This is a genomic window from Paracoccus cavernae (assembly GCF_042430175.1).
GTDB classification, from domain to species: domain Bacteria; phylum Pseudomonadota; class Alphaproteobacteria; order Rhodobacterales; family Rhodobacteraceae; genus Paracoccus; species Paracoccus cavernae.
In genome coordinates this window covers 1-56,218 of record NZ_JBHMDZ010000049.1, presented here as the reverse complement: position 1 = coordinate 56,218, position 56,218 = coordinate 1, and the positions used below count along the sequence as shown (strand labels likewise).

Sequence of the window (56,218 nt, the reverse complement as noted above, 5' to 3'; positions counted from 1 at the left end):
CGACCGAACGCGGACGCTTCATGCGCCAGATGGAGGGCCATTTCGACGAGGTCCGCCGTCCCCAGCCGCAACGCGGCCAGCAACGCGATTTCGACTTCACGAGCTGAGCACGCCCGCTACCACGAACCATTGAGCCGCGCTTCGACCAGATCGATCTCGCGGATGAGGCGGGCGCCGACTTCTTCGGGCAGGGCGCGACCGCGCATGCGCTTGACGATCTCGGCCCGCTCTGCCGCAATGCCCGCCAGCCAGAGCTGACGCTCGATCTGCTGGAACTGCTTGCTCTTTTCGTCGCCCGAGGTTTCGTAATGCGATAGCCGCGCCAGACGGTCGCGGTAGATCTCCATGACGCGGGCGACGGCACTGGTGTAGATTTCGGCATTGCCACCCGCCTCGCCCAGCTTTTGCTGCATCGCCTCCACCGCGCGAATGGCGGCCTCGGCACCGGCACGGCGCGCGGCATCCTCTTCGCGCTCGTGCAAAGGTTCGGGCGGCAGGGTCAGGCCCTTCATCAGGACCGGCATGCCGATGCTCGCCAGAACCAGCGAGCCGATGATCACCCCCGCTGCCAGAAACACCGCAAGATCGCGCGCCGGAAAGGCCGAGCCATCGGGCAAAAGCAAGGGCAGCGTCAGGATGCCGGCCAAAGTCACCGTCCCCCGCACCCCTGCCAAAGCGGTGACGCCGACCAGCCGCCAGCTCGGGATTTGCGCCTTTTTTCCGCCCTCGCGGTATAGCGTCAACCAGAACGAGACCCAGACCCAGAGATAGCGCAGCACCACCAGCGCGACATTGATCGCCAGCACATAGACCAAAAGCCAAAGCGGCTCGTGGTGGCCCGCCTCGGTCACGGCCTTGACCGCGCTGTCGATGATCTTGGGAAGCTGTTCGCCCAAGAGCACGAAGATGACGCCGTTCAGCGTGAAGAGCACCGTGTCCCAGACCACCGCGCGCCGCATCCGCGTGCTGACCTGCGCCTGTCCCGATTGCTCGTGAAAGCTCATGACGATGCCCGCCGCCACGGCCGCGAGAATGCCCGAGGCTTCGATCTTCTCAGCGAGGATATAGGCGGCAAAGGGGATCATCAGGCTGATGAGGATCTCGGGGCCGGTTTCTTCGCCATAGCGGCGCGCAAGGGCGGATTTGACGGAATTCACCGCCGTCGCCACCCCTGCCCCCGAAGCGACCCCGCCGAGCACCAGCCACACAAAAGTCATGGTCGCATCGCCCAGCGAAAACGCCCCCGTCATCGCGGCGGCAACAGCAAAGCGCATGCAGACAAGGCCCGAGGCATCGTTCAAAAGCGCTTCGCCATCAAGGATATGCTGGAGCCGTTTGGGCATCGGGACATTGGGCGCAATCGCGCTGACCGCGACCGGATCGGTCGGCGACAGGATCGCGGCCAGCGCAAAAGCCACCGCCAGCGGCATGGCGGGAATCATCCAGTGGATGAACAGCCCGACCCCGAGCACCGTGAAGACCACCAGACCGAAGGCCAGGGCGGCGATGGTTCGCCGGTCGCGCAACAGCCCCTCTTTGGGGATGCGCCAGCCGTCGAGAAACAGCAAAGGCGGCAGGAACAGTAGGAAGAAGACATCGGGATCGAGCGAGATCCCGAGATCGGTCAATCCCGCCAGCAACGCCCCGAGCGCGATCTGCACCAAAGGCAGGGGCAGCGGCAGAATGGAGATGACCACCCTGCTCAGGATCACCGCGACCAAGAGCATCAAGATCATCGAAATCACATCCATCGGCGCGCCTTCTTCTGCCCTCGCACCGCCAGATTAACCTGCCCTTCGGGGAATGGGCAGGGCTTTTGTTCCTTTTGCTTGCGCCCCTCGGCCGAAGTTGATCGTCCTCCTGCCGCGGGGCTTTCTCTCTGCGCTTTCGCTATTCGGGCAATGCCACCGGCCCGAGCGTGGCCCAAAGATCCCCCGGCCCCGGATTGTCGGCATGGCTGGTTCCGCCCAGATGGGTCATGACGCCCCAGACCGCGTTCAGCGCCGTCTGCACCGCGCCCTCGACCCAAGCCGGCGTCCAGCTGATCCCGTCACCGGCAAGGAAGATGCCGCGCTGCTCTTTGGGCATCTGACCCTGCATGAAATGGCCGTACATGCGCAGGTTATAGCGGTAATGGCCCGGCAGCGCGCCTTTGAAGGCGCCGAGGAAGTTCTCGTCCGCCTCCCAGCTGACGCAGATCGGATTGCCGCGGATATGGCTGCGGATATCGACGCCGGGGTAGATCTTGTCCAAAGCGGTCAGCGCCAGCTCGACCCGCTTTTCGCACGACAGCGGCAGCACCTTGAGCGCGTCCGTCATCCACGAATAGCTCAGGCAGATCACGGCGGGTTTGTCGGGGCCGTTGTCGAAGAAATAGCTGCCGCGCGTCAGCCGGTCGGTCAGCGTCATCGACAACAGCGGGCGGCCGGTGGCGGGGTCGATATCCTTCCAGAAGGGGCGGTCGACCATGACGAAAGTCTTCGCCGCCTGCATGTAGCGCGTGCGGTCCAGTGCCATCCAGAGCTTCTGGTCGAATATCTCTTCGTCGACGGCGACCGAGGTCGTCAGCAGATGGCTTTGGCAGGTCACCAGCACCGCCGCGTAATCGCGCGCATTGCCCCATTGATCGGTCACTTTGAATCCGCCGACCGCATTGCGCGCGATCTTGACCGCCCGCCCCAAGGTCGCACCGCCGTTCAGATCGGCCAGCGTCGTGCCCTTGGGCCAATGGGCGCAATCCGCGCTGTGACGCCAAAGCCTGTGGAGCACGTTTTCGACGCCGCCGACGATGTAGCGCTGGTGGTCGTCTAGCTCGAGCAGGTTGACCCGCAGGATTTCCAGCATCGAATTGGGGAAATCGCTGTCCCAGCCGCCGGTGCCGAAACCGACCTGACCAAAGACCTCGCGGTGGCGGAAGCTGAGTGCCTGAAAGGCCTTGGACGAGACGACGAAATCGTAAAATGTCCGCTCGTCCCATTTCTCGACCAAAGGATCCCAGATCGCCTTGAGCCGAACGGTGTCGCGGTCGCGCACGGCCTTTGTCAGGTTCGCGAAGTCGGAATGTTCTTCAAGCGCGGCGCGGTAGGCCACCGCAACCTCGTGGTAAAGCGTGGGCAGATCCTCGAGCCTGCGGGCGAAATGCGTGTCGCCTTCTAGGTCGATCACGGTCGAGCCTGCCGCTTCCGTCAACGGGTTCGGGAAAGGCGCGCTTTCCAGCCCGACCAGATCGACATAGTGGTAAAAGCCGCGCGACGAGACCGGAAAGCGCATCCCCCCCAGTTCGGCGATGACATCCTCGGTACCCTCGAAGGTTTCCGAGCGCAGACGCCCGCCGAATTTGCCGGATTCGTAGAGGATCGGCTTCAGCCCCAGCTTCATCAGCTCGTGCCCCGCGATCACCCCCGCAGCCCCTGCCCCGATCACCGCGATCTCTTGGCCGAAGCGGCTTTCGGGCACATGGCCCAGCCCCGCAGGATGTTTGAGCCAATCATCGTAAGCGAAGGGAAAATCGGGACCAAACGCGGTGACGGGTTTCGGATCGCTCATGTTGCGGGGCTTCCTCTGGGCTTGGGGAAAGGGCTATGCTCTGGGTGGTATTGTGCCCATGACGGAGGCAAAAAGTGAAGCTAGCACTCTGGCAGATGGCGCCAACAGATGGCCGGATTGACGAGACTTTTCAGGCAGTTTGTATGCAGTTGCAGGCAGCGGCCGCTGCAGGCGCGAAAATGCTGGTCCTGCCCGAGCTGGTCTTGCCGGGCTACAACCGCCCCGATCTGCATCAAAGCCTCGCGCAACCTCTGGACGGGGAATGGATCACGCGGCTGCGCGCCATGGCGCAAGAGGCCGGTTGCGGTCTCTGTCTGGGCTGGGCCGAGCGTGACGGCGATGCGGTCTATAATGCGGCGACGACGATCGGGCCGGACGGGACCGTGCTTGCACATTACCGCAAGATCCAGCTTTACGGCCCGATGGAGCAGGCAAGCTTCACCCGTGGCGATGCGCTTTGTCCGGCCTTTACGCTTGCGGGGCTGAAGGCCTCGATGCTGGTCTGCTACGACATCGAATTTCCCGGCCATGCGGCGGCCTTGGCGCGAAGCGGCGTCGATCTTGTCCTCGTGCCAACCGCCAATCCGGTCGGCTTCGAACATGTCCAGCGCGTGCTTGTTCCGGCCCGCGCCCATGAAAACAACGCCGTCGTCGCCTATGCCAATCTGGTCGGGCCCGAGGGCGATCTGACCTTCGGCGGGCTTTCGGTGATCGCGGGACCGGACGGCCAGCCGCTCGCCACGGCAGGCGCGCGCGGCGAGGCTTTGCTGGTGGTCGATCTGGCGGCCGTCGATGCGATCCCGCCCGAGGGGCGTTCGGCACTGGCGCGGGAATATCGCGCAAGCGCGGTGAAGGGATAAGCGCCTCGCGCGGGCGGGTCAGCCCAGCCGCAGCCCCGCCACCACCGATTGGCGAAAGACCCTGATTGCGGGGATCAGCGCAAGGCACAGCCCCGCCGCGACAAGAAGCCCCGCAAGCGCCAGCTCGGGCGGGCCAAGCCGCACCACAAGCGCGATCCCCGTCTGCGCCGATATGATGCGCGAGGCCAGCTCCGACGCGGCCCAGCCCAGCGGCAGCCCCAATAGCGCGCCGCCCACCACCATCACCGCGACATAAAGCCAAACGGTGACGAAAACGAACCGCGCCTCGGCCCCCAAGGCGCGCAGGACCGCGAAACTTTTGCGCTGCAGATCCAGCACCGCAAGCACGCCCGCAAGCACCGCAGTCACGACCAGAACCTGCGCCGCCAATGTCAGCGCCGCCATGATCCGCGCGCCATCGGCCATGACGGCATAAAGCTCGACCAAGGTTTCGGCAGGAAAGAAGGCGGTGGATTCGAGGCTGCGGTATCGCGAGCGCAATCCGTAGGCGGCCGCAATGCTGGCGGGTTTGACGACAATCGCAGGCACTCCGGGCATCAGATCGGCTTGCCAGGGCGGGCCGATCCGCGTCTCGCCCAAGGCATGGCCCGTCCCCATCGCATGGGCCATCCAGACATATTCGACCGGCACGATCACGGCGCGGTCCCAAGGCGTGCCCGTCGGCTTCATCCGGCCGACCACGGTTACATCCTCGTGGAGGTGATCATCGTCGGCGGCATGGCCGTCGTCGGCACCATCGCCCGCGTGATCGGCATCCGCCCCGCCCGCATGATCACCTGCATGGCCGTGGCGAACCGCGAGAGGCGCGCCGATACGGGCCTCGACCAAAGCGCCGACAACCGCCTGATCGATGCGCGTAAAAATCTGCCCTTCGGCCAGCCCTTGGCTCAGGTGGTCGACGAATGCGCTGGTGGTGCCGACAAGGGGAGAGCCCGCCACACTGTCGCCAAGGGCCAGAGGCGCGGCAAAGGCGGCATCGGGATCGCTCAGCACGCGGTGGGCGACGGGGCCGGACAAAAGCTCCACGGCGGTCGGGCGCAGATAGACCGCCGAGAACAGCAGATCGGTCTGGCTGCCCGGCGCCGCGACGATCAGGTCGAACCGGTCCGCCGCCCGCGCAGAACCCTGCCGCAAGGCACGCTCCTGCGCGGTGATCGCGATCCCGAGCCCGACCGCCAGCGCAACCAGCAGTGTGAACAGGATCACGGTCAGCGGATTGCGGGCGAAAAGCGCGCGCAGCACGGGAAAGGGGTTCATCCGCATTGCGCGAGCTTTCCGTGTTCGAGATGCAACCGCCGGTCGGCCAGCGCAACCAGCGCCGGATCATGGCTGGCCGCAATGACCATGCGCCCTTCGCCTCGCGCCAGATCGCGCAGGCTTTGCGCCACGACCTGCCCCGCGGCGGCATCAAGGCTCGCGGTCGGCTCGTCGGCAAAAATCACGGCCGGCTCCGTCAAAAGCGCGCGGGCAAGCGCGGTGCGTTGTTGCTCGCCGCGCGAGAGATCGGCGGTCCGCTTGCGCAGGGGGACGCCGAAATCCGCCAGAAGCGCCTCGGCGCGGGGGCGGTGGTTGCGGGCAGAAAAGGCGGTGAACCAGACCGGCAGAAGGACATTGTCCAAGGGCGACAGCTCGGGCAGCAGGTGGAAATCCTGAAAGAGAAAGCCCGCATGGGCCCGCCGCCAGCGATCGCGCCGCCGTTCCGAGAGCTGCGCCAGATCGGTGCCCGCCCAGTCGATCGCCCCCAGCTGCACGGGCATAAGCCCCGCGAGCAGATAGAGCAGCGTGGTCTTGCCCGAACCCGACGCGCCGGTCAGCACCGTCAATCCTCCGGCGGGCAAAGCGAGATGCGGGATCGCAACCACCGCCGCGCCGCCTTTGAAGCCGTGCGACAGATCGCGAACCGTCAGCACGGGGCCGCGTTCCGCCGCCTTATCTGCAATCACGTTCACAGTTTTTCATAGCGCGTGCCGCGCAGGCGCAGATAGCTGAGAAAGCCGGTGTCGGGGTCTTTTTCAAAGCCTGTCTCGAACCGGCCGGTCGCGCGGACGAGATCGGTGTAGCGCACCGGCTCGACCGGCTTGTCGGTCAGCGCAAGCACGATGTCGTCGGGCCATTGCGCCTCGGTCTCGCAGAAGGGACAGGTCGACATCGGCAGCCGCGTCAGCACGAAAAACGAGATCTCGGGCTTGAGCGGCGGGGCCATATAGCCGGTCATGACGACCTCTTGCCCCGAAAGCGCCACGGTCGCGGGCTGAAGCTCGCGGCCTTTGACATAGAGGTCGCGGAATTTCAGCACGACCGGCGCGGCAAGGGCCAAAGACGGCGCGGCGAAGGGCAAAAGAAGGCCGGCGGCGATCAGATGACGGCGGTTCATGGCATCCTCGGCGTTCGGGAAAGGCGATGCGGGCCCCATCGCAGGACAGGGCCCGCAACCGTTGTTACCTGGCTGCCAAAGCCGCACGGTTCGCGAGATCGGAGGCATGTTCCATGACGTGGAAAACGAGGTTCTGCTCGACCACGCCGTGGAAAAGATGTGCCCAAGGGCCCTGCGCGAAGATCACGACATCATCGCCGGCATGGGTCTCGCTTTCGCCAAGCGGCACCAGAGCCTGCTGGAGAAAATCGATATCGGTCGTGTCGACATTGCTCAGATCGGCGCGCGGCTCGTCAAGTTTCGCGCCCGGCCCGTTCTGGTAACCAAGCGTGGTATAGGGCTTCTTGTCATCCGCCACGCCCGCAATGCCGAGGATCGGATTGTTGCGCTCGGGATAGCCCGCGATCGAGAAGACATGGCTGTGGTCGGCGGTCAGGATGATCAGCGTTTCTGCCGGATCAACCTTGTCGTAGACGGCCTGAACCGCCTCGGCGACGGCGATCGTATCGGTCAGCGCGCGCGCCGCATTGCCCGCGTGATGGGCGTGATCGACGCGCCCGCCTTCGATCATCAGCACGAAACCGTCGGGGTTGGTCGAGAGCAAATCGACGGCTTTCACCGACATTTCCGCCAACGAGGGCTCTCCGCCCGCATCCTTTTCGCGGTCGGCCTCGTATTGCATATGGCTGCGGTTGAAGAGACCGAAAGCATGGCCTGTCTTGGCCGGATCGATGGCGTCAAAGCCTTCCTTGTTCCAGACATAGGCGCCGTCATTGTATTTCTGCTGCCATTCGGCAACCAGATCGCGGCCGTCCTTGCGCGCGCCGGTCTGCTCGGCATTCTCGGGGTCGGCTTGGGATTCGAGCATGAAATTGCCGCGACCGCCGCCGAAGATCACCTCGAAACCATTGCCCGCCGGCCAGTCGATCAGCTGCGCCGCGATATCCTTGCAGCCGCCCGCGACGGCTTCCTCGGGAAGGTCCTTGTCGGCCTCCCAATCGCGGCCCGCAACTTTGGCATAGGTGGCGGCAGGGGTCGCATGGGTGATCCGCGCGGTCGAGACGATGCCGGTCGAAAGACCCGCCGTTTCGGCCAGCTCGAACAGGGTCGTGACCTCGGCGCCCTTCTGGCTTGCGCAATTGTCGGCCGTGACCTTCTGCGTCACGCCGATCGTGCCGTTGAGCGATTTCACACCGGCCACGATCGCGGTGGCGGTCGGAGCGGAATCCGCGACCTGCGCGTCATGGGTGTAGGTCTTCGACAGCGCCGTATAGGGCAAAAGCGCCTCGAACGAGAGGACATTCGATTCCCCGTCCACGCCGCGCAGCTGGCCTTCGTGGATGCGCGAGGCGGTGATCGTCGGCACCGACAGCCCGTCGACCACGAACAGCACGATATTCTTGGCGCGGGTGACGTTTTGCTGCTCGGCAATCTTGCGCGAAAGCTCGGCCTGCGCGGCGGTGAAGTAGGAATCGCCGGACTGGATGATGGTGTCTTGCGCGAAAGCGGCAGTGCTCGCGGCGGTCATGGCCAGAAGCGAGCTGCCCAGAGCCAGCAGGGGCGGAAAAGCGGTCATGTCGATCCTCATCTTCGGTTCGGCCACAGGGCCCTCATCACCCGACTAACCGCACGCCATGTCCGAACGATGACGGAATGGTGACGGCTTCATGTCGAAAGAGCGGGGCGCGTCGCGGGCCGCGGCAGCAGACCGCGAGCCATGCAGCCTCGACATAAGAGCCGTGACCGACCCCGCGACCACCCGACCGCGGCCTTGACCTGCGCCGGATCGAGGCGCACATCTTCCACAACACGCGCCCGATACAGGCAAATCGACCTTATAGGCCTGCCATGGATCGCCAAGGCGCCGGGGACAGTCGCGGAGAGCGGAATGGAAATCTTTACAGCAAGCGGGCTGACCGCCTTGATGCAGGTCATCGGCATCGATCTTGTGTTGGCCGGAGACAATGCGGTGGTGATCGGCCTCGCCGCGGCGGGACTGCCGCCCGAGCTGCGCAACCGCGCGATTCTGGTCGGCATCCTTGCCGCGACCGTGCTGCGGATCGGTCTGGCCTTGGCGGCGACTTGGGTGCTCGGCATTCCGGGCGTGGTGCTGCTCGGCGGGCTTTTGCTGCTCTGGGTCTGCTGGAAAATGTGGACCGAACTGCGCAGCGGTCAGGCTCATGGCGACGCGGGCGGCGTGCCGGCCAAGCCCAAAACCTTTGCCCAGGCCGCGATGCAGATCGTGATCGCGGATGTCTCGATGTCGCTCGACAACGTGCTTGCCGTGGCGGGTGCCGCGCGCGAGCACCCCTCGGTCCTCGTGGTCGGGCTGATCTTTTCGATCGCGCTGATGGGGCTTGCGGCAAACGGCATCGCGCGGCTTTTGAACCGCCACCGCTGGATCGCCTATGCCGGCCTCGCAATCATCGTCTATGTCGCGGGTGGCATGCTTTGGCACGGCGGGCAGGAAGTCATGGCGATGACGCGGCCCTGATCCGCACCCAGATCCGCGCCCAGATCCGCGCCCGCCTCGTCGCGTAACGCCCCTTGCACGGCTGTGCAGGGCGGCGCAATCTTGCGGCGAACAAGGGAGGCTGCCCGTGACGCAATCCGCCGACAACCGCATCCGGACGACGCTTTCGGTCGATGCGATCGACCAGCGCGAGGAATTCCTGCTCTCGCTTCTTGCCGGCGCCTCCGAGCTCGCTTTGGCTGGCTACGACAAGCAAAAGGCCGACGGTGCCGCCCCCGCCAATCGGATGAAGGGGCCGCAGGATTACCTGACCGAGACCGACGGCGCGGTCGAGGCCCATATCCGCGCCCGCATCGCCGCGGCCTTTCCCGAGGACAGCTTCCTTGGCGAAGAGACCGGCGGCAATGCCGGTGACGTGGTTTGGGTGGTCGATCCCATCGACGGCACGGCGAATTTCGCCCGCGGCATTCCGCATTTCTGCATCGCCATCGCCCTGGTCGCCAATGGCGAGACCCAATTGGGCGGCACCATCAACCCCGTTCTGGCCGAGACCTATCTGGCGCGTCTTGGTCGCGGCGCCAGCCGCAACGGCGTCCCGATCCGCGTCGCGCCGACCAGCGAAATCTCCGCCACAAGCTTCGAGCTGGGCTGGTCGACCCGCAGCGTGCTCGCCGATTATATCGCCGCGCATACCGCGCTTGTCGTGGCGGGAAGCAACGTGCGGCGCGCCTCCTCGGGCGCTTTGGCGCTGTGCTATGTCGCCGACGGGCGCAGCGACGGCTATGCCGAATTGCTGATGAACCCTTGGGATTGTCTGGGCGGTCTTCTGATGGTGCGCGAAGCGGGCGGCGTGACCTGCGGCTTTCTGTCGGGCGGCGGTCTGGACGACGGCGGCGCAGTCCTCGCGGCTACTCCCGCCGTCGCCGCGATCCTGTCGCAGGCGACCGGCATTGCCCTGTTCGAGGGCCGCGACCGCCGCCCCTGAAGCATCGCGCCCCGCCCCGCGACGGGCCGCACGGCGGGGGCCACCCGCCGCGCGATCCGCTTAGCCGCGGAAATATCCGCTGATGCGCTGCCAAAGCCCGCGGCCTGCCGTAGCCTGATGGCCATGTTCGCGACGGGGACGCTCCGGCCACGAGGCAGAGCTGCACCAAATCTCTTCGGGATAGACCATCCCGCCATGGACGCTGTTCACAAAATACGCGAATTCGGTGGTTTCTGTGACTTTCGGCATGTTCAGGTCTCCTGCTTTTTCCGAAGCGGACCGCCCCTTGCGCATCCCTGCCGAGCTTGGCCAAAGCCCTCTCCGGCATCCCGCACAAAGCGCCGCATCCAGCCCCGCAGAATAGGGAAATCGCCGTTTCTGGCCATTCCAAAGATCGGCGCGGAACGGCTGCAACGTTCCACCGCAGCGCCGGAACCGAGGAAATTCTTCTTTCTGCCCCAAACCCGACTTTCCCTGCGTTACGCAAAATCGTGTTTTTCCGTGACATTTTCACGAAGCGCCAACGAGACTTGGAACAATTTTCTCCGAATCGGCCATTTTTTGGAATTGCTTGCAGGAGGGGGCTTCTATACCCCACAATCACGACATGAATACTGTATAATGGAGGCCGAAGGCATGGTTCCCGAAGTGATGCACGCCCGCGAAAGGCTCCGCCCATGAGCCCCGCGACGCTCCATAGCCTTGCCCCCGCGCAGCCCCATATCGTCATCATCGGCGGCGGCTTCACCGGCGCCTGCGTCGCCTATCACCTTGCCCGCGCCCTGCCACCCGACCGCGCCAGGATCACCGTGATCGAGCCGCGCGCCAGCTTGGGTCAGGGTCTTGCCTATTCGACAAGCGATCCCGTCCACCGCACCAATGTCCCCGCCAGCCGCATCACGATGGATTGCGCGTGCTCCGGCCAGTTCGCCGATTGGCTCGCGGCCAGTCCAGAGCCGCTGACCGGCGGCGCGGATCTGCACGCAGGTGCGATTTTCGCGCAGCGCAGCCTTGTCGGGCGCTATGTCGCCGAAAGCTTCGCACCCTTTGTCGCCGCGGGCCGCATCCGCCATCTCGCGACCAAAGCAAGCGCCGTCACGCCGGTCGGCGCGCGCTACCGCATCACGCTTGCCGAAGGGCCTGCCCTGTTGGCCGACCAACTGGTGATCGCGACGAGCCATCCGCCGCCCGCCGTGCCGCCCGAGCTTGACGGGGTCAAAGACGCCCCGCAGCTGGTCTGCGACCCCTCGGACGCGGCGCGGATCTCGCAGGTCGCGAAGGCGGGGGGCAATGTCTTGGTGATCGGCTCGGGCCTGACCTCGGCCGATGTGATCGCAAGCCTTGATGCGAAGGGATTTGCGGGAAAGATCACCTGTCTCTCGCGGCGCGGCCTGCGCTCGCGCGGTCATGCTTTCGGCTTTGCGCCGACCGCCGCGCGTTTCGCCGAACAGCCAGAGACGACCGCGCTCGGCCTGCTGCGCCGCATCCGCCGTGCGGTGCGCGCGGATGCCGACGCGGGCCTGCCCTGGCAGGCGGTGCTCGACCGAGTGCGCATCGACGGCCCAGCGATCTGGGCGGCTTTGCCGCTGGCCGAGCGGCAGAAACTGGTCCGCAAGCTGCGCATCTGGTGGGATGTCCACCGCTTTCGCATCGCGCCGCAGATCGAGGCCGTTCTGGATCGCCGCATCGCCGAGGGCAGCCTGACCATGCTCGCCGCCCGCCTCGATCACGCCGAGGCGCGCGCCAACAACATCCACATCGGCTGGCGTACGCGCAGGAGGGAGGGCGGCAAGCCGCATCACGACAGCGCGAACTTCGACGCGGTGATCGTCACGACCGGCCCGGCGCATGGCGGCATCCTCGGCGCGTCGCCGGTGCTGCGCGATCTGGCTGATGCGGGGCTGGTACGCTGCGATGCGCTAAAGCTCGGACTTGACGTCGCGAATGTCGCGCAGGCGGTCGGGCTCGGCGGCAAGCCCTCGGCGGGCCTTTATGTCGCGGGCCCCTTGGCGCGCGGCCATATCGGCGAGCTGATGGGCATTCCCGAGGTTACCGCCCATGCCGAGGCGACCGCCGCAATGGTTCTGGCCGCCATCGGTCAAAAACGCGACGGGCGGACGGGTGCCCTTGACCGGCAGCTCGACTGTTCGGCCTAAAGCCCTGCCGCACCCCGCTCGGGGTCGCGGTAATCATGCAGGCCGCCCTGCCAATCGCGGATGCGGTAGCGGCCGGGCGCGATCTCGGCGGCATATCCGGGATCGAGCGGCACCTTGCCGAAGCCTCCGGGCAGGTCGAGCACATAGGCCGGCAGACAGCTGCCCGAGATCCGCCCGCGCAACGCCGCCATCAGCGCCTGCCCTTCGGCGATCGTTGTGCGGAAATGGCTGGTGCCGCGCGCCAGATCGCAATGATGGAGATAATAGGGCTTCACGCGGTTGCGGATCAAAGCGCGGAACAGATCGGCCAGCGCATCGGCCGTGTCGTTGACACCGCGCAAAAGCACGCTTTGCGACAAGAGCGGAATGCCGGCATCGGCGAGCCGCGCGAGCGAGGCACAGGCCTCGGAGGTCAGCTCGTTGGCATGGTTGGTATGGACCACCACCCAAACCGCGAGGCGCTTGCGCCGCATCGCCGCCAGCATCGGCCCGTCGATGCGATGGGGCGCCACGACCGGAATGCGGCTGTGGAAACGGGCGGTCTCGACATGGGGGATTTCCTCGATCCGCGCCAGAAGCGCGTCGATGCGGCGCGCCGACAGAACCAAAGGATCGCCACCCGTCAGGATCACCTCGCGGATGGCAGGGGTGCGGGCGATGTAATCCAGCGCCGCGGCGAGATCCTTTTCGGGCAGCGAGCCGTCGTCGCCCACCACTTCGCGGCGAAAGCAAAAGCGGCAATAAACCTCGCAGCTGCGGGTGACATGGAGGATGACGCGGTCGGGATAGCGATGGGTCAGGCCGGTGACAGGACTATGAGCCTCGTCGCCGATCGGATCGAACAGCTCCTCGGGGCGGATGACCAGCTCGCGCGCATCAGGCACGAATTGCGCGGCGACCGGATCGGCGGCTTCGGGTGCGCGATCGCGCACAGCGGCCTGCATCGCGGAGGTCATGCGGATGCGGAACTCGGCGGCGACCTCGTTCAGGGCTCCGCTTTGGTCGGCGCGGACCAGTCCGGCATCGACCATCCTGTCGACGGTCGTGATCGGTTTGGAAATGCGGGAGGTCACGGCAAATGCTCGGCAGTGCGGGAAACCGCCCGCTTATCGGTGGATCGGGGCGAAATGGCAAGGCCGGAGCCGCCGCGCGGAGCGCGCGCCCGCGCTGCGGGACGGTTCCGCAATCCCGCCCGCGCTCCTCAGCACAGCAACCCGCGCTGGTGTTTATCGTGACGCTGGAGCAGCTGGCGCGCCTCTTTGCCGGTGGTGAAGGGCCGCGCGGAGGCCGGACGCCCGCCCGCCGCCGCATCGCCAAGTTCGGGGAAAAGGGCGACGATCTCGGCCAGAGCGGCAGGGCCCACCATCTTCAGCGCTTCGGGGCCCGTATAGAGGCTTTCGGTCGCAATCGCATTGGCCGTCACGATTTCATGGGCATCGAGCAGGAAATGGATATAGGCGATCGGCCGACAGTCATCGACAATCTCGAACCCTTCGAGCTGCACCAGATGTTTGGCCGCGACCAGAACCTCCATCGCGCCGAAAAAACGCAGCGCGATCTTCGAGCGCACGAGGATGCGGTGCTGTTGCGACACGACCAGATCGGCATCCGGCAACCCCGGCCCGAGCGCGCCGGCCGCTATCCGGACAGGGCGCAGATGCTGATGCGCCGCAAGTTCGGCGGCGCTGACCGGACGCCTGCCGATCCAACGGATCGGGCGCGGCCCGTGATCGCGCGTCATCACCAGATCGCCCAAGGCCAGATCGGCCGCACGCACCACGCCATGCGAGGTCAGGATCATGGAATCGTCGGTGAAACAGGTCACGCTGGTATTGGCGGTATCGAGCTGGCTGCCCGAGACTGCCGCGCCGGCGTTCTGGATCCGCATCGACAGATCGGCGGCAAATCCGTCGGAGGTCGCAATATCGTCGAGCACCCCGTCCGCCTGATCGGCCTTGAGCCATTCCAGCGGATGGCGGTAGGTCGCAAGCCCTCCGGCCACGCGGGCGGCATTGATGATGACGAGATTGGCGTCGTTGTAATAACCGCTCAGATCGACATAATCCCTGTCGGCGACCCGGAAATCGGTGATCTCGATCCTGTCGCGGGCGATGAAGACATCCGCTCCCGCGCCACCCGTCAGCACGTCGCGGCCGCCGCCGCCATCCAGCGTATCATTGCCCGCCCCGCCCTCGAGCGTGTCGTCGCCCAGACCGCCGTCGAGCCGGTCATCGCCCGCATCGCCGAAAAGCCGGTCGTCGCCCCCCCCGCCAAAAAGGCTGTCCTGGCCATTGCCGCCGCGCAGAATGTCGTTGCCGGTATCGCCGTAAAGCCAATCCTGACCCTCGCCGCCCAAAAGGCTGTCGTCTCCGGCTCCGCCGTCGAGCCTATCGTCGCCCAAGCCGCCGTCGAGCGTGTCCTTGCCCGCCTCGCCGAAGAGCGAGTCATTGCCGCCATTGCCGTAGGCGACATCATCGCCGTTGCCGCCGTGAAGCACATCGGCATCGCCCTTGGTCGGATCGGAATCTATATCGCCGTGAAGGGTGTCGTTGCCCTCGCCGCCCCAAAGCGTATCAGAGCCCAGACCGCCGACCAGCGCATCATTGCCGAAGCCGCCGGAGATGCGGTCGGCGCCATCCTCGCCATAGATCCGGTCGGAGCCGCCGCCGCCATAGACCAGATCGTCGCCGGTTCCGGCATAAATCAGGTCGTTGGTGCCGGTGACATCATCAGAGCCGAAGAATTCGCCCCAGATCGTGTCATTGCCTGCGCCGCCATAAATGACATCGCCGCCGTCATCCCCCGCGAGACTGTCGTCGCCGTCATAGCCGTAGATCGTGTCGTTGCCCGCGCCGCCCGCGATCGTATCGGCGAGCGCACCGCCATGCACGGTGTCATAGCCCTCCCCGGCGTCGATGCTGTCGAGGCCGCCCCCGCCGTGGATAAGGTCGTCTCCGCTCCCGCCGAGGATCGTATCATCGCCCGTGCCGCCATAGACCAAGTCATTGCCGGTACCCGCATCGATGAAGTTGCGGCCAGCGGTACCCGTCCCTGCCCCCTCGTTATCGGCATAGATCGTATCATAGCCTTCGCCGCCGTAGATCGTGTCGTCACCCTCGCCGCCGACGATGTAATCGCTGTCGCGATCGCCCGAGATCCAGTCGTTGCCCGCGTCGCCGAAAATGGTGTCGAGCCCCAGACCGCCGTAGATCGTATCGTCGCCGGCCCCGCCGCGCAGGCTGTCGGCGTCGGTCCCGCCGTCGATATGGTCGGTCCAGGCTGTGCCGTAGATCGTATCTTTCCCCGCACCGCCCTCAAGATTGGTCAGCCCCGTCCCCGAGGTGACCGCGCGGCCGTCGACCAGATCCGCGCCATAGGTGCCGATAATGTTGTTGATGCCCTCGAAAACACCGGAGTTGTTGATCGTGCCGTTATAGCGGAACTCCCCGATCAGGAAATTGTCGTAGGAGGGAGAGCTTGCCAGAACATCTGCCATATCGGCCGGCAAGGCGCTGCCGCTCGAGGGGTTGAAGACGATGGTGACGCCGATCGTCTTGTAGATCTCGAAGGAGAGGGTGTCCCTGCCCGCGCCGTCACGGTCGCGCGCATTGACGATGGTATAGCCGCCGTCGGTCGCCAAGACCATGATCTGGTCAGAGCCGATGTCGGTATGGACCAGATCGGTGCCTTGCCCGGTCTGGATCACCGAAGTGCCGAAACCCGCATAGACCGTATCGTTGTCGTAGCCTCCCGACAGCGTGGCGTTGTTGGCGAAGGCCACGCCGTCGACATAGACGCGCCCGTCGAGCGTATCGTCGCCGTCGGTTCCATAAAGGCTGTCCTGACCGGTTCCGGCAAAGAGCAGATCGTTCCCGTCCCCGCCGGACAGGAAGTTGTCACCGCTTTCGGCATGGATCGTATCGTTGCCCTGCTCCCCGTAAAGGGTGTCGTTGCCGGTGTCGCCACGAATGAGGTCGTCGCCGTCACCCGCAAAGACGATATCGTTGCCCGCGCCGGTATGGATGGTGTCGCTGCCGGTGTCGCCGTTGATCGTGTCGTTGCCCGCACCACCGTCAATGAGGTCGTTGCCCGCACCGCCCGAGATGGAATCGTTGCCGTCGCCGCCGCTGATCGTATCGGCCGCAGCCGTTCCGACGAGGTTGTCACCGCTTCCGGTACCGTTGATCGTGGCCATTCCGCACCCGCACAGACATTTCGGGCATGGCCTGTGTTCTTGCGGCCCGCCTCTGTCATCGGGCTAGCAGAAAGCCCGCTAATTCGCGGTTACCAGATAGAATTTTAAGGAAATTCCTCGCGGCTCCCGCAGCAGGACGCCACGGGAACCGCCAATGAAAAAGGGCGCCGCGCGGGCGCCCTTCCGGTCTGTGGTCGCCCGCCCTCCTCCGCATGGACGGAAGGGCCGTACGCTTACAGCTTGGCCGCTGCCTCGCGCAGTTCGGCGAGGATCGGGGCTTTGGGCAGCCAGATCTCGTCATAGGCTTTGATGATCTCGGCGGTGTTGTCCATGTCGACATCCACGACCTTGATGCCGCTGTCCTTGAAGTTCTGGAGCAGGGTCGCCTCGTTGGCGACGGTGGTGTCGATCTGCTTGTCCAGCTCTTCGCGGATCAGGCGGGAGATCAGCTCGCGGTCGGCCTCGGCCACGTTTTTCCAGCCGCGTGCCGAAACAAGCGCGACACAGGGCATGAACAAGGCGTTCAGGCGCAGCATGGTCTTGGACACTTTGTCGTAACGCTGGTTCCACGACAGATCGAGATCGGCCTCGAGCCCGTCGACCTGACCGTTCGACATCGCGTCGAAGACTTGCGGCGTCGGGATCGGGGTCGGGGCGGCGCCCAGAAGCTGATAGAAATCGCGATAGGCGGGCGTCGTGTTGATGCGCAGCTTCATGCCGTTGATATCGGCGATGCTGCTGGTTTCCTTGCCGGTGAAAACCACGCGCAGGGTCGTGATGCCGTAGCCCAGACCGATGGTGCCGGTCTCGGCAGGAAGCACGTCCAGAAGCTTCAGCGCGACCGGATCACGCACCAGCGCCGCGACTTTTTCCGTCGAGGGCACGAGCCAGGGCGCGTTGATCGCCGCGACCTGCGGGATGCGCGAGCCGAGCTCGGCGGTCATGATCCAGCCCATGTCGAGCGCACCGGACTGCATCTGCTGCAGCATCGCCGCCTCGTTGCCGAGCTGGTTCGAGGGGAAAACCTGTACCGAGAGGCGGCCTTGGGTTTCCTCGGAGAGGCGCTTGCCCATCGCTTCGGCGGCATTGTTCCACGGATGGCCGGGGGGCGTCGCGATACCAAGGCGGAAGACCTTGGTGTCCTGCGCGCGAACAAGGCCGGGGGCGGCGAGCGCGAAACCCGCACCGAGCGCGGCGGTCGACATGAAAGTACGGCGGTTGATGGCCATGATGAACCCTGTTGGTTGGATTGTTGCTTATGCGAAGAAGGTCGAAAGGACGGGGAAGATCGACAACAGCACCAGAATGATGCAGCTGATGAAGAAGAAGGGCAGCGTCACGATGAACATCTTGCCCGGCTTGGCCCCCGTCACGGCGGCCGCGACGAAGAAGTTCAGCCCGACCGGCGGCGACAGGAAGCCGAGGACGAGGTTGATCACCGCGACGACGCCGAAATGGACGGGGTCGATGCCGTAGACCTCGGTCGCGATCGGCAGCAGGATCGGCACGGTCATGATCAGCCCCGGCGCGCCGTCGATGACGGTGCCGATGACCAGCAAGATGACGTTGACCAGCAGCATGAAGGTGATCGGGTCTTTCGCGACCGTCTGGATCCATGCGGCAACGCGCTGCGGCACCATGCCGTAGACCAGCACCCATGAGAACACCGCAGCAGCAGCGATCAGGAACAGGATGCCCGCCGACAGCACACCCGCCTTGACGAACATCTTGGGCAGTTGCGCAAGCTTGAGATCGCGCGTCACGAGGCAGCCGACCAGAACGGCGGCGATGACGCCCATCGCGGCGGCCTCGGTCGGATTGGCAAGGCCGGTCAGGATCGAGCCGACGATGATCAGCGGAATGAACAGCGTCGGCAGTGCCTTGAGCGTGATCGAGACGCGCTCGCGCATCGGCAGTTTCGCCCCGCGCGGGTAATTGTAGACATAGCCCATCAGCGCGATGATCACGCAAAAGGCCACCGTCAGCATCACGCCCGGAATGATCCCCGCCGCCAGCATCGTGCCGACCGGCACCTGCGCCATGACGCTATAGACCACGAACATGATGGAGGGCGGAATGATCGGGCCCAGCATCCCCGCATAGGCGGTCAGGCCGGCGGCAAAGGTCTTGTCGTAGCCCGCGCGCTCCATCTCGGGGACGACCATCTGCGACATCAGCGCGACCTGCGCCGCCGCCGAACCGAGGATCGAGGCCACGAACATATTCGCCAGCAGGTTCACATAGGCCAGACCGCCCTTCATCGCGCCGACAAAGGCCATCGCCATATCGATGATGCGCCGCGTGATGCCGCCGCCGTTCATGACCTCGCCGATCAGGATGAACAGCGGGATCGCGATCAGCCCGTAGCTGTCGAGCCCCGTGAACATCTGCGTCGGAAAGGATGCGAACAGCACCGTATTGTCGCTTTGCAGGATATAGGCGACCGCCGTGAGGCACAGCACGATCGAGATCGGCAGGCCGATCAGCATCAGGAAAACGAATGCGCCGAAGGAAAACATCAGGCGGCCTCCTCGGCAGTGGTGAGCGGGATCTGCACGCGTTTGGCGGCAAGGCCGGTGTCTTCAAGCAGGTTTGCAGCGGTATGGATCGTCAGCGTCACCGCAAAGATCGGCAGGATCAGGTTCACGACCCAGGTCGGCCACTCCAGCGTCTGGGTGCGCTCGGTATAGAGGAAGTTGAAGGTCTCGGCGGCATAGGCTTTGGGGTCGAAGCCGAAGGAGGCTATCCCGAGCGGGTCCATCCACAGCCAGCACATCACCACGAAACCCACCGCGAAACACAGCGAAATGCCGGTCGCGACCGCGCGCATGAAGGCCACGCCGCGCGGCGGCAGTTGGTCGGCCAGCAGCGTCACCGCAAAGTCGATGCGCAGCCGCGTCATGACCGATGCGCCGATGAAACCCAGCCAGACCATCGTGAAGATCGAGGCCTCGTCGATCCAGTAGATCGGCATTTTCAGGAAACGCGTCACGACATTGAGCAGGATCAGCACGAGGAGCAGGGTCATGAATACACCCGAGAGCGTCTTTTCGACCCGCAGCAACCCCTGCGACAATGCGGTTATTCCATTGGCCCAAGCCCTCGCGGTGCCGGACCCCTCCTCTTGGGGCGTCTTATCCTGTGCGGACAAAATCCACCTCCCTCCTTGTATTCTTCTTGCATAAACTAAGCGTGCAAGACTTATTTCTGTCAACTTTTTTATGCATCCCATCGGATACAACCGCTGATTTCTCTGGGAAAAGATTGCTCGCCCTGCCCAAAACGATAGCAGATTGCTGCGCCATTGAAGCAGATCGGGGAACGAATCATGCGTGCCGCGCGCGATCTCGTGCGGCGGAGCGGCACCGGCCCGAATGCCGGTTTTCACCTGTTACAGGGCAGAAGCCCCCTTCTGCGACAGGGACGAAAGGTGGACAGCGGCGCCGCTTGGGCGCATGAGGGCGCGCGGGCCGCAATGGCGACCCTCCCTCTGCCCTCGCCCTGCCGGAATGATGAAATGGTATTCCTTTACGATCTGACCATGCCCGAGATCTTGCGCCGCATTGCCGCCGCGCTGATCTATGCCGGCCTTCAGGGCGGCATTCTCGGACTGCTCTTGCGGGTGATGGGCGACCGGCGGGCGCATGACGAGGGTCGCGCGGGCTTCAGCCCCTTTAGCCACCTGCTGCTTTCGGGCGTTTTCTTGTCGATCGCTTTCCGCATGAGCTGGATCGAGCCGCTGCGCTTTGCCAAAACCGCCCCGTCCGCAAGGACGCGCGCGCGGCTTCGCCCGCTGGTCGCCGTGCTGGCGAGTTTCGCGATCCTGCTGGCGCTGGTGCCGCTGCTCGATCTGGTGCGGGCGCCTCTCCATCAGGCCCTGCCGCGCACGGCGGGCTATATGGTGCTGGCCACGATCGAGACACTGCAATTCACGCTGGTCGGCTCGGTCGCATTGGGAATGCTGCCGCTGCCGGGGCTATTGCTCGGAACCACCCTGCCCGCGATCTGGCCCGCGCTCGACAAGCGTTACCGCAAGCTGACCGGTGTCGGCATGGCGCTTGCGGCGGTCATCGTCGTTCTGGGCTGGTTTCCCGATGTCTCGCCGCTGGTGCGCGCGCTGAAGCTCGTCTGAGGCGCGGCGCGGGCCGCGCGCACGCGCGCGGAGCCAACCGGCCCCGCCGCGCGTCCTATGGGCTTACTGGACGCCCTTGGCGTCGCCTGCCGTGCCGGTATAGCCGAAATCCTCCATGATCGCGGCAATGGTGCCGTCTTCGACCAAAGCGTCGATCGCCTCGTCGATCTGGCTCCGCAGATAGCTGTCGCGCGCCTTCATCAGAATGCCCACCCGCGTCACCGTGTCGGGAACCGGTGCCAGTGGAATGGTGTGAAGGCCTGCCGCCTCGGGATTGCTCTTTTGCAGCTCGGCAAAGACCGGCTGCCAGATCACCATGCCGGCGATCGAGCCGTCCGCCACGCGCTTGGTCATCAGATCCATATCGGCATAAGGCAGCCGGATGAAGCGCTGCTCTTTGGGCTGCTGCTGGTTCCAGGTGATGAAGACCCGCTCGCCCATCGAAGACAGGGCCGTGCCGAGCTTGCGGCTTTTCGGGATGTCGGTCAGCGCTTTGTAATCGTCCTTGACCGCCAGCATATAGGGCAGGCTGACATAGGGCCGGCTGAGCACCGCCCATTCGGGATAGGGCGAGTTCTCCTGCACCGTCATCCCCAGCATCACGTCGCAGCTATTGGTCATCGCGATCTGCAATTCGTCGAGAAAGCCCTCGCCGCTGGTCGGATAGCCGCCGAAACCCTCGTGGAATTCGGGCTTGAGGAACAGCGCCTCGGCAAGGGCGGTGGCGACCGCACGGTCGAAGGCCTGCAGCTTGCCGGTGATGTCGACGCAGACCTGAAGCTTGTCGCCGTCCATGCGCCGCGTGTTCTTCAAAAGCTCTGCCGGAACGCCGTAGCTTTGCGCGAAAGACGCCGTTGTCGCCGCAAGGCCGATCAGCCCCGCCATCAGCAGTTTCAACATTCTCCGGGTCCTTTCCTCTTTGCAAAAAGGGGGCCGAAGCCCCCTTTTCAGTGTCGTGCCGCTCGGGCCTTATTTCGCGTCGCTTTTCAGCTTGAACACGAAGATCGAGTTGCCGTTGCCGTTCGGCAGCGGGGTCTCGGGGAAGGCCGACGAGATCGACGAAGCCGAGTTCGAGTAGCCGGTCGGAACCGCCAGATACTGCTCGCCGTCGATTTCATAGGTCACCGGCGAACCGCCGATCGGCGCGTTCAGACGCTGCTGCCACAGAACTTCGCCCGACTTGTCGTCGAAGGCTTTAACATAGCGGGCTGCGTCGCCGCCGAAGACCAGACCGCCTGCGGTTGCGAGAACCGACGAGGTCGGCGCTTCGCGCTGACGGTGCTGCCAGAGGTGGTCACCCTGAACCGGGTTGATCGAGAGCGCCTCGAACAGACCGGCTTTGTCCTGACCTTCCGGCAGAACGCGCGGGCCGAACTTGACCGAACCGACAGCGTTGCCTGCGGTGAATTCCGACTGGGTCGGGGTCACGTCGTTGCAGGCCTCGGTCAGCGGCACATAGTAGGTCTGGGTGATCGGGCTGTAGGAGCCGACCTGCCACAGTTTGCCACCCGAAACCGAGGTGCAGACGTGGACGGCCTGACCGACAGCAGTCGGGACCAGATCGTTGTTGATGTGGACCTTGCCGTCTTCGTCGATCTTGGTCACGACGTTCTGGAACACGGTCTCTTTCGACCACAGGTATTTGCCGGTTTCACGGTCGAGCGCAAAGGCGATGCCGTTTTTGCCCGGAACCGAGATCAGCATCTTGTGGAGTTTGCCGTCCACTTCCTGATCGACGAGGATACGCTCGAACGGGCTGTCGAGGTCCCAGTTGTCCTGCGGCAGGTGCTGGTAGTACCACTTCAGCTTGCCGGTGTTGACGTCCAGCGCAACGGTCGCGTTGGTGTAAAGCACGTCGCCGTCGCCCGAACCGCGGATCAGCTCCGCATAGGGACCGGGCATGCCGACGCCCCAATAAGTCAGGCCGAGTTCGGCGTCATAGGAGCCCGTGGTCCACGGCGTACCGCCCCAACGGTTTTCCGGCGGAACTTCGCCCCAGCTCTCTTGCTGGGCCGGGTTTTCCGGATCGTCGATGGTGTTGAAGCGCCACAGCTCTTCACCCGTGTTGATGTCGTGGGCCATGATGTAGCAGCCGCCGGCCGTGCCGGCGATCGAGCAGCCCGAGATCGCGGTGATGATCTTGTCTTCGACGACCAGACCACCGATCGTGTAGGAGTAGCCTTTCTCCCAGTCGAGAACCTGCTTGTCCCAAGCGACTTTGCCGGTTTTCACGTCCAGAGCGACCAGTTTGGCGTCCGGCGTGGTCAGAATGACCTTGTCGCCTGCCAGCGAGATCGAGTTCTTCTGGCGGCGTGCCTGGTTGGCCTGATAGGACCACGAGCTCGGCATTTCCGGCAGCACATGGCGGTACGTCCAGAGCAGGTCGCCCGATTTCGCGTCGAGCGCTTCGACGATACCGTTCGAGGTCTGCAGGAACATCACGCCGTCATGGATCAGCGGAACGGTTTCCTGAATGCCGACATCGGCCATCGGCCATGCCCAGGCCAGTTCCAGATTCTGGACGGTCTCTTTGTTGATCTGCTCGAGGCCCGAGAAGCCGGTGTTGGCATAGTCGCCGCGCCACTGCAGCCAGTCGCCCTTCGGCGGGTTGGACAGCATTTCGCTGGTGACGGGGGTGTAGCTGTCGAGCACGCTCTGAGCGAAAGCCGCCGGAACGCAGGCGATCAGCGCGGTCGACGCGATCAGCAGGTGCTTGCGAATGTTGAGTTTCATACTCTGTCTCTCCTTGAGGCAGGCGATCCGGTGATCAGCCTGCCGACATGCGGATTAGTTTTTGAATTGCGGCAGTTCTTTGCCCCAGGTGAAAGCCTGCGGGACATTGGTATCACCGGCTTCGATGTCGGTTTCCTGATTGGCCAATGCGAGTTGCGCCGCACCGTCCTTGGTTTCCGCAACCAGGCCGACATTGGCCATATCGGCGGTGGTCAGGGCCGTATCGCCTGCCTCTGCGCCGTTTTGCTGCATGATATAGGCCACGATGTTCAGATAGGCGGGCTCGCCCAGCTGGCCCGGCTGTGCCGGCGGCATCGCAACCGAGATGAATTCGTACAGGCCGCCTGCAGTGTCCCAGTTGCCCATGACGTCCTGACCGAAAAGACCGGGAGCTTCCGGACCTTCAAGGCGAACGCCGTGGCACTGCGCGCAGTTGGACTGATACTCGGTTTGACCGGCGGTTGCCTGCTCGGCCGTGAAGCCTGCTGCGACGATGGTCGAGCTAGACGCGAAGGTCATTGTCACGGCAGAAGTGATGGCAAGAACGGTGGTCCGTCCGAAGAGTTTGGCTGGCACCTGAGCCTCCATGCTGTTGCCCGGTCGCGCCCCTTGCGCACCGGAACGGTTCATCATGCGGCTTTCGCCGCGTCACAAGCACGCGCAACGGGCTGTCGGGCCCACAGCAATCCCACCCCCGAAAGGATGGGACGAAGAAAGGGTCGTCGGATCGTTCGCGCGCTTTTCCCAGACCGCCCCCATCCCAAAGGATGAGAGGACCAGCCTCATGCGGAGGGATGCGCCCCTTTTGCCCGAAGTTCAAGGCCAACCGTCCGCAGTTGCTCGTTAGTTGTCATTTTTTAGCGGTGACGCACCAAGATCATTAGCCCCTGCAACAAGCTGTTCGCGCTCCATTTCCCGCTGCAACGCAGCACGGACCCTGCGTGTCAGGGTGACATCTCCGCGCCACAAACCAAAGGCGAGGGCATGGCTCTCGCCCGCTTGTTCAGGAAGATCATGACTTTGCACGTCTTGCGCGAAACTTGTCAGGCTCGATGCAATCGCGGGACGGCCGGCCGCCAGCCATGCCGCAAGGGCGGAAGGCGAGGATAAAGGCTCGGCACGCCATCCTGCCTCGCGCATGAAACGCGATAGACGCAGCCTATCAAGCCCGGCCGAGCCCATGAAAACGCCGATCTCGCTGCCTGCGGGCGGCGGGGTTTCGTCGCCGCCGATTCGAACCAGGGCGATGCGCCCGCCATTGGGCAGCAATGTCAGGAAGCCGCGGTTGGCCGGACTGTCGGCCAGCCCTCCGCCCAGCAGATCGCATTGCCCGCGCCCGATCTGCCAATCGCGCGGATTGAAGGAGCGCCCCATATTGGCCACCTCGACCAGCTGCAGCTTCAGCCCGAGACGCGCGGCAACACCCTCCATCAGGCGCAGCTCGGGGCCGGGGCGGCCGACATCATCGGCACGGATCAAAGCATTGTCGCGATCGGGCACGCAAAAGCGCAGGACGCCCTGCTTTTGACGCTCGGCAAAGGAGGTATCGGGCGGAAGAAAGCTCAGCCCGGCCAGAAGCGCCGCGATCACCGCAATATCGCGCGCAGGTCTGCGCCAGCGTCGCCAACCGCCCATGCCCATGCTTGCCGGACCCGCCTTCGAGTCGCCTTGCGCACGGCTCCCGCTGCTGCCCCGTCCTTTGCTCACTTGCCGAAGCTCCGCAAAGCCCAAAGGAAGAAGCCGACGCAGCCCGCGGCGACCAGCCCATAGCCGTAAGCCGGCGGGAACTGATTGAAATTGATCAGAATGCCGCGCAGGGCATCGACCGCATAGGTGATCGGATTGGCGCGGATCAGCATGATCAGCCATTCCGGATAGGTCGCGACCAACTGGGTGCGCGTCAGCGAGGGATCGAGCGGGAAGACCGAGCTCGAGGCGAAGTAAAGCGGCAGGATCACCGTATTGGAAAAGACGCCGAACCCCTCGAAACTGCGGACTTTTCCGGCCAGAACCACTCCGAAACAGGTCAGCGCGAAGGACAGCGCGAACATATAGCCGATGGCTTGGACGACCTGCGGCAGGGTCAGCGTGACATCGGCGAACCGCGCGAGGATCAGGACCAGCGTCCCGTGCCCCGTCGCCGCCGTCGCCCCGCCCAGCACCTTGCCCAAAAGCACCGCCCAACGCGGCATGGGCGAGACCAGAACCTCGCGCAGAAAGCCGAATTCGCGGTCCCAGATCACCGAAACCGCGAACTGGATCGAGGTATACATGATGTTCAGGACGATCACGGCGGGGAACAGGAACTGCAGATAGCTATAGGGCAGCACCAGCCGCACTTCGCCGAAAACCTCGCCGCGGAAATAAGGGTTAAGCCCGACACCGAGGATCAAAAGCCAGATCAGCGGGCGGCTGACGCCCCCCAGAAGCTGGCCCTTGTCGCGGGTGGCGCGCATGATCTCGCGCAGCCAGACGCCGTGAATGCCGCGCAAAATGGGAAGGAATGCGTTCATCAACCGTCCTGAGGGCTGTCGGCCGCGAGGCTTTGCCCCCGACCGTAGAAATCCGAGCGCGGATCGTTGAGCACCATCTCGCGCAGCGCCCCCCATAGACGCTCGCGCAGCGAAATGAAATCGGGCAAGGCCCGCGGATCGGCGCTTTGACGGGCGAAAGGCACGGGAATTTCCGCCGCAATCCGGCCCGGACGCGGCGACATCAGCAAGATGCGGTCGCCGAGCAAAAGTGCCTCGTCGACGCTATGGGTGACGAAAACCACGGTGCGGCGCGCGCCTTCGCCCGTGGTGCGCGACAGCGCCATGACCTCGCCCTGCATCAGCTCGCGCGTCTGGGCATCAAGGCTTGCGAAGGGCTCGTCCATCAAAAGCACCGCCGGCTCGGCGCAAAGCGCGCGGGCAAAGGCCACCCGCTGCTGCATCCCCCCCGAAAGCGCGCGCGGATAGCTGTCCGCAAAGCGCGTCAGCCCGACGCGGTCGAGGTAATGGGCGACGCGCGCCTCGCGCTCGGGGGCCGCGAGATCGGGCAGAACGAAGGCGAGATTTCCGGCCACCGTCTTCCACGGCAGCAGCCGGAAGTTCTGGAAGACCGTGGCCGAGACCGCCCCCGCGACCGGCGGGCGCCCCTCGACCAGAACCGCGCCTGTTGCGGGCGCAACCAATCCCGCGATCAGGCGCAAAAGCGTGGTCTTGCCGCAGCCCGACGGGCCGAGGATCACCAGAACCTCGCCCTCGGCCACCGCAAACGACAGATCGTCCAGCACCAGCCCGTCCCGACCCGCAAAGCCGAGCGAGACATTCGCGAAGGTGATCTGCGCCGCGCCCATGATCAGCGCGAGACCGGATCGCCGCCGTCGACCGCACCGATCTTGGCCAGAACCTTGTCTGCCGGCGCGAAATCGACCCAATCCGCCAGCGCGACCTTGCCCAGATCCGCGAATTCGGGGTCTTCGGCCAGCCAGCTTTGCGTATAAGCCAACTCGTCCTTTTGCAGCCCGCCATTGACCGACCAGCTCGTCAGGAACGCCTCGCCCAGAGTGGCGAGAACCGCCGGATCGACATCGGGGCGCAAAGCCGCCATCGCCTCGGGCCAAGCTGTCTTGTCGGCGGCCATGTCGCGGGCGGCGAGGGTCAGCGCCTCGATCACGGCCTCGACCTCGGGGCCGCGGCTTTCGAGCGTCGCGGTCTTGACGGCATTGACCTTGCTCACGACGGGGGCGGATTTGTAGTAATCTTCGACCGTGACCAGAACCGGCAGGTTTTCATGGCCGGGCAAGGCGAGATAGGTGCCGATCGACATGGTGCTGGCCGCAACCTGCCCCGCAGCCAAGGCCTGCGCGCGGACATTGGGCTGGCCGAGCGCCATCATCTGGAGCCCTTCGGGATCGACGCCGTGATCGGCGAGCACTTTGGTCGAGAGCATCTGGTCGAGGCTTCCGACCCGCCCGATGCCGAAGCTTTGCCCCGTCAGCGCGTCCAGCGTCATGCCCTCGCGCCCCGCGATCAGATAGGGCAATGCCTTGTTGGGCGAAGTCACGGCGCGCAGGTTGTCCGTGCCTTGTGCCACCATCTGGATCAAGGTCTCGGTGGCGACATTGGCCATCTCGCCCTCGCCAGATTGCAGGGCCGCGACGGCCATCGGGGTCTGCTGGACGCGGATGATCTCGACCTCGACGCCCGCGCGCTCGAAATAACCGCCCGCCTGCGCGATATCGACGACGGAATTGGGTACCAGCGGCGGTTCGAGATCGGTGATGATCAGGCGGAACGGCTCGGCCTGGGCCATCGCACCGGTCAGCAAAAGGGCCGAGGCTGCGGCCAGCAGTCCCTTGAGGGGGCGGTTCTTCAGGGTCATGGGATGCTCCGCATCAAATCTTTTGTCATCATCGCCCGCCCTCGGCGCGCCAGCGGTTCAGGCGGTTTTCAAGAAAGCGCAGGCCTTCGGTCACAATTACGCCGATGAGCGACAAAGCCAGCACAACGACGAAATACTCGGCCATGCGGAAGCTCGCGCCATAGGTCGCCAGCAGGCCGCCAAGGCCCGAGACGGCGGTGTAAAGCTCGGCCACGACCGTATTGATCAACCCGATGGTCGCACCGATGCGCAGCCCCGTCAGCAAGAAAGGCGCGGCGCCGGGCAAGATCACATGGGCAAAGATCCGGCGCGGCCCCGCCCCTGCGGCGCGCGCCATCTCGATCAGGTCGCGGTCGGCGGCGCGCACGCCGGCATAGGTGTTCAGGATCACCGGCATCACCGCGCCAAGGAAAACGATGAAGACCTTGGCCTGCAGCCCGAGGCCCAGAATGACGATGACGAGCGGGATGAAGGCGACCCGCGGCGTGGCGGCCAAAGCATAGACGAAGATGTCGACGACGCGCCCGAAGAACGGCAGCCCGCCCATCACCAGCCCCAAGGCGATGCCGAAAACCGCCGCCAGAACGGTGCCCGCCAGATAGACCTGAAGCGAAGACAGGATTGCCGAATAAAGCCGCCCCTCGCCCAGCATCACCTTGGCGGCGGCAAGGGTTTCCGCGGGCGAAGCGAAAAGCCCCTGCGGCATGGATGCGGCCACGAGCGACCACAGCGCGATCAGCGCCGCGAGCACGCCCAGCCGCGCGAATGCGACGCTCATCGCCGCCCCGCCCGCCGTCCGGCATTGCGTTGCGCCTGCCGCTCGCCGTCGGCACGGTCGCGCAGAACCCGCCCCGTGAGGCCGAGAAACACTCCTTCGAGCGTCGGCGCCTCGAAGCGCATCTCGCGCAGACGATTGCCGAAACGTGCGAGGAAAGCGGCAGTGAAATCCGCGCCATCGGCGGGAATGGCCAGTGTCTCGGGGCCGATTGCATGGGCCTGCGGATAGGCCGCGACCAGCGCGGCGCGGTCCTCGGGCGTGGCCGCGACGACATGGAGGAAGCTCTTGCCCAGATCGGCCTTGAGCGCCTCGGGCGTGCCTTCGGCGATGATGCGGCCCTTGTCGATGATGCAGATGCGGTCCGCGGCCTCGACCTCTTCGATGTAATGCGTGGTGGTCAGAAGCGTCAGCCCGCGCGTGCGGCGCTGCTCGTCGAGATAGGCCCAGATGCGGGCGCGGGTCTGCGCATCGAGCCCCACCGTCGGCTCGTCGAGAAAGAGGATCTCGGGGTCGTGCATCAAGGCCCGCGCGATCTCGAGACGGCGCTTCATCCCGCCCGAGAAACTGCGCACGATCGCCTCGCGCCACTCCGTCAGCTCGACCAGATCGAGCACGCGCTCGACCGCCTCGGCGCGGGCGCGGCCCGTCATGCCGTAGACGCGGCCGTGAAAATCGAGATTTTCTTCGGCGGACAGACGGTCGTCGAGGCTCGGATCCTGAAAGACCATGCCGATCGACAGACGCACCTTGCGCGCGGCGCGGCGCACGTCATGTCCCGCAACCGCAACCTGCCCCCCATCGGCCTGCCGCAGCGTCGCGAGAACCGACATGAGCGAAGATTTACCCGCGCCGTTCGGCCCCAAAAGCGCAAAGGAGCTGCCGCGTTCGACCGTCAGCGAAACATCGTCCAGCGCGAGCTGGCTGCCGTATTTCAACGAGAGATTGCGCACCAGAACCGCAGCTTTCGGCAGCTCCGCCCCGCCGGCTTGCGCAAGAGGCGTCGCGCCCGACGGGTTGGCGCGCGTGTCTGGGGCTTGGGTCTGGGTCATCTCGGTCACAGCCAGTCGGTTTGCAGGCTTGGGATTGAAAACGTCGCTTCGGGCTTGGGTCGCGGCTTTGAAGGCGATCCGTGCGGCCCGAACCGGCGCATGGCTTTGCTTGGCGCGACTCCTGCCTTCTGGCGCGCCACGGGGCAAGGGTCAATCACGGCTTAAACCCATGAAGGACGCGAGGAAAGTCCGCATTTCCAAGGCTGCGACCAAGGCTTGAGCGACGGGCAACCGCGACCAATTGGTCATATGGCGCGATATGAGTTGCGCGGTCCCGCGCCTTCTGCCTTAGTCCAAACGGGCTTGATGCAATCCGGTCCGATCCGGTTTCACGCCCTTTTGCACGATCCAGCGTTGCCACCTCACCCGGAGAAACATGCAATGACGGTTTATCTGATCGCCGAAGTCACCGTGACCGACCCCGCCTGGGTTGCCGATTACGCGGCCAAGGTTCACGACATCGCCGCGACCTTCAACGGCCGCTACCTCTCGCGCAGCGGCAATATCGAGACGCTCGAAGGCGAGAAAACCAACGAGACCCTGATCGCCGTCATCACCTTCCCGAGCCGCGAGGATGCTTTGGCTTTCGCCAATTCCCCCGAATATGCGCCCTTCGCCAAGGCCCGTCAGGCGGGCTCGGTCAGCCACTTCCGCCTGATCGACGATACCGATATCGCGGGCGCGATTCCCTATCTGGGCAAAGCGGGCTAAGCGCGGAACCTCGGGGGCGCGCCACCTGACGCATCGCGCTCGCCCGGCGCAGCCCCCGCGGACCTCTGGCGACAACAAGCGTCGCGCGCTCCGGCATGCGCGGCGCCGCGTATTGCGAGAGGAGTGTCCGCGCAGGCCCCCTGTCCGCCCTTTGCCCCCGACGGAACCGGCGGTGTGACGCTTTGGCCCGTGGTTGCCCACATCCATTATGTTTATTATGATCGAGACTTTCTTGCCGAAGATTTTACGGCCTGTTAAATTATTTTCCATAACGTGATTAAACGGTAGACGGCGTGTTTGTACCAAATGTGGAACGGGAACGGGGACGGACGTTACCCCCGGCGGCGCTTGCGCCCGCCGAGGAGGAAGTCTTCTCGCTCGACCTGCTCCGCCTGCGCGACCTCGCCCCGCTCGACCCACAGATCGGGGTCTGGCCGAAGCGCTCGGTCATCCCCGCGCTCGATGATGCGCTTTTCGGCCCTGCGCCCGACGGCAGCAAACCGGCGAGCTATGCGATCCTAGACGCCGCCAAGCTCGCCAATCTGCCCGAAACCCTCGACGGCAGCGGGCTGCGCCACCGCTGCCTTTTCAAGGGCGACGCCCTGCGCGATTGGGGCCATGTCGCGCCTTGGCTGGTGGCTCTCGAACCCGGCCACCGCCTTACGCGGCGCCTGTTTACCGCCGCGGACAACGGGCTCGGCCTGTGGGACAAGGCGGCGGCGATGTATCTGCGCTCCTCGGCGCGGCTCGACGACCTCTGGCGCCATTTCCGCAAATTCACCCGTATCGAGGATGGTGCGGGCCGCTGGATCTACTTCCGTTTCTGGGAGCCGGTGGCGCTGATGATGCTCTACCGCAGCCAGAGCCTTCCGGGCGCGGTCAGCTTTTTCCGCCCCTGCCCCGTGGTGATTGCGCCCGAGCCTGCCGATCGCGCCTGTATGGTGCTGACCAGCCGCTACATTGCCGCACCCGTCAAGGATGCGACCCTGCCGCCCGGCGTCTTTCCCGCGCGCGACATCGATCTCTTGACCATGCCCCCCGCGCCGATGCCTTCCTCCGGCGGCCGCTCCTCGGGAGAGATGTCATGAAACTGACCGACATCCTCTCGGAGGATGCCCGCACGGCCGGTCGCGACATCAGGATCGAGCATTATCTCGACGAAGCCTGCACCTTTCTCGACTTCGCCTATGACGATGATGCCGCGCTGTCGGACCGCGAAATCCAGCGCAAATTCGCCCGCGCCTGCTACGAGCGCTCGCAGGATCTCGGGCTTTCGGCTTTGCGCGAACATCTGGGCTATCTCTCGACCAGCGTGATCTGCGGCTATGCTTTCGAGGCCAATCCGCTTTACCAAAGCGCGCTCGACCGCGCGGGCTGGATCGACTACCGCTGTCAGGTCCGGCGCGCGCCCGATCCGGCGGCGACCGATCTGTTCGCGCGCCATTGGCAGCAGCTCGCCACACTCGAATACGAAAAGCCCGCGACGATGCTGACGGCCTGTCAGGATGCGCTCGAACAGCTCGACGCAATGGGCATGGCGCAACGCGGATTCGGCAGGGGCTTTAGCGGCGCGCAGGCTCTGGCGGGCACGGCCGAGCTTGCGGCGCCGATCCCGCGCGATCTGCAGCTCTCGCTCTTGCGGCAGGCCTGGCCCGACCGCACCGCCATCCTGCCCGAGCGCCTGCTCGAATGGTTTTGCGATCTGCTGTCGCGCAACATCATGCAGCAGAAAATGCCGGCGGATGTGGCGGTGATGTTCTCGGTCCTGTCCTTCCACCTGGGCATCTTTTTCTTTCATGATCCGCGCTACAGCGCGCTTTCCGCGGCTTTCGCAGAACGCGACGCCGATCCGGTCGAACGCTCCGACCGTGTCGCCGCCGCAATCCGGCAATTGCTGACCCCATCGCCCTCGAACCAAGGGACATCGCATGGCTGAGGCCCAATTTGCCAGCCGAGGGATCGGCACGATGCTGCGCGAGCTGCTGGGAGAGTTCGGGGCTGCGGGCGAGGTCGCGCGCGGTGTCGGCCTGCCGGTGCCGGGCGGCACGCCTGCACCCGAAAAGATGCAGGCCTTTCTTGCGCAGGCCGCAGGCGGCGCGGTCGCGACCGATACCACGCCCTGCCCGCTGACGGTGGTGATTTCCGCGCGGACACGGGCGGGCGATGTGCCCTTGCGCGGGTTGAGCATCTATGCCGATGCCGTCAAGCTCGGCACGACCGACCAGAACGGCATGCTGCGCTCCATCGCCTCGGCCTGCGAGGGGCGCATGCGGATCAAAGCGGTCTACGAGAACGCCGACCGCCGCGTGAAGCGCGAGGAATTCACCCTCGAGATCACCGGAATAGACGCGCCCGCGCGCAAGGCGACCGGCGGACAGGCCCGCAATTTCATCGGCAAAGTGCAGGTTGTTTTCGGCTCGGGCGAAGGCGGCTTTCCGGGCGACAAGGATTTCGTCGACAGCTATTCGGGGTCCGAGCTCGCGACGATCGCGCCGACGGGACCGGCCGAGCTGCTGGTCAGCGTGAAGATGGCGACGCTCTCGCTGTCGGTTCCCTACCGCAACCAGAACGACCGCTCCGAGACCGTCGCATCGGCCCCCGCAAGCGGCAGCGTCCTGTGCATGCCCAGTGCGGCCGAGATGCAGGCGCGCTATTGGGGAATCGAGGCCGTGACCACCGCCGCCGACCGCAGCCAAAGCCGCGCGGAGATGGACCGCCTCGACATCATGATGCAGGCCTATAACCGCAATCGGCGCGGCTTTTCGCTCCACGAGGCGCCGCGCCACTGGCAGCAATGGGACAATCTGCGCGCCGCTCTGGGCGAGCTGGCCGAGGTCGCCTCGCCGGGTCAATACCGCGTCGGAACCGGCCCCGCAGGCGGCGCGGTCGAGACCATCCCCGGCCCCTATGCCGACGGCGTGACAGGCCTTCTGGCCAAGGGCCAGCCGGTCGTGACCTCGACCTTTGCCACGGCGTTCGGCCATGTCATGACCGCGATCGGGGCGGTCGTTCGCCATGACGGGACGGCCGAATGGCTCATCATGAACGACCCCAACGGCACGCTGGCCAGCGCGGATTCTCTTTACGGCACGCTCGCCTTGCGCGAGCCGGTCGGGCTGAACGGCACCAATGATCCCGCCGATCTGCGCGCCGTTCAGGAAGCGCTGATCCGTACCGGCCATTATCGGGGTGCCCCCGGCGCGCCGGTCGACAGCGCCGACCCCGCCGATCCGACCATTGCCGCGATCCGCGCCTTTCAGGGGTCGGCGGGCGACGGGCTGGTCAGCCCCGGCGGCGAAACGGAAAGGCGCATCAACGCCCGCATCGGCCAAGGCACCCGCACAGGCTATAGTGCGGGCGAAAACGAAACCAACCGCGCGACGGATGAAAGAGGCCGCCATGTCTACTACAATGGCGAAACCGAGGGCAACAGTAAGGGCCAGTTCAGGCTGAAGGGGCAAGCATGGTCGAGTGTGATCGAACCCGTAACTCCGCTGACCACGGCGCAAATCGCGGCGCGGCTGAACCCGGGCGTTGCGGCACCCGAGCCTGCGGTTCCGGCCGTGACGGCGGAACGCTAGACTCGGGCCGGATGGCCGCCACGACGCGAAGCCGCGCGGATCATCGGTTCGCGCTTTCCGGCGCGCGGCAGCGCGGTACCGGATGGGCCTCCCGCCTTTGCGCGCTCCTGTTTGCGGCAGCCTTGGCGCTTCCCGATCGGGCCTTTGCGGAAAGCTGCTCGGCCCCCGATCTTGCGCCGCTGCGCCCCTGCTCGGACCTGCGCGCCGCTGCCGTCACCCCTCCGCCCGCTTGGGTGGCCTGCGAAGGCGGCTGCATCATCCGTCAGGATGCGGGCAATGCCGTGCTGCTCGACCTCGAAGGCCGCGCCTTGTCGACATTCGAGGGGCTGAGCTTTCTGCCCGGCAACGGCATGACCCAATGCCTGACGGTCCTGCCGTTCCTCTCGGCCAATTCCGAACTTTTTCTCTTCGACACGAGCGAAGGGACGATAGGCGAGCCGCTGCAACTCCCCCTCGCGCCGCTATACGATCCCGCGCCGCACGAGGATCCCCTTCTCCTTGCCGCCATGCTGTCCTCGGCGCAGCTCTCTTGTGACGGCAAACGTTTTTTCAGCCCGCTTCAGGACGGGATGGGATTTACCGTCGAGGACATCGCGCCTGACGACGGGTCCGCCGAGCAAAGCGGGTCGGGAGCGGTCATCACCATCTCGCCCTCGGGCCGCTACGCGCTCGAGATCGGCGGCAGCGGCAATTTTGTCCTGCGCGATTTCGTCTCGGACAAGAGCTATCCGACGGCAGCCCGCCCCGAACTCGACGTGCCCTTTTTCGACGTGACCGAGCGCTATCTTCTGGTGCGCGTCGCCCCCGCCCCATCAGATCTGCCCGAGGCCGAGCCCGACACCCGAACCGCAGCCGGGAACTTGTCCGCGATGCAGGTCACCATCACCGATCTGGCGACCGGCAAACAGGTCGGAACCACCCCCTATCCGGTCGAAGGCGGCCTCGACTTCCGCGTGGAACCTGCAGCGGCTGATCAATCGGGCCGGATGGTGCTGGTGCCGGTGCGCTTTGACGATGAAGATGACGGGGCCGGCGACACGGAGCCGGCGGGCGGCGAATAGACAGGCGCTCCGGCTGAAACCGCCCGCCTGAAACCACCACCCCGAAACGGCAAAGGCGGGCCATGACGCCCGCCTCGCCTGTTCTTCTTCAGCGCCCCGATCAGGCGGCTGCGGGATCGACGCCCGGAGCCACGGTCATCACATCCTGCCAATCGGGGTGACGCAGATATTGCGCGCGGACATAGGGGCAATAGGGGATGATCGTGAACCCCTCGCTGCGGGCCAGCTCTATCATATGGGCGACCAGAGCCGCCGCCGCGCCGGTGCCGCGCAGGCTTTCGGGAGAGCCGGTGTGATCGGCGCTGATCCGGTTGGGACCGCGATGGGTATAGGTGATTTCCGCCTCGCCCTCGTAGCCTGCGACCGAAACCAGAAACCGGCCGTGACGCGCACCGTCGTCTTCGCGACCAAAGATGAATTCCGCCATGATCTTCTCCTTTTTCCGCAAGGGTGACGTCGAAACCCGCGCCTCGCAAGTGGGATCATCTTGCCCCAGCGCGCATTGTGCAAAAAAGACATATCCGCGCCGCTTTGCTGCCTCAACGCCGGTCGAAAGCGTGGCGCGCAGGCTCAGAGCCCGTCGAGATCGCTTTGGACATCCACGTCGCGGGCCTCGCCCTGCGTGATGGCGACCAGAGCTTCGGGTGCCAATCCCGCCAGAAACGCCCGCGCGCCGCGATCGCCTTGGGCCGAGGCGCGGGCAGCGGCGAGATCCTCGCGGGCGAGCGCCATCGGCGGCATGCGCACCCCTTGGCAACTGGCCGCCGCCGTATCGCGACGGGCCAGAAGTGCGCGCAGGCTCGCCGGAGAAACCGCAGGCATGTCGCCCAGCACCAGCAGCACCTTGCCGCCGTCGCCCTCCGGCGCCCGAGCCGGCCAATCGGGATGCCCCACCAGCGCAAGATCGATCGCGGCATGAAACGAGGCCGACATGTCCTGATCCGGCGCGATCATCAGCGCGAAGACATCTTCGGGCAGGATCCGCGCCACCTCGGGCGAGGAAACCACCGCCGCGATCCGCGCAACCCCCGCCGCCTTGACCGCATCGACGGCATGAAGCACCAATGCGCGCCCCGCCACCGGAGCAAGCATCTTGTCCGCCTCGCCGAAACGCCGTGACGCGCCGGCGGCTAGTACGATGGCGATGCTCACGGCCTAGGCCTCGTCCGTCTGTGGGGCGGGGAAGGCGCCGCCTGTTGGTGCGCCCGCCTGCGTTTCGGCTGCCAGAGCGGTTATCTCGGCCAGAACCGAGACCGCGAGGCTGTGGGGATCGCGGGTCGAATGGATCAGGCCGATCGGGCCGCGAAGACGCTGGCGCTCCTCGACGGGAATGCCGATTTCGGCCAGCCGCGCGAGCCGTTCGGCCTGCGCCGCGCGACTGCCCTGAGCGCCGATATAGAAGGCGGGCGAGGGCAGGACGCGGGAAAGGATCTCCGGCTCGACATCGTGGTCGTGATAGAAAAGGGTGACCGCCGTGCGGGCGTCCAAGGCGATCTCGTCCAGCCCCGCGAGGCCGGAGAGGTCGCGACAGGGCAGACCGCCCTCTTGCGCCGCAGCCAGCGTCGCGCCGTCATGGGAAGCCAGGACGACCCCTGCCCCGCCCGCTTGCGCCAGCGCGGCAAAAGCCACCGCCTCCGGCCCCGCACCGAAGACGACATGGCGCAGGGCGGGCCGGAATCCGATCGCGAAGGCACGCGCGCCGTCGGAGGCGGCTCCCCGCTCAGGGCCGGTCGGCTGATAGGGACCAAGGGCCAGCCGTCCCTGCGGCGAGACCAGCAGCGACAGGCTGTCGCGCGCGTGCCGCCTTGCCTGCAGTTCTGCCAGAAGCGCGCGGTCCTGCACGGCGAAAAGCATGACCTCGATCCCGCCGCCACAGGGCAGTTTCAGATCGAAATAGGGCGAGCCCTCGCCGTATTGGAGCCGCATGACCCCGTCCGTTTGCCGCAGTTTCGCGGCCTGCAACACAAGATCGGCCTCGACACAGCCCGAGGTGATCGCGCCTGCAACCTCGTCGCCGGCACCGATCGCCATGGCCGCCCCCGCCAGACGGTAGGCGGGGCCGATGGTGCGGGTCAGAACCGCCATGACCACACCCTCGCCGAGGTCGAACGCCGCCTGCCACGGGTCGCGCAAGGCGGGATGGCCCCGCCCCGAACCTTGTCCGGAACCCTGTCCCGAAGCGGAGCCGAAACCGAAGCCGCAAATGCGCTCGTCCCCCCTCATGCGCTTTGCGGCCCCAAAGCCTTGAGCACATCGGCAGGCAGGATCGGCAAATGGCGCATCCGCACCCCCACCGCATTGTAAAGCGCATTGGCGATTGCGGGGGCGATCACCGTCGTTCCCGGCTCGCCAAGGCCGGTCGGAACCTCTGTGCTGTCGACGAATTCGATCTCGATCTGCGGCGCGTCGATCATGCGCAGCGGCGTATAGGTCGCGAGATTGAGATCGGCCGGCACGCCGTTCTCGATCGAGGTCCCCTCGAACAAGGCCATCGAAATCCCCCAGAGCGCCGCGCCCTCGGTCTGCGCATGGGCGCCGTTCGGATCGACCACAACACCACAATCGACGACGATCCAGACCTTCTGGATATCGACGAAACCGGTCTTGCGGTCGACATGGAGCTGAACCGCGCCTGCAACCCATGTCGGCATGCTGCGCGACTGCCCGAAGGTCGTGGCCAGCCCGATTGCCGTGTCGGCAGGCAGATCCGCCTTGCCATAGCCCGAAAGCTCGGCCACCCGCGACAGCACCGCCGCCTGACGTTTCGCGCCCCCGACCGCATTCGGCGCCGAGCCGGCATTCGCGCCTTCGGCCGTGAAATGGTCCAGCCGGAATTGCAGCGGATCGGCCCCGATATGATGGGCGGTCTCGTCCATGAAGCTCTCGACCATGAAGTTGATCCAGCCCGGCGAGACCGAACGCAGCCAACCGGGCCGGAAGGTCGTATTGGCAAGCTCGTTCGAGACGACGCGCATGCGCTGGCCGCCGACCTCGTACCAATGCTCGCCCCCGTCCGAGGCGAAAGGATCATAGGGCTCGCCGTTCAGCCCCTTGGCGAGGCCGTCCGCCGCCATGACTTTGGTCGGCCAGCCCGCCGCATAGGTGCTGTCCATCGCGACGACCTGTTTGTCGGCGTCAAAGGCCATCCGCAGACGCGCCATCGAAGGGCTGCGGAACGAATCGAACAGGCTGTCTTGCTCGCGCGTGAGGACCATTTTGACAGGTTTGCCGCCCAAGGCCTTCGAAGCAAGCGCAACCGGCACGCAGTAATCGCCGTTCAGCCGCCGTCCGAAGCCGCCGCCCAGCATATGGCTGCGCATGACGACCTGCTCTTGCGGCACATCCAGCGCCTTGGCGATCCAGGGCAGGCAGAGCGATTGCCACTGGTTGCCGGTCAGGATCTCCCAGACGCCCTCGCCGTTCCGCAACGCGATCGCATTCATCGGCTCGAGCGCATAATGGAGAACCGATGAGGTGGTGTAATCGGCCTCGAGGATATCGGCGGCTGCGGCAAAGACCGGATCGACATCGGGATTGCCCGCCGTCTCCACCAGCGCACCGAGCGAGCCATCCTCGATCAGGCGCAGGTTCTCGGCCTGGATCTGGGCCTCGGTGACTGTTGCTTCGGGGGGAAGATCATAGGTGACCGTGACCAGTTCCGAGGCCTTGAGCGCCGCCCAATGGCTATCGGCAATAACCATCGCCCATCCGGCCGTCGTGCCCGAAGGATCATCGAGCCTCAGCACCTGCCGAAAGCCCTTGACCGCTTTTGCCGCGCTGTCGTCGAGCGCCGAAATCGTGCAGACGTTGCGCGTCGGCGGCAGGATCGGCGCGCCGTAGACCATGCCCTCGACCTTGGCGTCGATCCCGTAGACCGCCTGCCCCGTGGTCTTGGCGCGGATATCGAGCGCCTGCACCTCTTGCTTCAGCAAGGTCAGCTCCGAGACCGGCCGCAGGGGCAGAGCCTTCAGCTCGTCTTCGGTGAAGCTGCGGGCGATGCCTGCCGAGACCAGCTCGCCAAAGCTCGCGCTCCGGCCATCGGGCCCGCGTACGACGCTATCGGCAACAGTGATGCCCGCGACCGGAATGCCCCAGATTTCGGCGGCCTTTTCGATAAGCGCGGTACGTCCGGCGGCGGCGGCCTGCCGGTAGATCCCCCAGCTCATCCAGATCGACCAGCTGCCGCCCGTGACCATCGTGCCCCATTTGGCGTCGCTGTCGACATGGGTGATGTCGACATCATCCCAATTCGCGCCCAGTTCGGCGGCAAGGATGCGGGCGACTCCGGTGCCGACATGCTGGCCCATTTCGGCATTGATGATGTTGACGTTGATCCGGCCCGCGCCGTCGATCCAGTACCAGATGGTCGGCTCGAATGCCGCGCCGTCCGGTTCCAGCGGCACGCCAAGGGGCTGGGCGGGGTCCATCGCGGCCAAAGCGTCGCGCGGAAAGCCGAACATGGCGACGCTTGCGGCCATGCCGACCAGAAAGCCCCGACGGCTGACGGCCATCGCCGCCGCGGTTGCGGGAGCAGAGGCACTTGTCGCGCCGCCCTTGATCAGATCGATCTTACCCATTGCGGCGATCCTCCGTCACGAATGCGCCGCCACCGGCATCGGCATCGGCGCGCATCTGGGTCGCGGCCTGACGCACGGCGGCGCGGATACGGTTATAGGTCATGCAGCGGCAGAGATTGCCGGTCATCACCGCATCGATATCGGCATCGCTCGGCTCGGCCACATCCTTGAGCAGCGCCGCCGCCGTCATGATCTGGCCCGACTGGCAATAGCCGCATTGCGGCACCTGCAGGCTGCGCCATGCTTGCTGGACGGGGTGGTTGCCTTCGGGGTCGAGGCCTTCGATCGTGGTGATCACCGCGCCCGCGACATCGCTCACGGCGGTAATGCAGCTGCGCGTCGGGCGACCGCCCACATGGACGGTGCAGGCCCCGCACATCCCCTGACCGCAGCCGTATTTCGTGCCAGTGAGGCCGACTTCGTCGCGGATCGCCCAGAGCAAAGGCATCTCCGGATCGACATCCAGACTGACCGCGCGGCCGTTGATGGTGAATTCGATCATCGCTTCATCCTCGATCTCCGGTCGCGCAGGACCGTCAATGGTTCCGTGGTCAATGGGTTCCGACATGGGCGCGCAGATCCGCCACGCGCTGGTCGAGGTTCTCCCAGGCGGGCAATCCGGTCCGGCTGGCCCGCAGATATTCGGCAATCGCCGCGATCTGGCTGTCGCTCAGGGCTTCGCGATAGGCGGGCATCACAACGCCGCCCGAGCCCTCTTTCACCGCGACCCCGTCAAGGATGACATGGATCAGGTTCGAGGGATCGGCCTCGCGCGTGGCGGAATTGATCCCGAGATCGGGCCGCGCCGCCGTCACGCCGTTTTCCGGCACGCTGTAATGGCATGATGCGCAGGCCGAGACGTAAAGCCGCTCGCCCAGGGCCTGACGATAGGCGGGATCGGGCTTTCCGGCCGCGATGCTCGCCAGAACCACGGGGCTTTGCTGGGCATCGGCCTCGGGTGCGCCGACGATATCGCCGAGATAGGTCGCGATCGCGGCAATATCGCTTTCGGGAAGCTCGGCAATCCCGCCATGGACGACCGGCCCCATCGGACCGGCGGCAACGCCGTGGAATGTGCCCGCCCCCGTCACGAGGTAGCGCGCGAATTCCGCTTGCGTCCAGGGCACGCCCGAAGGGTTTGCGGCAGTCAGCGCGGGCGCGGTCCAGCTGTCGACCACCGCGCCGCCATATTGCTCGGCGCGCTTTTCGGCCCCGAGCGCGTTGCGCGGCGTATGGCAGGCGCCGCAATGGGCGACCCCTTCGACCAGATAGGCGCCGCGGTTCCATTCCGCCGATTTCGACGGATCATCCTGATAGCGGCCGTAATCGACGAAAAGGAGCCCCCAGCCCGCCTGAAGGAAGCGCAGGTTCAGCGGAAAGGGAATGGTCGGCTCGAGCGTCGCCTGACGGACCGGCTCGACCTCGGACATGATATAGGCATAGACCGCATCGACATCCGCATCGGTCATCTTGGTGAAATGGTCAAAGGGGATCGCGGGGAAAAGACGCGCGCCTTCGCGGTCGACACCCTCGTGCATGGCGCGGCGGAAGGCTTCGGGCGACCACAGGCCGATGCCGGTTTCGGGATCGGGCGTCAGGTTCGAGCCGTAGATCGTGCCGAAGGGCGATGCGATCGGGAAATTGCCCGCATAGGCCTTGCCGCCCGCCGCGGTATGGCATTCCGCGCAATAGCCCGCCGAGGCGAGGATGCGCCCCTTTTCGATCGTTGCCGCGTCGAAAGCGGGGCGGTCGGCGGGCTGCATCGCCTCGATCGGGCTGCGATAGGCGTAAAGGCCGAAACCCGCAGCCGCGACCACGCCGACCCCGAGCACCGCCAAGACCACGGATTTGAACATCTGGTGCATATCCTTCTTGCTGAGCCTGCGCTGATGCCGGCCTGGCTTGGTGCGGCGCACCCGTCATGAAAAAACAATCGGCCGCGACCCCGAGGCCGCGAAAACAGGGCGATCTTCGCGATAATGGCCGCAAATGGTCGCTGCGGGGTTAACGCCATCGCGGGCGGGTTGTTCCCGCCTTGTTTTATTGGACCGCATCATTTTGCACAATTGGTTTGCGACAGTTTCCGGACCCGCCGCCGCGCCGCGCAACCGCGGCGCAGGTGACGTTCGGGCAAGCTGCTTCGCCGCGCCGCGGCAAAGAGAAAGGCGCCACCCGAACGGATGACGCCTTCCCCATGGTTTGCGCACCCTGCGGCTCGCGATCAGTGTCCGGCGGGCTTTGCGGCATTGCGGTAGAGGTAATCCTTGCCCGCACCCAGACCGCCGACGCTTTCGACATCGAGCCGGTCGGCGTCGCGCTGGCGCACGGCAGCCATGACCTCGCCCACGACCTCGGCGCTTTCGCCAAGACGCGAGAGGGCCTCGGCGGCAATCGCCTGCGCACTCTCGTAGGTTTCGCGCATCTGGTAATCGGCTCCGAGCTGCATCAGCTTGATCGCATGGCCGCGATCCTGTGCACGCGCCAGAACCGGCACCAGCGGATATTCGTGCTTCATCACCTCGACCGTGCGCGCGGTCGCATCCGCATCATCGGCGGTAGCGATCACCAGCTTGGCCTTGGCCGCACCAGCGGCATGGAGGATATCGGCGCGGCTGCCGTCACCATAGAAGACGCGGAAGCCGAATTCCTCGGCATCGCGGATCTGGTCGGGGTTGGTCTCGATGATCGAGAGGTGGTAGCCGCGCGCCAGAAGCGCCTGGCTGATCACCTGCCCCATGCGGCCGAAGCCGATCATCAGCACCGCGCCTTCGCTGTCCTCGACCCCGTCCAGCCCTTCGGTCGAGGCCTCGACGGGCTTCTGGATGCGCTCCTTGACGATCAGCACCAGCGGCGTCAGCACCATCGACAAGATGATGATCGCGGTCAGGTTGGCGTTCCATTCCGGCGTGAGAATGCCGAAGCTCGTGGCGCTGGCGTAAAGCACAAAGGCGAATTCGCCGCCCTGCGCCATCAGCACCATCCGGTCGAGCGCCTCGCGGTGCCCTGCCTTGAACAGGCGCGCGACGCTATAGATCACCGCCATTTTGAGAATCATATAGGCCGGAACCGAGATGACGATCGTGGTCCAGTTCTGGAGGATGATATTGAGGTCGAGCGCCATGCCGACCCCAAGGAAAAAGAGGCCCAGAAGCAGACCGCGGAAGGGTTCGACATCGGCCTCGAGCTGGTGACGGAAGGTCGATTCCGACAAAAGGACGCCCGCAAGGAAGGCCCCCATCGCCATCGACAAGCCGCCCGCCTGCATCAGCACCGCCGAGCCGAGTGCCACCAAAAGCGCCGCCGCCGTCATCACCTCGCGCGCGCCAAAGCGCGAGAGCATGCGAAACATGGGATCAAGCAGATAGCGGCCGGCAATGACCAGCGCGGCAATGGCGCCTAGCCCGATCACGATCGACCAGATGCGGTCCGCCATTGTCGCCTCGACCCCGCCCGGCGCAAGGAAGGCGACCAGCGCCAGAAGCGGCACGATGGCGAGATCCTCGAACAAGAGGACCGCGACCATTTTTCGGCCGTGGGGTTGGTTCAGCTCGCCGCGCTCGGCCAGAACCTGCATGACGATGGCGGTCGAGGTGAGGACGAAGCCCGTGCCCGCGATGAAGCTCGCCTCGATCGGAAAGCCCTGGACGATGCCGACCCAGACCAGCACCGCAATTGCCAGACAGACCTGCACCAGCCCGAGGCCGAAAATCTCTCCGCGCATGACCCAGAGGCGCGAGGGCTGCATTTCGAGGCCGATCACGAAAAGGAACAGCACCACGCCGAGTTCGGCGACATGGATGATGGATTGCGCATCATGAAAGAAGGCCAGACCGAAGGGGCCGACCAGAAGCCCCGCCGCGAGATAGCCCAGAACCGAGCCAAGCCCGATCCGGCGAAACAGCGGCACGGCAAAAACGCCCGCCGCCAGAAGAACCACGACCGGAACCAGATCGAATGCGGCATGGGCCGCGTCAGCTGCTTGGCTTGGATCTGCCATTTGTCACCCGTTAGTTGTGAAACCCAAATGCCGGCCACCGGCATCGCAAAGAAAGTCGCCCGTCATCCCTGCGGACCGCTTGTCGAACCTGCCGGTTCGCAAACTGCCCCAGATGCAAGGATTTCGCGCGGTTTCGGTTCCCTAACCGAAAAGCGGAATGCTTGACAGGTTAATTGTACAAATACACGGTCTCAGGGAATGTGGTTGTTTGAAACGGAGGCGATTGTGACCCCGACACCGCTGATTATCCCGCCCCTGCGCCGCTTGTACGACTTTCTCGACCCGATTGCCTTTACGGTTCTGCGGGTTCTGGCCGGACTGATGATGATGCAGTTCGGCTATGCCAAGCTCTTCGGCGCGGGCGATATCTCGCGCGATATCGCGCATATGCAGAACCTCGGGCTCGAGCCTGCGCAGTTCTGGGCCTATTTCGTCGTCGGCATCGAATGCTTTGCCGCGGCGGGGCTGATCTTGGGCCTTTTGACCCGCCCCTGCGCGGTGGCGCTGACCATTCTGGTCTCGGTCATGCTGGTCTCGGTTCTGATCCCGCGCGGCGAGGGCTATCAGCTCGGCGCGCTCTGGTTCGGCGCTTTCGCCTATTTCGCGGTCAAGGGCGGCGGGCCGATCTCGGTCGACCGGCTGATCGGGCGCGAGTTCTAGCCTGCGGACAAGGACCCCGCGGCAAGAGGGCCTGACCGCGGCGGGGGCCGCCTCAGCCCTCGCTCGCCGCGATCCGCGTGGCGGCTTGAGCATTGAGCCGCAGCCGCCGCAGGAAGGCCGCGACGAAAATCGCGCTCAGGATCAGCACGATGGTCGGTGCAGGCGCACTGTCGAGATAAAAGCTCGCATAGACCCCCGCCAGCATCGCGCCCATACAGACCGCGACCGCCACGACCATCATGCGCCCGAAGCTGCGCACCAGCAAAAAGGCGATTGCGCCGGGAGCGATCAGCAGGCCCACCGCGAGGATCAGGCCGGTCGCGCTCATGGTGGCGACGATGGTGAGCGACAGGATGGTGAGCAGCCCGTAATGCAGGACCCCCACCGCCAGCCCCGATGCCCGCGCCTGCGTGGGATCAAAGGCATGCAGCATCAGATCCTTCCATTTGAGCAGCAAAGCCGCCGTCACCGGAACGGCGATCCAGAGCGCGGTGCGCAGATCCTCGGGCCCGACGCCGAGCATGTTGCCGAAGAGGATATGGTCGAGATGCACATCCGAGGTGATCGAGGTGTAAAGCACGATCCCCAGACCGAACATGCCCGAGAAGACCACGCCCATGACGGTATCTTGTTTGACGCGGCTGTTGTCCGACAGAAATCCCGTCGCCAGCGCCGTCACCATGCCCGCGCCGAAAGCACCGAGCAGCAGGGGAAAGCCGAAGATATAGGCAAGCACGACACCGGGCAGCACGGCATGGCTGACCGCATCTCCCATCAAGGCCCAGCCCTTGAGCACGAGAAAGCAGGACAAAAGCGCCGTCGGGACCGAAACGATCACCGCGATCAGAAAGGCGTTCTGCATGAAGGGAAACTGGAAGGGCAGCGTCGGGTCGATCATGGTGCAATCCCCTCCGCCAAGGCCGCGCGCGCTTTGGCGCGGGCCGCGAGGAGCCCGTATTTCGGGGCCCAGACAAAGGCCGCCAGAAAGATCAGCGTCTGCAAAAGGACGATGATCCCCCCGGTCGCGCCATCAAGGAAATAGGACAGATAGGCCCCGACAAAGCTCGTGCTCGCGCCGATCGCCACCGACAGCAGGATGAGCCGCTGGAAACGGTCGCAAAGCAGATAGGCGGTCGCTCCGGGCGTCACCACCATTGCGACGACAAGGAAGGCTCCGACCGTCTGCATGGCGGCGACAACGCAGGCCGAAAGCAGCATGAAGAACACGCCCTTGAGCAGGCCCGGCCGCAATCCGATGGTCCGCGCATGGCTTTCGTCGAAGAAAACCACCATCAGATCCTTCCATTTCGCCAAAAGCACGGCGAGAGAGACCACGCCGATGATGACGAGCTGCAGCGTATCTTCGGGAGTGATCGACAGGATGTTGCCCATGGTGATGGTCTGCACCGAAATCGCCATCGGATTGAGCGAGACCATGAACAGGCCGAGCCCGAAGAAAGAGGTGAAGATCATCCCGATCACCACATCGATCTTGAGGCCCGAACGCTCGGACAGGAACAGCATCGCCGCCGCCGCCAGCCCGCCCGAGAGAAACGCGCCCAGCGCGAAGGGCAGGCCCAGCATATAGGCGCCCGCCACCCCCGGCACGACCGAATGAGAAAGCGCGTCGCCAATCAGCGACCAGCCCTTGAGCATGAGGAAAGCCGACAGAAAGGCGCAGACCCCGCCGACAAGCGCCGAAACCCACATCGCATTGGTCATGTAGAGATAGTTGAAGGGCTCCAGCAGGGTGCTCATTGCCGCGCTCCCTTCGCTGGCGCCGATGCCGCGTCAACCGCTTGCACTGCGGCTTCCGCTTCTGCCTCGACCGGCCCCGACAGGGTATGGGTGCGGTCGCCGTAGCGCACGAAGGGGCGCTCGTCATCGGTCAGGATCGAAATCTGGCGCGCATCGGCATCGTCGTGGAGCACATCGCCGCCGATGGTGAAATGGCGCAGCACGCCGCCGAAAGCCGCTTCGAGATTTTCATGGGTGAAGGTGGTTTCGGTCGGCCCGTAAGCCAGAACCGTGCCCTTGACCAGCACCACGCGGTCGCAAAATTCCGGCACCGAGCCGAGATTATGGGTCGAGACCAGCATCACCCGCCCCTCGTCGCGCAGCTCGCGCAGAAGGGTGATGATCTGGTCCTCGGTCTTCACGTCGACGCCGGTAAAGGGCTCGTCGAGCAAGATCACCCGCCCGTCCTGCGCCAGTGCCCGCGCCAGAAAAACGCGCTTGCGCTGGCCGCCCGAAAGCTCGCCGATCTGGCGGTGGCGGAAGTCCTGCATATTGACCCGCGCGAGGGCGGTGTCGACCGCGGCGTGATCGGCGCGCGAGGGGCGGCGCAGAAAGCCCATATGGCCGTAGCGGCCCATCATCACCACATCTTCGACCAGAACCGGAAAGGTCCAATCGACCTCTTCGGATTGGGGAACATAGGCCACGAGGTTCTTCTTGAGCGCCTCTTTGACGCTCATGCCGAGCAGGCTGATCTCGCCTTGCGCGGCGGGAACGAATCCCATGATCGCCTTGAAAAGCGTCGATTTCCCCGCGCCGTTGACGCCGACCAGCGCCGTGACCGTACCCTTGGGGATCTGGAAACTCGCATGACGCAGGGCGGTATGGCCGTTGCGGTAGGTCACCGTCACATCGCGCGCGGCAATACCGCCGCCCGGCTCACGCAGCTGTTCGGCGGCAAGACCGTCTGTTGGTCCCTGCTGCCCCAAGTATTGCGCCGCTTTCGTCCTGTCCTCAGCCATTGCCCATTCGCTTTCCGCCGGAACGGGACGGCAGCCCATTTGCTTGCTTTGCACCCACAGTTTCAGCCTGCCCGCGCTTTGACAACCGCACTTAATCGTCCTTTCCGGCCAAGCCTTTTCCGGTCAGCCCGTCGGCAACCGTTCTGGTCGTGACCACCAAAAGATCGAGATAGCTCGGCACCGGACCATCGGGCTCCGAAAGGCTGTCGACGTAAAGCACGCCGCCATATTGCGCCCCCGTCTCGCGCGCGACCTGTTTGGCCGGCGCGGTGTTGACGGTGCTTTCGCAGAAAACCACAGGGATCTTGTTGGCGCGAACCTCGTCGATCACGGTGCGCACCTGACGCGGCGTGCCCATCTGGTCCGAGTTCATCGGCCAGAGATACAATTCCTTGAGCCCAAGATCACGCGCGAGATAGGGAAAGGCCCCCTCGCAGGACACCAGCCAGCGCTGCGCCTCGGGGATGACCGCGATCTCGGCTTTCAGGGGTTCCAGCGCGGCGCGCAGCTCGGTCTTGTAGGCCTCGGCATTGGCGGCATAGGTCGCGGCATTGGCGGGGTCCTGCGCCTCGAAAGCGGCGGCGATGTTGTCGACATAGATCTGCGCGTTCTCGAGCCCCATCCAGGCATGGGGATTGGGCTTGCCCTCATAGGCGCCCGCGGCGATCGGCACCGGCGTGATCCCCTCGGTCAGCGTCACCGAAGGCACGTCGCCCAGATTGGCCAGAAACTGCTCGAACCAGCGTTCGAGATTCATGCCGTTCCACAAGATCAGATCGGCATCCTGCGCGCGCACGATGTCTTGCGGCGTCGGCTCGTAGCCGTGGATCTCGGCACCCGGTTTGGTGATCGAGACCACCTCGGCCGCATCCCCCGCCACATGCGCCGCCATATCGGCCAGAACGGTGAAGGTCGTCACCACCTTCATCTTGTCCTGCGCCAACGCGGGGGCGGCCATGATCACAGAGGCAGCCACAGCGCCGAGAAGACGCGCGAATTTCGGGGTCATGCATAATCCTTTCCTGTTCCTCGTCCGTCGCGCGGCACCTGCCCTGCCCTTGTGATCGGGGCGCTTGTGCCGGTCCGGCGCGCGATTGGTGGGCGCGCCTGCTTCGCCGGCCAGATGCGAGCGAGTCGCAATATAGATAATCAAGCCCGAACGGATTGCAACTGCAAATCATTCTCAACAAGCGGTGAGGCGCGAGCCGTGGCCCGAACGCCCCGCCTCTTGGCGACGATGCGTCGGGTCCAAGCGCAAGCGCGTGATTTGGCTTCCACAATCTGCGGGCGCCTGCCATCATCGCCTAGCCAAATTGGATATATCGAGCGACAGCGATGCTTGATTGGCGGTTGGGGGGAGATCTGAAACGCAAGCTGGTGCTGATCGCGCTCGGGCTCGGGCTGGCGCTGACCGTCTGGCAGGCCAACCGGATCGCGCTGCGCCATTACCTCTCGGTCGATGCCGCCCGCGCCGAAACCGCGATGCGGCTGACAATCAACGCGCTCGAAGGCGATCTCGCACGTTACGAGGTCGTGCCGCAGCTTCTGGCCGATCTGGACGCGATCCGGCTGCTGGCGGCGACCCCCGACGACAACAAACGGCGCGCGGAGATCAACGCCCTGATGGCGCGGCGCAACATCATGCTCGAATCCTCGGACATCTATCTGATGCGCAGGGACGGCGAGACCGTCGCCGCCTCGAACCACGGCCATTCGGGCACATTCGTCGGCCAGAATTTCCGCTACCGACCCTATTTCCAGGATGCGCTGATGGGCCATCCGGCGCGGTTTTACGGGGTCGGCACGACTTCGGGGGTCAGGGGCTACTTCTTCTCGGCGCCCGTGCTCGATCCGGCGGGCGCGATTGCCGGCGTGCTCGCGGTCAAGATCGGCGTCGACCGGATCGAGGCGGCTTGGCGCGGCAACGAATACCGCATCCTCGTGACCGATCCCGAGGGGATCGTCTTCATGTCCTCGGTCCCGAGCTGGCTTTACGGCGCGACGCTGGAACGCACGCCCGAGCAGCTCGCCCGTACCGAAGCCTCGCGCCGCTATGCCGATGTCGTGCTCCATGACCTGCCCTTCCGCCGCTCCCAGCGCGACGGGGCCCGACAGGTGCGGCTGGACGAGGACGACCGTGCCGGCGGCAGCGGCGATTTCCTGATCGCCGAGCATGTCATGGGCAATGCCGGCTGGAAGGTTCAGGTGCTGCTCGACACCGCCAATGCGCGCATTCAGGCGCGGGTCGCGGCGATCACCGTCTTTTTGCTGCTTTGCGCGGCGCTCTTCGGCGGCTTGGTCGTGATGCAGCGCCGCGCCCGCATCACCGAGCGGCTGATGATCGAGGCCCGCGCCCGCGACGAGCTGGAGACACGCGTCAAGGAGCGCACCGCCGATCTGGCGCGGGTGAACAGCCATCTCGAACAGGAGATCGACGAGCGCCGCGCCACCGAAACCGAGCTGCGCCGCGCGCAGGCCAATCTGGTGCAGGTCGGCAAGCTCGCCGCTCTCGGCCAGATGTCTGCGGCGCTCAGCCACGAGATCAACCAGCCCCTCGCCGCCGCCCGCAACTACGCCGACAGCGCCGATATCTTCATCGCGCGCGGCGATCTGCCCCGCGCACGCCAGAACCTCGGCCATATCCTGTCGCTGATCGACCGCATGGCGGCGATCGGACGGCATCTGCGCAATGCCGCGCGCAAACCCAACGAGCGTCTCGCCGCCGTCGATCTGGCGGGGCTTCTGACCGAGACCCAGATCATCGTCGAGGGCCGCCTCAAATCCGCCCGCGCCACGCTCGAGCTGGATCTCGCAGCGGATCTGCCGCCGGTCAGGGGTGGCGCGACGCGGCTCCAGCAGGTGCTGGTCAATCTGATCAGCAATGCCGCCGATGCGGTCGAGGGCGGCGCGGACCGCCGCATTACCCTGTCGGCACGGATGCAGGCCACGCCGGACGGTCCCCGCGTCGGGATCCGGCTGCGCGACCGCGGCCCCGGCGTACCGCCCGCAATTGCCGACCGGATTTTCGACCCGTTCTACACCACCAAACAGGCAGGCAGCGGCCTCGGGCTGGGACTCTCGATCAGCTACAACATCATCCGCGATTTCGGAGGCGAGATTACCGTGCGCGACGCAGGCCCCGGGGCCGAATTCACCATCACCCTGCCCGCCGCGGCCGCGGACGAGGCCGCAGCATGAGCATGCACCGCGTCCTTCTGGTCGATGACGACGATACGATGCGCCATTCGACGGCGCAGGCGCTCGAACTCGCCGGTTTCGAGGTCGAGCCGCTGTCAAGCGCCGAAGAGGCATTGGCGCTGGCCGGCCCCGGCTTCGACGGCGCGGTTGTCTCGGATATCCGCATGCCGGGCATGGACGGGATGTCGCTGCTCTCCGCGCTCCACGACGTCGACGCCGAAATTCCCGTCATTCTGGTGACCGGTCACGCCGAGGTCCAGCTTGCGGTCGCGGCCATGCGGCACGGGGCCTATGACTTCATCGAAAAACCCTTTGTCGTGCAGGAGCTGGTCTCGGTACTACGCCGCGCCGTCGATCACCGCGGTCTGGTCATCGAGAACCGACGCCTGCGCGCGGTGGCCGGAAAGCGCGACGACATCGAGGCCCGCCTGCCCGGCCGCACGCAGCTCATGGTCGAGCTGCGCTACCGTCTTCGCGCGATCGGGGCCTCGGATGCCGATACGCTGATCATCGGCCCCACCGGCGTCGGCAAAGAGGTCGTGGCGCGGGCCCTGCACGATATCTCGCCGCGCGCGGGCAAGCCCTTTGTCGCGATAAACTGTGCGGCTTTGCCCGAGGCGCTGATCGAATCCGAACTCTTCGGCCATGAGGCGGGCGCCTTCCCCGGCGCGCTGCGCCCAAGGTTCGGCAAATTCGAACATGCGCGCGGCGGCACGGTCCTGCTCGACGAAATCGGACAGATGCCGGTCGAGTTGCAGGCCAAACTGTTGCGCGTGCTTCAAGACCGCGTCATTACGCGGCTTGGCGCGAACGAGCCGGTGCCGCTCGATGTGCGCTTCATCGCCACCTCGAAAACCGATCTGGCCGAGGCGGTCGCCAAAGGCAGGTTCCGCGAGGATCTTTACTGGCGGCTCAATGTCGCGGCGCTGCATGTGCCGCCGCTTTCGGCCCGGCGCGAGGATATCCCGCTGCTTTTCCTTCATCTCGTGCGCGAATCCGCCGCCCGCCACGGCGTGGCCGAGCGCGAGATTCCCCCCGCACATCTGGCCGCTTTGGCCGCCGGAGACTGGCCGGGCAATGTCCGCGAATTGCGCAACCAATCCGAGCGTTTCGTTCTGGGTCTCGACCCGATGCAGGCCGCCGCCCCGCAAGGCGCGCGCCTCGCCGAGCGCATGGCAGAATACGAGCGCAGCCAGATCGCCTCGGCCATCACCGCGCATGGCGGGCGGCTCAAGGCGGTCTATGAAACCCTCGGAATCAGCCGCAAGACGCTTTACGAGAAGATGCAAAAGCACGGTCTCGACCGTCGTCTGATCCTCGATCCGGCGGAATCCGACGACGATTAGGGACCGGCAAGGTGCAGGCTCACGCGCGGATGGGTGGATTTCCACCCACGCGAACCGCGCCATGTTCCCAAATCCACCCATTCGGCCGCCCGTTCGGCAAAATTGCCGGCCTCCGGCCCCGCATAACATTTGTGTGACTTGTCCATGACGGTTTTCATCTGCCCATCCGCTTCGCACGGGAGAGCAGGCGGCAACATCTTTGTTTCTGGGAGGAAACCATGGCCATCCGCAGCTTGCTCGGCGCCTTTTTCACTGCAACAGCCCTGTCTTCGGCCGCTTTCGCGCAGGCCTATCCCGAGCGCCAGATCACGATGGTGGTCCCTTTCGCGGCCGGTGGTCCGACCGATACGGTCGCCCGTCTCGTGGCCGAGAAAATGTCGGGCGATCTCGGCCAGCAGATCATCATCGAGAATCTCGGCGGCGCAGGCGGGACGCTTGGTGCGGGCCGCGTCGCGGAATCCGATCCCGACGGCTATACGATCCTGATGCACCATATCGGCATGGCGACCGCCGCCACGCTTTACCGCAGCCTCGCCTATGACACGGTCAACGCCTTCGACTATGTCGGCCTCGTGACCGAAGTGCCGATGGTCATGGTCGCGCGCAAGGATTTCGAGCCGGCCGATTTCCCGGCCTTCGTGCAATATGTCAAGGAAAACGCCGATGGCGTGACCATGGCCAATGCCGGTATCGGCGCGGCGAGCCATCTGTGCGGCATGTTGTTCCAGTCGGCCATCGACACCCAGTTCGTGACCGTTCCCTATAAGGGCACCGGCCCCGCCATGACCGACCTTCTGGGCGGTCAGGTCGATTTCATGTGCGACCAGACCACCAACACGACCCAGCAGATCACCGGCGGCACGATCAAGGCCTATGCCGTCACCACGCCCGAGCGCCTGCCGCTTTTCCCCGACCTCCCGACCGTCGCAGAGAACGACCTGCCGCAGATGGAGGTCAGCATCTGGCACGGGATCTACGCGCCCAAAGGCACGCCCGCCGAAGTGACCGAGCGTCTGTCGAAATCGCTGCAACTCGCGCTCGCCGATCCGGGCGTGATCACCGCGATGGGTGATCTCGGCACCGCCCCCTCCCCCGCAGCCGATGCGACCCCCGCCGCGCTCAAGGCCAAGCTCGAATCCGAGATCGCGCGCTGGAAAACCATCATCGATGCCGCAGGCGTCTACGCCGACTAAGGCACCCCGCCGACAAAGCCCCCCGCCGGTGACCGGCGGGGGATCCCTTCCGTTCCAAGGGGACACCGCATGACGACATCTTCAAACGGGCGCCCAGAAAGCGCCGTATCAAGCGCCGCCTCCAGCGGCCCCGACCGCTCGGATATGGTCGCGGGCATCCTGCTGATGCTCGTTGCCGCCTTCTTCGCCTGGCAATCCTCCGGTCTGCGCATCGGCACCACATTGCGCATGGGGCCGGGCTATTTTCCGGCCATCCTCTCGGGCCTGCTGTTCCTGCTCGGGTTGATCACCACGCTCAAGGCCCTGCGCTCCCCTGCCGGAGAGCCGGTCGGCACCATCGCATGGCGCGGCATGATCTTCATCCTGCCCGCTCCGGTCTTCTTCGGCCTGACCGTGCGCGGTCTGGGCTTCGTTCCGGCGCTGTTCTTCACCTCGCTGATCGCCGCGATGGCCTCGCAGCGCATGAAGTTCCATTGGGCGCTGCTCCTTTCGGTGCTGGTCACGCTCTTCTCGACGCTGGTCTTCAGCTATGCCCTCGGCCTGCCCTTCCGGCGCTTCGGCCCCTGGCTTCCTTTGTAAGGGGACCGACATGGATTTCCTCTCCAACCTCGGCCTCGGCTTTTCGGTTGCAACCTCGTTCGAGAACCTGCTGTTCTGCCTGATCGGGGTCATCCTCGGCACGCTGATCGGTGTGCTTCCGGGCATTGGTGCGACCGCGACCATCGCCATGCTGCTGCCGATCACCTTCCAGCTCGAGCCCGTCTCGTCGCTGATCATGCTCGCCGGCATCTATTACGGCGCGCAATATGGCGGCTCGACCACGGCGATCCTGATCAACATGCCCGGCGAATCCTCGTCGGCGGTGACGGCGATCGACGGCTACCAGATGGCGCGTAAAGGCCGCGCGGGGATCGCGCTCGCGGTCGCGGCCATCGGCTCGTTCTTCGCGGGTTCGGTCTCGACCCTGCTGGTCGCGCTTTTCGCCCCGCCGCTGACGATCATCGCGCTGAAATTCGGTTCGGCCGAGTATTTCAGCCTGATGGTGCTCGGCCTCGTGATGTCGGTCGCGCTGGCGCATGGCTCGATCGTCAAGGCTTTGGCGATGGTCGTTCTGGGCCTGCTGCTCGGCACGGTCGGCAGCGACATTTTCGACGGCACGCCGCGCTTCACCTTCGGGATCACCGCCTTTGCCGACGGGCTGAACTTCGTCGCGCTGGCAGTCGGTGTCTTCGGTATCGCCGAGATCCTGCGCAACCTCGAGAACGAGACCGACCGGCAGGTCCTGACCAACAATGTCGGCCGCCTCTGGCCCTCGCGGCAGGACTTCCGCGCCATGGTCGGGCCGGTTCTGCGCGGCACGGGCCTCGGCTCCGTCCTCGGCATCCTGCCGGGCGGAGGGGCGATCCTTGCCTCTTTCGCCTCCTATACGGTCGAAAAGAAGCTCTCCAAACACCCCGAGGAATTCGGTCAGGGCGCGATTGCAGGCGTGGCGGGACCGGAATCGGCGAATAACGCAGGCGCACAGACCTCGTTCATCCCGCTGCTGACGCTGGGGATCCCCGCCAACCCCGTCATGGCGCTGATGATCGGCGCGATGATCATCCAGGGCATCGTGCCCGGCCCGAATGTCGCCGCCGAACAACCGGCGCTATTCTGGGGCATCATCGCCTCGATGTGGATCGGAAACCTGATGCTCGTCGTGCTGAACCTGCCGCTGATCGGGCTCTGGGTGAAGCTGCTCAAGGTGCCCTATTACATCCTCTTTCCGATCATCATGGCGATGTGTTCGATCGGGGTCTATTCGGTCAACTCGAACACCTATGACCTCTATGCCGTCGCCTTCTTCGGGCTGCTCGGCTATGTCATGGGCAAGCTGCGCTTCGAGCCGGCGCCGCTGCTTCTGGGCTTCGTCCTCGGCCCGCTGCTCGAGGAACATCTGCGCCGCGCCATGATCTTGTCGCGCGGCGATGCCACCACCTTCGTTACCCGTCCGATCAGCCTGACGCTGCTGCTTCTGGCCGTCGGCGTGCTGGTGCTGGTCTTCCTGCCCTCGATCCGCAAAAGCCGCGAGGAGGTTTTCACCGAAAGCGATGCATGACCACCACGGGCGGGGCGCAGGTCCCGCCTTTCTTCATCATCCCACCACCAAGGATAATGCCATGACCGCCACTTTCACCCGTCGCGCCGGACTGGCCCTGATTGCCGCTCTCGCGCTGAGCCAGGCCGCTTCGGCCCAAAGCGCCTTTCCCGATCGCGCGATCACGCTGGTGATCCCCTTCGCCGCCGGAGGCTCGACCGATCTGGTCGGCCGCGTCGTCGCCGAACGCATGAGCGAGCAGCTCGGACAGCAAGTCATCGTGCAGAACGTCGGCGGCGCGGGCGGAAGCCTTGGCGCGACCCAGGTCGCCGAGGCCGATCCAGACGGCTATACCATTTTGATGGGAACGGTCGCGACCCATGCGCTCAACCCACTGATCCTGAGTGAAAAACCCTATGATCCAGTCGCGGATTTCGCGCCGGTCTCCCTGCTGGTTCTGGTACCGAACGTGCTCGCGGTTCATCCCGACGTGCCGGCGACCACCGTTCAGGAGCTGATCGATCTCGCGAAATCCGAGCCGATGTCCTATGCCTCCTCCGGCAATGCGACGCCCTTGCACCTCTCGGGCGAACTCTTCAAATCCATGGCGGGCGTCGATATCACGCATATCCCCTACAAGGGTTCGGGCCCCGCGCTGACCGACGTTCTGGGCAATCAGGTGCCGATGATTTTCGACAACCTGCCCTCGGCCTCGGCGCATATTTCTTCGGGCAAGCTCAGGGCGATCGGGGTTACCACGGCCGAGCGCTCGCCCGCCTTTCCCGATGTCCCCGCCATTGCCGAGACGCTTCCGGGCTACGAGACCTACAGCTGGAATGCCCTCTTCGCTCCCGCCGGCACACCGCCCGAGGTTGTCGACACCCTCGCCAAGGCGGCGCAGTCCGCGATGGCCGACCCGAAAGTCGCCGAAAAAATGGCCACCTTCTCCGCCACAATCGTCGGCAGCGGCCCCGACGAACTCGCGCAACATGTCGCGGCCGAGATGACCAAATGGAAACCCGTGGTCGAAGGCGCGAATGTCAGCATGGAATAAGCTCTGACCGCTCAAACCCAAACGCCGCGGCTGTTAAGGCCGCGGCGTTTTCATGTGGTAGGCGCGTCGAGCCAATGGCGGGGCGTCGTCGTGGCCAAGGCGTGAAGCAGCGGGGCGGCTGATGGCCTAAGGCAATCCTTTATGCGTGACGATCTTGGGTCTTGGGGGCCATTCAAGGCTCCGAGCCTCCCCGCACGCATCTGGCCGCCTTTGTCGGCCGCTATCCGCTCCCTCCGATTACCGCCTCGTTCCCTGATCAGCCCCACTTGAGTGGTCCGTTTTAAAAGTTAGTGCATGACCGGCCTTTGGTCCATCGGGATGGTGGTTTCTGGAG

General features: G+C 65.1%; 51 protein-coding genes (1 of these 51 cut by a window edge). 18 read left to right on the top strand and 33 right to left on the bottom strand.

Features of this window, described 5'->3' with window-relative positions:
- A protein-coding gene (locus ACFFUC_RS18060; RefSeq protein ID WP_377688314.1) for a MurR/RpiR family transcriptional regulator crosses the window boundary here: on the top strand, positions 1–107 show its end. The gene continues 997 nt to the left of window position 1, outside the view; the window shows 107 of its 1,104 coding nt (coding positions 998–1,104); its start codon lies off the left edge, out of view; the stop codon is at positions 105–107.
- A 9-nt stretch (positions 108–116) separates the two neighbouring features.
- Here the strand turns inward: ACFFUC_RS18060 and ACFFUC_RS18055 are convergent, their stop codons facing one another.
- Both ACFFUC_RS18055 and ACFFUC_RS18050 read right to left on the bottom strand, forming a co-directional pair.
- Positions 117–1,751 carry a Na+/H+ antiporter gene (locus ACFFUC_RS18055; protein WP_377688313.1) on the bottom strand — a complete coding sequence of 545 codons (1,635 nt, stop codon included), beginning with the start codon at positions 1,749–1,751 and terminating at the stop codon, positions 117–119.
- 139 nt (positions 1,752–1,890) lie between these two features.
- Positions 1,891–3,546 carry a flavin monoamine oxidase family protein gene (locus ACFFUC_RS18050; protein WP_377688312.1) on the bottom strand — a complete coding sequence of 552 codons (1,656 nt, stop codon included), beginning with the start codon at positions 3,544–3,546 and terminating at the stop codon, positions 1,891–1,893.
- A gap of 74 nt (positions 3,547–3,620) precedes the next feature.
- On the opposite strand from ACFFUC_RS18050, the gene ACFFUC_RS18045 reads away from it, so the two are divergent.
- A complete protein-coding gene (locus ACFFUC_RS18045; RefSeq protein ID WP_377688311.1) occupies positions 3,621–4,406 on the top strand; it encodes a carbon-nitrogen hydrolase family protein in 786 nt (261 codons plus the stop codon).
- An 18-nt stretch (positions 4,407–4,424) separates the two neighbouring features.
- On the opposite strand, the gene ACFFUC_RS18040 is transcribed toward ACFFUC_RS18045, so the two are convergent.
- The 4 genes from ACFFUC_RS18040 to ACFFUC_RS18025 all read right to left on the bottom strand — a co-directional run bounded on the left by ACFFUC_RS18040 (position 4,425) and on the right by ACFFUC_RS18025 (position 8,377).
- Positions 4,425–5,690, bottom strand: a complete 1,266-nt coding sequence (locus ACFFUC_RS18040) for an FtsX-like permease family protein (protein ID WP_377688310.1) — start codon at positions 5,688–5,690, stop codon at positions 4,425–4,427.
- Positions 5,681–6,376 (bottom strand): ABC transporter ATP-binding protein, encoded by a 696-nt coding sequence (locus tag ACFFUC_RS18035; protein WP_377688309.1) that lies wholly within the window; start codon positions 6,374–6,376, stop codon positions 5,681–5,683. Before ACFFUC_RS18035 ends, ACFFUC_RS18040 begins: the two co-directional genes overlap by 10 nt.
- Complete coding sequence (locus tag ACFFUC_RS18030; RefSeq protein ID WP_377688308.1) at positions 6,373–6,801, bottom strand: hypothetical protein; 429 nt, start codon at positions 6,799–6,801, stop codon at positions 6,373–6,375. Before ACFFUC_RS18030 ends, ACFFUC_RS18035 begins: the two co-directional genes overlap by 4 nt.
- 64 nt (positions 6,802–6,865) lie before the next feature.
- On the bottom strand, positions 6,866–8,377 hold the full coding sequence (locus ACFFUC_RS18025; RefSeq protein WP_377688307.1) for an alkaline phosphatase: 1,512 nt from the start codon (positions 8,375–8,377) through the stop codon (positions 6,866–6,868).
- A gap of 312 nt (positions 8,378–8,689) precedes the next feature.
- On the opposite strand from ACFFUC_RS18025, the gene ACFFUC_RS18020 reads away from it, so the two are divergent.
- Both ACFFUC_RS18020 and ACFFUC_RS18015 read left to right on the top strand, forming a co-directional pair.
- Positions 8,690–9,295 (top strand): TerC family protein, encoded by a 606-nt coding sequence (locus ACFFUC_RS18020; protein WP_377688306.1) that lies wholly within the window; start codon positions 8,690–8,692, stop codon positions 9,293–9,295.
- Between the two features lie 106 nt (positions 9,296–9,401).
- Entirely contained in the window at positions 9,402–10,259 is an 858-nt protein-coding gene (locus ACFFUC_RS18015; protein WP_377688305.1) for an inositol monophosphatase family protein, read from the top strand.
- A gap of 60 nt (positions 10,260–10,319) precedes the next feature.
- On the opposite strand, the gene ACFFUC_RS18010 is transcribed toward ACFFUC_RS18015, so the two are convergent.
- Positions 10,320–10,508, bottom strand: coding sequence for a hypothetical protein (locus tag ACFFUC_RS18010; RefSeq protein WP_377688304.1), 189 nt, complete (start codon positions 10,506–10,508; stop codon positions 10,320–10,322).
- 428 nt (positions 10,509–10,936) lie between these two features.
- On the opposite strand from ACFFUC_RS18010, the gene ACFFUC_RS18005 reads away from it, so the two are divergent.
- Positions 10,937–12,415: an FAD/NAD(P)-binding protein gene (locus ACFFUC_RS18005; protein ID WP_377688303.1), complete on the top strand. Its 1,479-nt coding sequence runs from the start codon at positions 10,937–10,939 to the stop codon at positions 12,413–12,415.
- Here ACFFUC_RS18005 and ACFFUC_RS18000 read toward each other — a convergent pair.
- The 5 genes from ACFFUC_RS18000 to ACFFUC_RS17980 form a co-directional block, all read right to left on the bottom strand.
- On the bottom strand, positions 12,412–13,446 hold the full coding sequence (locus ACFFUC_RS18000) for a lysine-2,3-aminomutase-like protein (RefSeq protein ID WP_377688686.1): 1,035 nt from the start codon (positions 13,444–13,446) through the stop codon (positions 12,412–12,414). The genes ACFFUC_RS18005 and ACFFUC_RS18000 overlap by 4 nt on opposite strands.
- A 170-nt stretch (positions 13,447–13,616) precedes the next feature.
- Positions 13,617–16,610: a Hint domain-containing protein gene (locus ACFFUC_RS17995; RefSeq protein WP_377688302.1), complete on the bottom strand. Its 2,994-nt coding sequence runs from the start codon at positions 16,608–16,610 to the stop codon at positions 13,617–13,619.
- A 233-nt stretch (positions 16,611–16,843) separates the two neighbouring features.
- Complete coding sequence (locus ACFFUC_RS17990) at positions 16,844–17,839, bottom strand: TRAP transporter substrate-binding protein (RefSeq protein ID WP_377688301.1); 996 nt, start codon at positions 17,837–17,839, stop codon at positions 16,844–16,846.
- A 27-nt stretch (positions 17,840–17,866) separates the two neighbouring features.
- Entirely contained in the window at positions 17,867–19,129 is a 1,263-nt protein-coding gene (locus ACFFUC_RS17985) for a TRAP transporter large permease (RefSeq protein WP_377688300.1), read from the bottom strand.
- The gene (locus tag ACFFUC_RS17980) at positions 19,129–19,638 is read right to left on the bottom strand and encodes a TRAP transporter small permease (protein WP_377688299.1); all 510 of its coding nucleotides are present in this window, start codon (positions 19,636–19,638) and stop codon (positions 19,129–19,131) included. Before ACFFUC_RS17980 ends, ACFFUC_RS17985 begins: the two co-directional genes overlap by 1 nt.
- 489 nt (positions 19,639–20,127) lie before the next feature.
- On the opposite strand from ACFFUC_RS17980, the gene ACFFUC_RS17975 reads away from it, so the two are divergent.
- Entirely contained in the window at positions 20,128–20,742 is a 615-nt protein-coding gene (locus tag ACFFUC_RS17975; RefSeq protein ID WP_377688298.1) for a hypothetical protein, read from the top strand.
- A 63-nt stretch (positions 20,743–20,805) separates the two neighbouring features.
- Here the strand turns inward: ACFFUC_RS17975 and ACFFUC_RS17970 are convergent, their stop codons facing one another.
- The 9 genes from ACFFUC_RS17970 to ACFFUC_RS17930 all read right to left on the bottom strand — a co-directional run bounded on the left by ACFFUC_RS17970 (position 20,806) and on the right by ACFFUC_RS17930 (position 29,670).
- The gene (locus ACFFUC_RS17970; protein WP_377688297.1) at positions 20,806–21,642 is read right to left on the bottom strand and encodes a substrate-binding periplasmic protein; all 837 of its coding nucleotides are present in this window, start codon (positions 21,640–21,642) and stop codon (positions 20,806–20,808) included.
- A gap of 69 nt (positions 21,643–21,711) precedes the next feature.
- Positions 21,712–23,475, bottom strand: a complete 1,764-nt coding sequence (locus tag ACFFUC_RS17965; RefSeq protein WP_377688296.1) for a pyrroloquinoline quinone-dependent dehydrogenase — start codon at positions 23,473–23,475, stop codon at positions 21,712–21,714.
- Between the two features lie 54 nt (positions 23,476–23,529).
- Positions 23,530–24,108, bottom strand: coding sequence for a c-type cytochrome (locus ACFFUC_RS17960; protein ID WP_377688295.1), 579 nt, complete (start codon positions 24,106–24,108; stop codon positions 23,530–23,532).
- 210 nt (positions 24,109–24,318) lie between these two features.
- Positions 24,319–25,110, bottom strand: a complete 792-nt coding sequence (locus ACFFUC_RS17955; protein ID WP_377688294.1) for a transporter substrate-binding domain-containing protein — start codon at positions 25,108–25,110, stop codon at positions 24,319–24,321.
- Positions 25,111–25,178: 68 nt separating this feature from the next.
- Complete coding sequence (locus ACFFUC_RS17950; RefSeq protein ID WP_377688293.1) at positions 25,179–25,988, bottom strand: ABC transporter permease; 810 nt, start codon at positions 25,986–25,988, stop codon at positions 25,179–25,181.
- Positions 25,988–26,815, bottom strand: a complete 828-nt coding sequence (locus tag ACFFUC_RS17945) for an ABC transporter ATP-binding protein (RefSeq protein ID WP_377688292.1) — start codon at positions 26,813–26,815, stop codon at positions 25,988–25,990. Before ACFFUC_RS17945 ends, ACFFUC_RS17950 begins: the two co-directional genes overlap by 1 nt.
- A 2-nt stretch (positions 26,816–26,817) precedes the next feature.
- On the bottom strand, positions 26,818–27,843 hold the full coding sequence (locus ACFFUC_RS17940; RefSeq protein WP_377688291.1) for an ABC transporter substrate-binding protein: 1,026 nt from the start codon (positions 27,841–27,843) through the stop codon (positions 26,818–26,820).
- A gap of 28 nt (positions 27,844–27,871) precedes the next feature.
- Positions 27,872–28,621 (bottom strand): ABC transporter permease, encoded by a 750-nt coding sequence (locus ACFFUC_RS17935; protein WP_377688290.1) that lies wholly within the window; start codon positions 28,619–28,621, stop codon positions 27,872–27,874.
- Positions 28,618–29,670 (bottom strand): ATP-binding cassette domain-containing protein, encoded by a 1,053-nt coding sequence (locus ACFFUC_RS17930; protein ID WP_377688685.1) that lies wholly within the window; start codon positions 29,668–29,670, stop codon positions 28,618–28,620. The genes ACFFUC_RS17935 and ACFFUC_RS17930 overlap by 4 nt, the downstream gene beginning before the upstream one ends.
- Before the next feature lie 381 nt (positions 29,671–30,051).
- On the opposite strand from ACFFUC_RS17930, the gene ACFFUC_RS17925 reads away from it, so the two are divergent.
- From ACFFUC_RS17925 to ACFFUC_RS17905, 5 genes are all read left to right on the top strand, one after another.
- The gene (locus ACFFUC_RS17925) at positions 30,052–30,381 is read left to right on the top strand and encodes a DUF1330 domain-containing protein (protein ID WP_377688289.1); all 330 of its coding nucleotides are present in this window, start codon (positions 30,052–30,054) and stop codon (positions 30,379–30,381) included.
- A gap of 293 nt (positions 30,382–30,674) precedes the next feature.
- On the top strand, positions 30,675–31,469 hold the full coding sequence (locus ACFFUC_RS17920; RefSeq protein WP_377688288.1) for a DUF4123 domain-containing protein: 795 nt from the start codon (positions 30,675–30,677) through the stop codon (positions 31,467–31,469).
- On the top strand, positions 31,466–32,317 hold the full coding sequence (locus ACFFUC_RS17915) for a hypothetical protein (RefSeq protein WP_377688287.1): 852 nt from the start codon (positions 31,466–31,468) through the stop codon (positions 32,315–32,317). The genes ACFFUC_RS17920 and ACFFUC_RS17915 overlap by 4 nt, the downstream gene beginning before the upstream one ends.
- Entirely contained in the window at positions 32,310–33,962 is a 1,653-nt protein-coding gene (locus ACFFUC_RS17910; protein WP_377688286.1) for a C39 family peptidase, read from the top strand. Before ACFFUC_RS17915 ends, ACFFUC_RS17910 begins: the two co-directional genes overlap by 8 nt.
- A 122-nt stretch (positions 33,963–34,084) precedes the next feature.
- Positions 34,085–35,023 carry a hypothetical protein gene (locus ACFFUC_RS17905; protein ID WP_377688285.1) on the top strand — a complete coding sequence of 313 codons (939 nt, stop codon included), beginning with the start codon at positions 34,085–34,087 and terminating at the stop codon, positions 35,021–35,023.
- Between the two features lie 100 nt (positions 35,024–35,123).
- Here the strand turns inward: ACFFUC_RS17905 and ACFFUC_RS17900 are convergent, their stop codons facing one another.
- From ACFFUC_RS17900 to ACFFUC_RS17870, 7 genes are all read right to left on the bottom strand, one after another.
- The gene (locus ACFFUC_RS17900; protein WP_377688284.1) at positions 35,124–35,450 is read right to left on the bottom strand and encodes a GNAT family N-acetyltransferase; all 327 of its coding nucleotides are present in this window, start codon (positions 35,448–35,450) and stop codon (positions 35,124–35,126) included.
- Positions 35,451–35,593: 143 nt separating this feature from the next.
- Complete coding sequence (locus ACFFUC_RS17895) at positions 35,594–36,175, bottom strand: nucleotidyltransferase family protein (RefSeq protein ID WP_377688283.1); 582 nt, start codon at positions 36,173–36,175, stop codon at positions 35,594–35,596.
- A 3-nt stretch (positions 36,176–36,178) separates the two neighbouring features.
- Positions 36,179–37,246, bottom strand: a complete 1,068-nt coding sequence (locus ACFFUC_RS17890) for an XdhC family protein (RefSeq protein WP_377688282.1) — start codon at positions 37,244–37,246, stop codon at positions 36,179–36,181.
- Positions 37,243–39,600 carry a xanthine dehydrogenase family protein molybdopterin-binding subunit gene (locus tag ACFFUC_RS17885; protein WP_377688281.1) on the bottom strand — a complete coding sequence of 786 codons (2,358 nt, stop codon included), beginning with the start codon at positions 39,598–39,600 and terminating at the stop codon, positions 37,243–37,245. The genes ACFFUC_RS17890 and ACFFUC_RS17885 overlap by 4 nt, the downstream gene beginning before the upstream one ends.
- A complete protein-coding gene (locus ACFFUC_RS17880; RefSeq protein ID WP_377688684.1) occupies positions 39,593–40,102 on the bottom strand; it encodes a (2Fe-2S)-binding protein in 510 nt (169 codons plus the stop codon). Before ACFFUC_RS17880 ends, ACFFUC_RS17885 begins: the two co-directional genes overlap by 8 nt.
- A gap of 49 nt (positions 40,103–40,151) precedes the next feature.
- Positions 40,152–41,456 (bottom strand): cytochrome c, encoded by a 1,305-nt coding sequence (locus tag ACFFUC_RS17875; protein ID WP_377688280.1) that lies wholly within the window; start codon positions 41,454–41,456, stop codon positions 40,152–40,154.
- Positions 41,457–41,821: 365 nt separating this feature from the next.
- Entirely contained in the window at positions 41,822–43,597 is a 1,776-nt protein-coding gene (locus ACFFUC_RS17870; protein ID WP_377688279.1) for a monovalent cation:proton antiporter-2 (CPA2) family protein, read from the bottom strand.
- A gap of 225 nt (positions 43,598–43,822) precedes the next feature.
- Between ACFFUC_RS17870 and ACFFUC_RS17865 the strand changes: the two genes are divergently transcribed.
- Positions 43,823–44,257, top strand: coding sequence for a DoxX family protein (locus tag ACFFUC_RS17865; protein WP_377688278.1), 435 nt, complete (start codon positions 43,823–43,825; stop codon positions 44,255–44,257).
- 52 nt (positions 44,258–44,309) lie between these two features.
- Here ACFFUC_RS17865 and ACFFUC_RS17860 read toward each other — a convergent pair whose 3' ends face one another.
- The 4 genes from ACFFUC_RS17860 to ACFFUC_RS17845 form a co-directional block, all read right to left on the bottom strand.
- Complete coding sequence (locus ACFFUC_RS17860; RefSeq protein ID WP_377688277.1) at positions 44,310–45,155, bottom strand: metal ABC transporter permease; 846 nt, start codon at positions 45,153–45,155, stop codon at positions 44,310–44,312.
- Positions 45,152–46,015, bottom strand: a complete 864-nt coding sequence (locus tag ACFFUC_RS17855) for a metal ABC transporter permease (protein WP_377688276.1) — start codon at positions 46,013–46,015, stop codon at positions 45,152–45,154. The genes ACFFUC_RS17860 and ACFFUC_RS17855 overlap by 4 nt, the downstream gene beginning before the upstream one ends.
- A complete protein-coding gene (locus ACFFUC_RS17850; RefSeq protein ID WP_377688275.1) occupies positions 46,012–47,016 on the bottom strand; it encodes a manganese/iron ABC transporter ATP-binding protein in 1,005 nt (334 codons plus the stop codon). The genes ACFFUC_RS17855 and ACFFUC_RS17850 overlap by 4 nt, the downstream gene beginning before the upstream one ends.
- Before the next feature lie 91 nt (positions 47,017–47,107).
- A complete protein-coding gene (locus ACFFUC_RS17845; protein ID WP_377688274.1) occupies positions 47,108–48,025 on the bottom strand; it encodes a metal ABC transporter substrate-binding protein in 918 nt (305 codons plus the stop codon).
- A gap of 326 nt (positions 48,026–48,351) precedes the next feature.
- Between ACFFUC_RS17845 and ACFFUC_RS17840 the strand changes: the two genes are divergently transcribed.
- Both ACFFUC_RS17840 and ACFFUC_RS17835 read left to right on the top strand, forming a co-directional pair.
- The gene (locus ACFFUC_RS17840) at positions 48,352–50,214 is read left to right on the top strand and encodes a sensor histidine kinase (RefSeq protein ID WP_377688273.1); all 1,863 of its coding nucleotides are present in this window, start codon (positions 48,352–48,354) and stop codon (positions 50,212–50,214) included.
- Positions 50,211–51,560 (top strand): sigma-54-dependent transcriptional regulator, encoded by a 1,350-nt coding sequence (locus ACFFUC_RS17835; RefSeq protein WP_377688272.1) that lies wholly within the window; start codon positions 50,211–50,213, stop codon positions 51,558–51,560. Before ACFFUC_RS17840 ends, ACFFUC_RS17835 begins: the two co-directional genes overlap by 4 nt.
- Here the strand turns inward: ACFFUC_RS17835 and ACFFUC_RS17830 are convergent.
- Positions 51,557–51,718 (bottom strand): hypothetical protein, encoded by a 162-nt coding sequence (locus ACFFUC_RS17830; protein WP_377688271.1) that lies wholly within the window; start codon positions 51,716–51,718, stop codon positions 51,557–51,559. The two genes, ACFFUC_RS17835 and ACFFUC_RS17830, sit on opposite strands and share 4 nt — an antisense overlap.
- 60 nt (positions 51,719–51,778) lie before the next feature.
- Between ACFFUC_RS17830 and ACFFUC_RS17825 the strand changes: the two genes are divergently transcribed.
- The 4 genes from ACFFUC_RS17825 (at position 51,779) to ACFFUC_RS17810 (ending at position 55,884) form a co-directional block, all read left to right on the top strand.
- Positions 51,779–52,753, top strand: coding sequence for a tripartite tricarboxylate transporter substrate-binding protein (locus tag ACFFUC_RS17825; protein ID WP_377688270.1), 975 nt, complete (start codon positions 51,779–51,781; stop codon positions 52,751–52,753).
- A 69-nt stretch (positions 52,754–52,822) separates the two neighbouring features.
- Entirely contained in the window at positions 52,823–53,332 is a 510-nt protein-coding gene (locus ACFFUC_RS17820; protein ID WP_377688269.1) for a tripartite tricarboxylate transporter TctB family protein, read from the top strand.
- Positions 53,333–53,342: 10 nt separating this feature from the next.
- Positions 53,343–54,851 (top strand): tripartite tricarboxylate transporter permease, encoded by a 1,509-nt coding sequence (locus ACFFUC_RS17815; protein WP_377688268.1) that lies wholly within the window; start codon positions 53,343–53,345, stop codon positions 54,849–54,851.
- Between the two features lie 61 nt (positions 54,852–54,912).
- Positions 54,913–55,884: a Bug family tripartite tricarboxylate transporter substrate binding protein gene (locus tag ACFFUC_RS17810; RefSeq protein ID WP_377688267.1), complete on the top strand. Its 972-nt coding sequence runs from the start codon at positions 54,913–54,915 to the stop codon at positions 55,882–55,884.
- Positions 55,885–56,218 lie beyond the last annotated feature (334 nt).

What these genes read in the sequence shown, in the direction of transcription:
- ACFFUC_RS18055 (WP_377688313.1), bottom strand. Translation starts at nt 1,751, where the DNA reads ATGGATGTGATTTCGATGATCTTGATGCTCTTGGTCGCGGTGATCCTG.
- ACFFUC_RS18050 (WP_377688312.1), bottom strand. Translation starts at nt 3,546, where the DNA reads ATGAGCGATCCGAAACCCGTCACCGCGTTTGGTCCCGATTTTCCCTTC.
- ACFFUC_RS18040 (WP_377688310.1), bottom strand. Translation starts at nt 5,690, where the DNA reads ATGCGGATGAACCCCTTTCCCGTGCTGCGCGCGCTTTTCGCCCGCAAT.
- ACFFUC_RS18030 (WP_377688308.1), bottom strand. Translation starts at nt 6,801, where the DNA reads ATGAACCGCCGTCATCTGATCGCCGCCGGCCTTCTTTTGCCCTTCGCC.
- ACFFUC_RS18025 (WP_377688307.1), bottom strand. Translation starts at nt 8,377, where the DNA reads ATGACCGCTTTTCCGCCCCTGCTGGCTCTGGGCAGCTCGCTTCTGGCC.
- ACFFUC_RS18020 (WP_377688306.1), top strand. Translation starts at nt 8,690, where the DNA reads ATGGAAATCTTTACAGCAAGCGGGCTGACCGCCTTGATGCAGGTCATC.
- ACFFUC_RS18010 (WP_377688304.1), bottom strand. Translation starts at nt 10,508, where the DNA reads ATGCCGAAAGTCACAGAAACCACCGAATTCGCGTATTTTGTGAACAGC.
- ACFFUC_RS18005 (WP_377688303.1), top strand. Translation starts at nt 10,937, where the DNA reads ATGAGCCCCGCGACGCTCCATAGCCTTGCCCCCGCGCAGCCCCATATC.
- ACFFUC_RS18000 (WP_377688686.1), bottom strand. Translation starts at nt 13,446, where the DNA reads ATGGTCGATGCCGGACTGGTCCGCGCCGACCAAAGCGGAGCCCTGAAC.
- ACFFUC_RS17995 (WP_377688302.1), bottom strand. Translation starts at nt 16,610, where the DNA reads ATGGCCACGATCAACGGTACCGGAAGCGGTGACAACCTCGTCGGAACG.
- ACFFUC_RS17990 (WP_377688301.1), bottom strand. Translation starts at nt 17,839, where the DNA reads ATGGCCATCAACCGCCGTACTTTCATGTCGACCGCCGCGCTCGGTGCG.
- ACFFUC_RS17985 (WP_377688300.1), bottom strand. Translation starts at nt 19,129, where the DNA reads ATGTTTTCCTTCGGCGCATTCGTTTTCCTGATGCTGATCGGCCTGCCG.
- ACFFUC_RS17980 (WP_377688299.1), bottom strand. Translation starts at nt 19,638, where the DNA reads ATGACCCTGCTCCTCGTGCTGATCCTGCTCAATGTCGTGACGCGTTTC.
- ACFFUC_RS17975 (WP_377688298.1), top strand. Translation starts at nt 20,128, where the DNA reads ATGGTATTCCTTTACGATCTGACCATGCCCGAGATCTTGCGCCGCATT.
- ACFFUC_RS17970 (WP_377688297.1), bottom strand. Translation starts at nt 21,642, where the DNA reads ATGTTGAAACTGCTGATGGCGGGGCTGATCGGCCTTGCGGCGACAACG.
- ACFFUC_RS17965 (WP_377688296.1), bottom strand. Translation starts at nt 23,475, where the DNA reads ATGAAACTCAACATTCGCAAGCACCTGCTGATCGCGTCGACCGCGCTG.
- ACFFUC_RS17960 (WP_377688295.1), bottom strand. Translation starts at nt 24,108, where the DNA reads ATGATGAACCGTTCCGGTGCGCAAGGGGCGCGACCGGGCAACAGCATG.
- ACFFUC_RS17955 (WP_377688294.1), bottom strand. Translation starts at nt 25,110, where the DNA reads ATGGGCGGTTGGCGACGCTGGCGCAGACCTGCGCGCGATATTGCGGTG.
- ACFFUC_RS17950 (WP_377688293.1), bottom strand. Translation starts at nt 25,988, where the DNA reads ATGAACGCATTCCTTCCCATTTTGCGCGGCATTCACGGCGTCTGGCTG.
- ACFFUC_RS17945 (WP_377688292.1), bottom strand. Translation starts at nt 26,815, where the DNA reads ATGGGCGCGGCGCAGATCACCTTCGCGAATGTCTCGCTCGGCTTTGCG.
- ACFFUC_RS17940 (WP_377688291.1), bottom strand. Translation starts at nt 27,843, where the DNA reads ATGACCCTGAAGAACCGCCCCCTCAAGGGACTGCTGGCCGCAGCCTCG.
- ACFFUC_RS17935 (WP_377688290.1), bottom strand. Translation starts at nt 28,621, where the DNA reads ATGAGCGTCGCATTCGCGCGGCTGGGCGTGCTCGCGGCGCTGATCGCG.
- ACFFUC_RS17930 (WP_377688685.1), bottom strand. Translation starts at nt 29,670, where the DNA reads ATGACCCAGACCCAAGCCCCAGACACGCGCGCCAACCCGTCGGGCGCG.
- ACFFUC_RS17925 (WP_377688289.1), top strand. Translation starts at nt 30,052, where the DNA reads ATGACGGTTTATCTGATCGCCGAAGTCACCGTGACCGACCCCGCCTGG.
- ACFFUC_RS17915 (WP_377688287.1), top strand. Translation starts at nt 31,466, where the DNA reads ATGAAACTGACCGACATCCTCTCGGAGGATGCCCGCACGGCCGGTCGC.
- ACFFUC_RS17910 (WP_377688286.1), top strand. Translation starts at nt 32,310, where the DNA reads ATGGCTGAGGCCCAATTTGCCAGCCGAGGGATCGGCACGATGCTGCGC.
- ACFFUC_RS17900 (WP_377688284.1), bottom strand. Translation starts at nt 35,450, where the DNA reads ATGGCGGAATTCATCTTTGGTCGCGAAGACGACGGTGCGCGTCACGGC.
- ACFFUC_RS17890 (WP_377688282.1), bottom strand. Translation starts at nt 37,246, where the DNA reads ATGAGGGGGGACGAGCGCATTTGCGGCTTCGGTTTCGGCTCCGCTTCG.
- ACFFUC_RS17885 (WP_377688281.1), bottom strand. Translation starts at nt 39,600, where the DNA reads ATGGGTAAGATCGATCTGATCAAGGGCGGCGCGACAAGTGCCTCTGCT.
- ACFFUC_RS17880 (WP_377688684.1), bottom strand. Translation starts at nt 40,102, where the DNA reads ATGATCGAATTCACCATCAACGGCCGCGCGGTCAGTCTGGATGTCGAT.
- ACFFUC_RS17875 (WP_377688280.1), bottom strand. Translation starts at nt 41,456, where the DNA reads ATGTTCAAATCCGTGGTCTTGGCGGTGCTCGGGGTCGGCGTGGTCGCG.
- ACFFUC_RS17870 (WP_377688279.1), bottom strand. Translation starts at nt 43,597, where the DNA reads ATGGCAGATCCAAGCCAAGCAGCTGACGCGGCCCATGCCGCATTCGAT.
- ACFFUC_RS17860 (WP_377688277.1), bottom strand. Translation starts at nt 45,155, where the DNA reads ATGATCGACCCGACGCTGCCCTTCCAGTTTCCCTTCATGCAGAACGCC.
- ACFFUC_RS17855 (WP_377688276.1), bottom strand. Translation starts at nt 46,015, where the DNA reads ATGAGCACCCTGCTGGAGCCCTTCAACTATCTCTACATGACCAATGCG.
- ACFFUC_RS17850 (WP_377688275.1), bottom strand. Translation starts at nt 47,016, where the DNA reads ATGGCTGAGGACAGGACGAAAGCGGCGCAATACTTGGGGCAGCAGGGA.
- ACFFUC_RS17845 (WP_377688274.1), bottom strand. Translation starts at nt 48,025, where the DNA reads ATGACCCCGAAATTCGCGCGTCTTCTCGGCGCTGTGGCTGCCTCTGTG.
- ACFFUC_RS17840 (WP_377688273.1), top strand. Translation starts at nt 48,352, where the DNA reads ATGCTTGATTGGCGGTTGGGGGGAGATCTGAAACGCAAGCTGGTGCTG.
- ACFFUC_RS17835 (WP_377688272.1), top strand. Translation starts at nt 50,211, where the DNA reads ATGAGCATGCACCGCGTCCTTCTGGTCGATGACGACGATACGATGCGC.
- ACFFUC_RS17830 (WP_377688271.1), bottom strand. Translation starts at nt 51,718, where the DNA reads ATGAAAACCGTCATGGACAAGTCACACAAATGTTATGCGGGGCCGGAG.
- ACFFUC_RS17825 (WP_377688270.1), top strand. Translation starts at nt 51,779, where the DNA reads ATGGCCATCCGCAGCTTGCTCGGCGCCTTTTTCACTGCAACAGCCCTG.
- ACFFUC_RS17820 (WP_377688269.1), top strand. Translation starts at nt 52,823, where the DNA reads ATGACGACATCTTCAAACGGGCGCCCAGAAAGCGCCGTATCAAGCGCC.
- ACFFUC_RS17815 (WP_377688268.1), top strand. Translation starts at nt 53,343, where the DNA reads ATGGATTTCCTCTCCAACCTCGGCCTCGGCTTTTCGGTTGCAACCTCG.
- ACFFUC_RS17810 (WP_377688267.1), top strand. Translation starts at nt 54,913, where the DNA reads ATGACCGCCACTTTCACCCGTCGCGCCGGACTGGCCCTGATTGCCGCT.